The 52,674-nt window shown below is 70.7% G+C and carries 53 protein-coding genes and 1 pseudogene; 10 read left to right on the plus strand and 44 right to left on the minus strand.

The genetic code is table 11. The annotated features are described in order from the left end of the window. Positions 1 to 1,335 precede the first annotated feature (1,335 nt). Complete coding sequence (locus Ae717Ps2_RS39965; RefSeq protein ID WP_255407988.1) at positions 1,336 to 1,470, minus strand: hypothetical protein; 135 nt, start codon at positions 1,468 to 1,470, stop codon at positions 1,336 to 1,338. Positions 1,471 to 2,592: 1,122 nt separating this feature from the next. Between Ae717Ps2_RS39965 and Ae717Ps2_RS32390 the strand changes: the two genes are divergently transcribed. Further along, on the plus strand, positions 2,593 to 2,862 hold the full coding sequence (locus tag Ae717Ps2_RS32390; RefSeq protein ID WP_075313538.1) for a hypothetical protein: 270 nt from the start codon (positions 2,593 to 2,595) through the stop codon (positions 2,860 to 2,862). Positions 2,863 to 3,422: 560 nt separating this feature from the next. Here the strand turns inward: Ae717Ps2_RS32390 and Ae717Ps2_RS32395 are convergent. The 5 genes from Ae717Ps2_RS32395 to Ae717Ps2_RS37690 all read right to left on the minus strand — a co-directional run bounded on the left by Ae717Ps2_RS32395 (position 3,423) and on the right by Ae717Ps2_RS37690 (position 6,446). Then, complete coding sequence (locus tag Ae717Ps2_RS32395; RefSeq protein ID WP_143510849.1) at positions 3,423 to 3,890, minus strand: hypothetical protein; 468 nt, start codon at positions 3,888 to 3,890, stop codon at positions 3,423 to 3,425. Positions 3,891 to 3,962: 72 nt separating this feature from the next. Further along, the gene (locus Ae717Ps2_RS32400; protein ID WP_075334786.1) at positions 3,963 to 4,379 is read right to left on the minus strand and encodes a protein rep; all 417 of its coding nucleotides are present in this window, start codon (positions 4,377 to 4,379) and stop codon (positions 3,963 to 3,965) included. A gap of 7 nt (positions 4,380 to 4,386) precedes the next feature. Beyond that, positions 4,387 to 4,686, minus strand: a complete 300-nt coding sequence (locus Ae717Ps2_RS32405; protein WP_075334787.1) for a hypothetical protein — start codon at positions 4,684 to 4,686, stop codon at positions 4,387 to 4,389. Positions 4,687 to 5,123: 437 nt separating this feature from the next. Beyond that, positions 5,124 to 5,636, minus strand: coding sequence for a hypothetical protein (locus tag Ae717Ps2_RS37685; RefSeq protein WP_075334788.1), 513 nt, complete (start codon positions 5,634 to 5,636; stop codon positions 5,124 to 5,126). Positions 5,637 to 6,287: 651 nt separating this feature from the next. Continuing rightward, entirely contained in the window at positions 6,288 to 6,446 is a 159-nt protein-coding gene (locus Ae717Ps2_RS37690) for a hypothetical protein (RefSeq protein WP_158071613.1), read from the minus strand. A 377-nt stretch (positions 6,447 to 6,823) separates the two neighbouring features. On the opposite strand from Ae717Ps2_RS37690, the gene Ae717Ps2_RS32415 reads away from it, so the two are divergent. Next, on the plus strand, positions 6,824 to 7,093 hold the full coding sequence (locus tag Ae717Ps2_RS32415; protein WP_075313538.1) for a hypothetical protein: 270 nt from the start codon (positions 6,824 to 6,826) through the stop codon (positions 7,091 to 7,093). A gap of 710 nt (positions 7,094 to 7,803) precedes the next feature. Here the strand turns inward: Ae717Ps2_RS32415 and Ae717Ps2_RS32420 are convergent. The 10 genes from Ae717Ps2_RS32420 to Ae717Ps2_RS37705 all read right to left on the minus strand — a co-directional run bounded on the left by Ae717Ps2_RS32420 (position 7,804) and on the right by Ae717Ps2_RS37705 (position 19,421). Beyond that, entirely contained in the window at positions 7,804 to 8,922 is a 1,119-nt protein-coding gene (locus tag Ae717Ps2_RS32420) for a protein rep (protein WP_143510853.1), read from the minus strand. A gap of 438 nt (positions 8,923 to 9,360) precedes the next feature. After that, the gene (locus Ae717Ps2_RS32425; RefSeq protein WP_075334790.1) at positions 9,361 to 10,524 is read right to left on the minus strand and encodes an FtsK/SpoIIIE domain-containing protein; all 1,164 of its coding nucleotides are present in this window, start codon (positions 10,522 to 10,524) and stop codon (positions 9,361 to 9,363) included. A gap of 1 nt (position 10,525) precedes the next feature. Then, positions 10,526 to 10,930, minus strand: a complete 405-nt coding sequence (locus Ae717Ps2_RS37695; RefSeq protein ID WP_158071614.1) for a hypothetical protein — start codon at positions 10,928 to 10,930, stop codon at positions 10,526 to 10,528. A gap of 882 nt (positions 10,931 to 11,812) precedes the next feature. Then, positions 11,813 to 12,661 (minus strand): hypothetical protein, encoded by an 849-nt coding sequence (locus Ae717Ps2_RS32435; RefSeq protein WP_075334792.1) that lies wholly within the window; start codon positions 12,659 to 12,661, stop codon positions 11,813 to 11,815. A 1,054-nt stretch (positions 12,662 to 13,715) separates the two neighbouring features. Continuing rightward, complete coding sequence (locus Ae717Ps2_RS32445; protein ID WP_075334794.1) at positions 13,716 to 13,907, minus strand: hypothetical protein; 192 nt, start codon at positions 13,905 to 13,907, stop codon at positions 13,716 to 13,718. 124 nt (positions 13,908 to 14,031) lie between these two features. Next, positions 14,032 to 14,433, minus strand: coding sequence for an FtsK/SpoIIIE domain-containing protein (locus tag Ae717Ps2_RS32450; protein ID WP_075334795.1), 402 nt, complete (start codon positions 14,431 to 14,433; stop codon positions 14,032 to 14,034). A 338-nt stretch (positions 14,434 to 14,771) separates the two neighbouring features. After that, complete coding sequence (locus Ae717Ps2_RS37700; RefSeq protein WP_158071613.1) at positions 14,772 to 14,930, minus strand: hypothetical protein; 159 nt, start codon at positions 14,928 to 14,930, stop codon at positions 14,772 to 14,774. A 1,581-nt stretch (positions 14,931 to 16,511) separates the two neighbouring features. Next, a complete protein-coding gene (locus tag Ae717Ps2_RS32455) occupies positions 16,512 to 17,414 on the minus strand; it encodes a protein rep (RefSeq protein WP_143510857.1) in 903 nt (300 codons plus the stop codon). Positions 17,415 to 17,851: 437 nt separating this feature from the next. Next, positions 17,852 to 19,015, minus strand: a complete 1,164-nt coding sequence (locus tag Ae717Ps2_RS32460; RefSeq protein WP_075334790.1) for an FtsK/SpoIIIE domain-containing protein — start codon at positions 19,013 to 19,015, stop codon at positions 17,852 to 17,854. A gap of 1 nt (position 19,016) precedes the next feature. Then, a complete protein-coding gene (locus Ae717Ps2_RS37705) occupies positions 19,017 to 19,421 on the minus strand; it encodes a hypothetical protein (protein ID WP_158071614.1) in 405 nt (134 codons plus the stop codon). A gap of 130 nt (positions 19,422 to 19,551) precedes the next feature. On the opposite strand from Ae717Ps2_RS37705, the gene Ae717Ps2_RS32470 reads away from it, so the two are divergent. Then, positions 19,552 to 19,821: a hypothetical protein gene (locus Ae717Ps2_RS32470; RefSeq protein WP_075313538.1), complete on the plus strand. Its 270-nt coding sequence runs from the start codon at positions 19,552 to 19,554 to the stop codon at positions 19,819 to 19,821. A gap of 561 nt (positions 19,822 to 20,382) precedes the next feature. Here Ae717Ps2_RS32470 and Ae717Ps2_RS32475 read toward each other — a convergent pair. The 3 genes from Ae717Ps2_RS32475 to Ae717Ps2_RS37710 form a co-directional block, all read right to left on the minus strand. Then, positions 20,383 to 21,651 carry a protein rep gene (locus Ae717Ps2_RS32475; RefSeq protein WP_143510859.1) on the minus strand — a complete coding sequence of 423 codons (1,269 nt, stop codon included), beginning with the start codon at positions 21,649 to 21,651 and terminating at the stop codon, positions 20,383 to 20,385. Positions 21,652 to 22,088: 437 nt separating this feature from the next. Further along, positions 22,089 to 23,252 (minus strand): FtsK/SpoIIIE domain-containing protein, encoded by a 1,164-nt coding sequence (locus Ae717Ps2_RS32480; RefSeq protein WP_075334790.1) that lies wholly within the window; start codon positions 23,250 to 23,252, stop codon positions 22,089 to 22,091. A gap of 1 nt (position 23,253) precedes the next feature. After that, positions 23,254 to 23,658: a hypothetical protein gene (locus Ae717Ps2_RS37710; RefSeq protein WP_158071614.1), complete on the minus strand. Its 405-nt coding sequence runs from the start codon at positions 23,656 to 23,658 to the stop codon at positions 23,254 to 23,256. A 130-nt stretch (positions 23,659 to 23,788) separates the two neighbouring features. On the opposite strand from Ae717Ps2_RS37710, the gene Ae717Ps2_RS32490 reads away from it, so the two are divergent. Next, entirely contained in the window at positions 23,789 to 24,058 is a 270-nt protein-coding gene (locus Ae717Ps2_RS32490) for a hypothetical protein (protein WP_075313538.1), read from the plus strand. Between the two features lie 561 nt (positions 24,059 to 24,619). On the opposite strand, the gene Ae717Ps2_RS32495 is transcribed toward Ae717Ps2_RS32490, so the two are convergent. The 3 genes from Ae717Ps2_RS32495 to Ae717Ps2_RS37715 all read right to left on the minus strand — a co-directional run bounded on the left by Ae717Ps2_RS32495 (position 24,620) and on the right by Ae717Ps2_RS37715 (position 27,895). Further along, on the minus strand, positions 24,620 to 25,888 hold the full coding sequence (locus tag Ae717Ps2_RS32495) for a protein rep (protein WP_143510859.1): 1,269 nt from the start codon (positions 25,886 to 25,888) through the stop codon (positions 24,620 to 24,622). Positions 25,889 to 26,325: 437 nt separating this feature from the next. Next, positions 26,326 to 27,489 (minus strand): FtsK/SpoIIIE domain-containing protein, encoded by a 1,164-nt coding sequence (locus Ae717Ps2_RS32500; RefSeq protein WP_075334790.1) that lies wholly within the window; start codon positions 27,487 to 27,489, stop codon positions 26,326 to 26,328. Between the two features lies 1 nt (position 27,490). Continuing rightward, the gene (locus Ae717Ps2_RS37715) at positions 27,491 to 27,895 is read right to left on the minus strand and encodes a hypothetical protein (protein ID WP_158071614.1); all 405 of its coding nucleotides are present in this window, start codon (positions 27,893 to 27,895) and stop codon (positions 27,491 to 27,493) included. A 130-nt stretch (positions 27,896 to 28,025) separates the two neighbouring features. Here Ae717Ps2_RS37715 and Ae717Ps2_RS32510 point away from each other — a divergent pair, with 130 nt between their 5' ends. After that, a complete protein-coding gene (locus tag Ae717Ps2_RS32510; protein WP_075313538.1) occupies positions 28,026 to 28,295 on the plus strand; it encodes a hypothetical protein in 270 nt (89 codons plus the stop codon). Positions 28,296 to 28,856: 561 nt separating this feature from the next. Here Ae717Ps2_RS32510 and Ae717Ps2_RS32515 read toward each other — a convergent pair. From Ae717Ps2_RS32515 to Ae717Ps2_RS37720, 3 genes are all read right to left on the minus strand, one after another. After that, positions 28,857 to 30,125 carry a protein rep gene (locus Ae717Ps2_RS32515; protein WP_143510859.1) on the minus strand — a complete coding sequence of 423 codons (1,269 nt, stop codon included), beginning with the start codon at positions 30,123 to 30,125 and terminating at the stop codon, positions 28,857 to 28,859. Positions 30,126 to 30,562: 437 nt separating this feature from the next. Further along, a complete protein-coding gene (locus tag Ae717Ps2_RS32520) occupies positions 30,563 to 31,726 on the minus strand; it encodes an FtsK/SpoIIIE domain-containing protein (RefSeq protein ID WP_075334790.1) in 1,164 nt (387 codons plus the stop codon). 1 nt (position 31,727) lies between these two features. Beyond that, positions 31,728 to 32,132, minus strand: a complete 405-nt coding sequence (locus tag Ae717Ps2_RS37720) for a hypothetical protein (protein WP_158071614.1) — start codon at positions 32,130 to 32,132, stop codon at positions 31,728 to 31,730. 130 nt (positions 32,133 to 32,262) lie between these two features. On the opposite strand from Ae717Ps2_RS37720, the gene Ae717Ps2_RS32530 reads away from it, so the two are divergent. Beyond that, on the plus strand, positions 32,263 to 32,532 hold the full coding sequence (locus Ae717Ps2_RS32530) for a hypothetical protein (RefSeq protein ID WP_075313538.1): 270 nt from the start codon (positions 32,263 to 32,265) through the stop codon (positions 32,530 to 32,532). Positions 32,533 to 33,093: 561 nt separating this feature from the next. Here the strand turns inward: Ae717Ps2_RS32530 and Ae717Ps2_RS32535 are convergent. The 3 genes from Ae717Ps2_RS32535 to Ae717Ps2_RS37725 form a co-directional block, all read right to left on the minus strand. After that, positions 33,094 to 34,362: a protein rep gene (locus Ae717Ps2_RS32535; protein ID WP_143510859.1), complete on the minus strand. Its 1,269-nt coding sequence runs from the start codon at positions 34,360 to 34,362 to the stop codon at positions 33,094 to 33,096. 437 nt (positions 34,363 to 34,799) lie between these two features. Next, on the minus strand, positions 34,800 to 35,963 hold the full coding sequence (locus tag Ae717Ps2_RS32540; protein ID WP_075334790.1) for an FtsK/SpoIIIE domain-containing protein: 1,164 nt from the start codon (positions 35,961 to 35,963) through the stop codon (positions 34,800 to 34,802). A gap of 1 nt (position 35,964) precedes the next feature. Beyond that, a complete protein-coding gene (locus tag Ae717Ps2_RS37725) occupies positions 35,965 to 36,369 on the minus strand; it encodes a hypothetical protein (protein WP_158071614.1) in 405 nt (134 codons plus the stop codon). A 130-nt stretch (positions 36,370 to 36,499) separates the two neighbouring features. On the opposite strand from Ae717Ps2_RS37725, the gene Ae717Ps2_RS32550 reads away from it, so the two are divergent. Further along, a complete protein-coding gene (locus Ae717Ps2_RS32550) occupies positions 36,500 to 36,769 on the plus strand; it encodes a hypothetical protein (protein ID WP_075313538.1) in 270 nt (89 codons plus the stop codon). A 561-nt stretch (positions 36,770 to 37,330) separates the two neighbouring features. Here Ae717Ps2_RS32550 and Ae717Ps2_RS32555 read toward each other — a convergent pair. From Ae717Ps2_RS32555 to Ae717Ps2_RS37730, 3 genes are all read right to left on the minus strand, one after another. Next, on the minus strand, positions 37,331 to 38,599 hold the full coding sequence (locus tag Ae717Ps2_RS32555) for a protein rep (protein ID WP_143510859.1): 1,269 nt from the start codon (positions 38,597 to 38,599) through the stop codon (positions 37,331 to 37,333). A 437-nt stretch (positions 38,600 to 39,036) separates the two neighbouring features. Further along, positions 39,037 to 40,200, minus strand: a complete 1,164-nt coding sequence (locus tag Ae717Ps2_RS32560) for an FtsK/SpoIIIE domain-containing protein (protein ID WP_075334790.1) — start codon at positions 40,198 to 40,200, stop codon at positions 39,037 to 39,039. Position 40,201: 1 nt separating this feature from the next. Continuing rightward, positions 40,202 to 40,606 (minus strand): hypothetical protein, encoded by a 405-nt coding sequence (locus Ae717Ps2_RS37730; protein ID WP_158071614.1) that lies wholly within the window; start codon positions 40,604 to 40,606, stop codon positions 40,202 to 40,204. 130 nt (positions 40,607 to 40,736) lie between these two features. Between Ae717Ps2_RS37730 and Ae717Ps2_RS32570 the strand changes: the two genes are divergently transcribed. Beyond that, on the plus strand, positions 40,737 to 41,006 hold the full coding sequence (locus Ae717Ps2_RS32570; protein WP_075313538.1) for a hypothetical protein: 270 nt from the start codon (positions 40,737 to 40,739) through the stop codon (positions 41,004 to 41,006). Positions 41,007 to 41,567: 561 nt separating this feature from the next. Here Ae717Ps2_RS32570 and Ae717Ps2_RS32575 read toward each other — a convergent pair. From Ae717Ps2_RS32575 to Ae717Ps2_RS37735, 3 genes are all read right to left on the minus strand, one after another. Then, the gene (locus Ae717Ps2_RS32575) at positions 41,568 to 42,836 is read right to left on the minus strand and encodes a protein rep (RefSeq protein ID WP_143510859.1); all 1,269 of its coding nucleotides are present in this window, start codon (positions 42,834 to 42,836) and stop codon (positions 41,568 to 41,570) included. A 437-nt stretch (positions 42,837 to 43,273) separates the two neighbouring features. Next, the gene (locus Ae717Ps2_RS32580; RefSeq protein WP_075334790.1) at positions 43,274 to 44,437 is read right to left on the minus strand and encodes an FtsK/SpoIIIE domain-containing protein; all 1,164 of its coding nucleotides are present in this window, start codon (positions 44,435 to 44,437) and stop codon (positions 43,274 to 43,276) included. Between the two features lies 1 nt (position 44,438). Beyond that, entirely contained in the window at positions 44,439 to 44,843 is a 405-nt protein-coding gene (locus Ae717Ps2_RS37735) for a hypothetical protein (protein WP_158071614.1), read from the minus strand. 130 nt (positions 44,844 to 44,973) lie between these two features. On the opposite strand from Ae717Ps2_RS37735, the gene Ae717Ps2_RS32590 reads away from it, so the two are divergent. Continuing rightward, complete coding sequence (locus Ae717Ps2_RS32590; RefSeq protein ID WP_075313538.1) at positions 44,974 to 45,243, plus strand: hypothetical protein; 270 nt, start codon at positions 44,974 to 44,976, stop codon at positions 45,241 to 45,243. Between the two features lie 561 nt (positions 45,244 to 45,804). Here the strand turns inward: Ae717Ps2_RS32590 and Ae717Ps2_RS32595 are convergent. The 5 genes from Ae717Ps2_RS32595 to Ae717Ps2_RS37750 form a co-directional block, all read right to left on the minus strand. After that, entirely contained in the window at positions 45,805 to 47,073 is a 1,269-nt protein-coding gene (locus Ae717Ps2_RS32595) for a protein rep (RefSeq protein ID WP_143510859.1), read from the minus strand. Between the two features lie 437 nt (positions 47,074 to 47,510). Next, positions 47,511 to 48,002, minus strand: coding sequence for a hypothetical protein (locus Ae717Ps2_RS32600; RefSeq protein ID WP_075334798.1), 492 nt, complete (start codon positions 48,000 to 48,002; stop codon positions 47,511 to 47,513). After that, positions 47,938 to 48,267 carry an FtsK/SpoIIIE domain-containing protein gene (locus Ae717Ps2_RS37740; protein WP_075334799.1) on the minus strand — a complete coding sequence of 110 codons (330 nt, stop codon included), beginning with the start codon at positions 48,265 to 48,267 and terminating at the stop codon, positions 47,938 to 47,940. The genes Ae717Ps2_RS32600 and Ae717Ps2_RS37740 overlap by 65 nt, the downstream gene beginning before the upstream one ends. Before the next feature lie 403 nt (positions 48,268 to 48,670). After that, the gene (locus tag Ae717Ps2_RS37745) at positions 48,671 to 48,829 is read right to left on the minus strand and encodes a hypothetical protein (protein WP_158071613.1); all 159 of its coding nucleotides are present in this window, start codon (positions 48,827 to 48,829) and stop codon (positions 48,671 to 48,673) included. A 23-nt stretch (positions 48,830 to 48,852) separates the two neighbouring features. Further along, positions 48,853 to 49,074, minus strand: coding sequence for a hypothetical protein (locus Ae717Ps2_RS37750; RefSeq protein WP_075334800.1), 222 nt, complete (start codon positions 49,072 to 49,074; stop codon positions 48,853 to 48,855). Positions 49,075 to 49,204: 130 nt separating this feature from the next. Here Ae717Ps2_RS37750 and Ae717Ps2_RS32615 point away from each other — a divergent pair, with 130 nt between their 5' ends. Beyond that, the gene (locus tag Ae717Ps2_RS32615) at positions 49,205 to 49,474 is read left to right on the plus strand and encodes a hypothetical protein (RefSeq protein WP_075313538.1); all 270 of its coding nucleotides are present in this window, start codon (positions 49,205 to 49,207) and stop codon (positions 49,472 to 49,474) included. Between the two features lie 477 nt (positions 49,475 to 49,951). Here Ae717Ps2_RS32615 and Ae717Ps2_RS32620 read toward each other — a convergent pair whose 3' ends face one another. The 5 genes and pseudogenes from Ae717Ps2_RS32620 to Ae717Ps2_RS40690 all read right to left on the minus strand — a co-directional run. Further along, a complete protein-coding gene (locus Ae717Ps2_RS32620) occupies positions 49,952 to 50,392 on the minus strand; it encodes a hypothetical protein (RefSeq protein WP_075334801.1) in 441 nt (146 codons plus the stop codon). Positions 50,393 to 50,569: 177 nt separating this feature from the next. After that, positions 50,570 to 50,836 (minus strand): hypothetical protein, encoded by a 267-nt coding sequence (locus Ae717Ps2_RS32625; RefSeq protein ID WP_075334802.1) that lies wholly within the window; start codon positions 50,834 to 50,836, stop codon positions 50,570 to 50,572. A 67-nt stretch (positions 50,837 to 50,903) separates the two neighbouring features. Then, a complete protein-coding gene (locus Ae717Ps2_RS32630; protein ID WP_143510863.1) occupies positions 50,904 to 51,290 on the minus strand; it encodes a hypothetical protein in 387 nt (128 codons plus the stop codon). Positions 51,291 to 51,835: 545 nt separating this feature from the next. Then, positions 51,836 to 52,150, minus strand: coding sequence for a hypothetical protein (locus Ae717Ps2_RS32635; RefSeq protein ID WP_075334804.1), 315 nt, complete (start codon positions 52,148 to 52,150; stop codon positions 51,836 to 51,838). Between the two features lie 70 nt (positions 52,151 to 52,220). Beyond that, a pseudogene (locus Ae717Ps2_RS40690) lies at positions 52,221 to 52,517 on the minus strand (FtsK/SpoIIIE domain-containing protein); the annotation flags it as partial. Positions 52,518 to 52,674 lie beyond the last annotated feature (157 nt).

Here is a 52,674-nt window from a genome sequence, read left to right on the forward strand (position 1 = left end):
GGGTGACCTTCCCCCACGCCACGGTGAGCGCCTTGAGGCACTCGGCCAGGGAGTGCTGACGGTGGTGACGCATGGTCAGAGTGATCAGCAGCGGGTCGCACCCTCGGCCAGGTGGTGGGCCAGGACGGTCGCGACCTCCTCCGCGCGCTTCGCCCGATCCGCACCGAGCACTCAGGACACATCCACACCATCCCGCAGGTCCAGAGCCCAGAGAACCCAGCGATCCGACCATTCGCCCCGGTCGTGGCCTCGGCACTGGTGCCGGTGGCGTCGGTGACCTTCAAGACCACCGAGCCGTCCTCCCGGCCGCCGGGCAGACCACAGCCAGCGGAGCGGCCCTTGACCAGCGAGCGCATACCCCGGCGGATCGCCCAACGCTCAGCCCGTCGCTCGCTGCGCCGGTCCTGAACCTGGACGACGTCGGAGCGGTCGAGCTTGCCCTGAGTCTCCCGCAGCGTCAGCCAAGAGCGCACCTCGGTCCGGACAGCCTCCCGACCCTCTTCCCGATCATGGCTCTGACCAGCAGTGGAAGAGTTGTCAGTGATAGTGCCAAGGGCCTCGCTCCGCTCGGCCGCCGGGACCGCGCTCACGCCTCCGGCGCCGCGCGGCCCGGCCCCGGCTGCAGCACGGAACCAGGCAACGTCCTGCGACCCCCTCAGCGCGCCAGAGACGGCCGATCGGGCGTCGTGCGTGTGTCGGCGTGGTGCACCGTCTCCGGTGCCCGTACCGTGGCGCTCAGCCACAGCGGAAGACCTCTCCTTCGGGATGTTGACTCGGTCCGCCGCTGGTGCAGAGCCTCGGGTGCTGGACACACCCGGGGCTCTCGGCTTTCCGGGGCCCGACACTGGTCCTCCGGAGTCGCCGATCAGGGGCGACACGCCGGGAACGGTCGGGTCGATCTGCACGAGCTCAGGCCGCGATCGCGGTCGGGCCGGTCTCCTCCGGCGGGCACGCCGACCTGACCGCGGCGACGTACTCGGGTATCCGCCCAGGTAGGGAGCCCGGAAGCGGACCAGCTCCTCACCCGGAGCGGACAGCAGCGCGACGCCGGGGCGGGCGACGGTGTGTTGGTCGGCCAGCTCGGCCGGGGCGCCGGGGTGCAGCAGCTCGACCGACGCCCGGTTGTCGGTGCGGAAGGAGATCCGCAGCGAGCACATGGCGCGCTCGAACGCCCCGACGATCGCGGCCTCGGCGCGCTGCACGATCAGCACCAGCCGGTAACCGGCCTTCGCTCCCTCGGCGAGCAGACGCCCGATCAGAGCGCGGATGCGCTTGCCGATCGGGTCCTTGGTCGTCGACGCGGAGTCGGCGACCCGGTAGAGCGCGGCCAGCTCCTCAAGGACGACGACTCGCAGGCTGGTCGGTGGTGATCGCGACGGTGTCGCGGTCGGCGGGCATCGCGGCGATGCGCGCGTCCATGTCGGCGACGAGCGCCTGGAGCAGGGCCTCGGGCGCCGGGGTCGTCGACACCGGAGACCTGCAGAGCAGCGTGTCGAGTCCCGGCGAACGGACGCCACAGCAGCCCGGTCGGGTCCGACCGCAGATCGTGACCCGGGCGGCGCCAGCAGCAGGCTGTAGGTCCAGACGCTCTTCCCAGAGCGGGTGACGCCCTGCACGATCGTGTGCGCGACATCGTCGGCCCAGGACTGCACGAGGTCCCGGGCCTTCTCGTCCACCCCGAGCGCGATCCGGCCCGGAGCGGCGGGTAGGACCAGGCTCACGGTGCCCTCGAGCGGGTCGACACCGAGCAGCTCGACCCGGGCATGGATCTGCCCCAGCGGGGAGATGCGCAGCGCGGCCGCGCCCAAATGCGGGGCGATCCGCAGCGCCACCCGGCGCAGATCGGCAACCAGCTGACCAGGCAGGAGCTTGATCGTCAGCACGGTCGGCGGGCCCAGGACGATGTCGACCAGCTGCGGCACGACAACCGTCGCGCCGGAGACGGTGTCGACCCGGCAGCACAGCCCGGCGCCCTCGCACGCCTGCCGCCACGACCACCACAGGCCATCGGCCTCACGCTCATCGACCGCCCGATCCCTCCTCGCCCAGAGGCCCATGTCAGGCCGCCTCGCCCTCAGGCTTACGACCACGCCCGACCTGCCCACGAATACCGTCCGCCGACCAGCGCGGCGGGTGAGCTGACCGGTCTTGCGCTGCACATAGCCGGGAGTCATCACCAGGCCGTCGAAGTGCAGCGGCTGACCGAGCGAGCCCACCGCCGGGCGATCGTGGGAGGCGATCAGGATCTCGACGACAGCGCTCTTCCCGCTCGTCGCCCTGGTCGGCCGGGGTCAGGGCCTCAACCCGCCACAGGCCGCGACCGTGCTCGTCGGTGTCCTGGCGGCCCTGCGGGTCCGGGCGGCGCGAGCCGTCGGACAACTCGACCCACTTCGCCACCGGCGTCACACAGTGCCGGTGCTGATCAGGGTCACGCGGTCGGTATCGATCGGATAGCTACGCACATCCTCCGCCTCTCGTCGCCATTCTTGCCCACTATTGGCACAAGACTAGCACGACTTGCGTCCCACTCATAGGACACGGAGATGCGAGACAATGCCCAGCATGAGACACCAAGAGCGAGAGGACCCTGTCATGACCAGCGCCCAGCGGGAGGCCCTAGACGAGCTCATCCCTCCCTCTCAGCAGACCGGCGACCTCCGCGCCGACCTCATCACCGCCGCCCAGGAGACGTGGCGCCGGCGCGGCCGAAATTCAATGCTCGGCGGACTCGTCCTGCACGCCCTCTACGAGGACGCCCAGTCCTGGCGCACCGTCGAGTACCTGACCGGCATCCCTCGGATGACCGCTCGGCGGTGGGCCACGCCCCCACAAAAAGCAGAGCCCGACGCCCAGGACCAATGACACCGGCCGGTCCACTGCACGCCTCCGGCGGCCACTGCGTGGTGCACCTCCGCTCCCGCAGCCACCGAGACAAGCATGCGGTAACCGGAGTCGGCGGGTGTCGTGAGGCTCCGGGTGGGGCTGCGGTCACGTCGGCCCCGGAGGGCAGCACGGCCGCTGCAGGGCCGCAAGCCTGGGCAGCACGGCCGCCGGTGACCCCTGAGCCGTTGCGGGCCCTGCAGCGGCCGTGCAGGCGCAAGCGCGCCGACGTGACCGCAGCCCCACCCTCCAAGGCCAGCCCTGTCGAGGAGCTGGCACCGCAGCAGCCCGTACGCGTGGCTGAGTCGGCCGAGCGGCTTGTCAATGAGTCATTGACAAGCCGCTCACTGCTCACCGACCGGCGGTCGCCGACACCGTTCGCGACAAGACCTCCAGAACCACAGGACCTATGCATCCACTGATGATCTTCGGCCGGGCGCGGGTCTCGTGCCCGGTGTCGTCCTATCGACGACGCGGGTGTCGGTGCCGCCTTCGGCGGAGCAAGTTAGGCGTTTTCCTAAGGAAAACGACTCCCGGCAAGGTCAGCCGTCGGCGCCGGGTGCGACGCCGGGGCGGCGAGTGTCGGTGAGGCCGGTGGGTAGCCACCACTCGACGCCGAGGTCGTCGAGCCAGGCTCGTGCGGCGTCGTCGCCGGCGCGTTCGGTGATGTGGAGCAGCTCGGCCGCACGGGGCTCAACGATCTTCCAGGAATGCGGGGGGATCACCGCGACGGGCTCGCCCTCCAGGTCCTCGGCGACGATGTCCTCGTCGGACTGCTCGGGCTCCATGTCGACTCCGGTGCGCAGGTCGTGGGACCCCAGCGACCAGGTGAGCTGCTTGCGGCCACGGATCGCGGTCTCGTACTCGGCCAGCAGTGCACGGGCCTGCATGTCGGCGAGCTGCACGACGTCACCGGTGTCAGGGTTCTCGAACCGGCGGCCCACGGTGGCGTCGCGCATCAGCTCGTAGATCGAACGGGAGGTGCCGCGCGCGGCCTTCGTGGAGCCCATGACGGCCTCGCTGGCCAGACCCTTGCACACGTAGCGGGCCCAGGCCCCGGAGGTCTCGGCATCGCGGCAGCGTCAGCGCGCTGCACGTCGACGCCGCGCTCCTCGGTGGGTGCGGGCATCCCGGCCTTGACCAACCCGGCCGACCAGCGAGCGAACCATCCGCCGGTCAATGCCTCGATCGCGTCGTCGGACATGCCCTGCTCGACAACCATGGATGTGCAGGTGAACGTGCCATCCGTTATCCACAGAGTGAGTGATCTCCAGGGCCCGGACCCAGCCGCGCAGCCCCAGCATCCGGTAGTCGTCCTGAGCGGCCCGGCCCTGGGTGACCTTCCCCCACGCCACGGTGAGCGCCTTGAGGCACTCGGCCAGGGAGTGCTGACGGTGGTGACGCATGGTCAGAGTGATCAGCAGCGGGTCGCCACCCTCGGCCAGGTGGTGGGCCAGGACGGTCGCGACCTCCTCCGCGCGCTTCGCCCCGATCCGCACCGAGCACTCAGGACACATCCACACCATCCCGCAGGTCCAGAGCCCAGAACCCAGCGATCCGACCATTCGCCCCGGTCGTGGCCTCGGCACTGGTGCCGGTGGCGTCGGTGACCTTCAAGACCACCGAGCCGTCCTCCCGGCCGCCGGGCAGACCACAGCCAGCGGAGCGGCCCTTGACCAGCGAGCGCATACCCCGGCGGATCGCCCAACGCTCAGCCCGTCGCTCGCTGCGCCGGTCCTGAACCTGGACGACGTCGGAGCGGTCGAGCTTGCCCTGAGTCTCCCGCAGCGTCAGCCAAGAGCGCACCTCGGTCCGGACAGCCTCCCGACCCTCTTCCCGATCATGGCTCTGACCAGCAGTGGAAGAGTTTCAGTGATAGTGCCAAGGGCCTCGCTCCGCTCGGCCGCCGGGACCGCGCTCACGCCTCCGGCGCCGCGCGGCCCGGCCCCGGCTGCAGCACGGAACCAGGCAACGTCCTGCGACCCCCTCAGCGCGCCAGAGACGGCCGATCGGGCGTCGTGCGTGTGTCGGCGTGGTGCACCGTCTCCGGTGCCCGTACCGTGGCGCTCAGCCACAGCGGAAGACCTCTCCTTCGGGGATGTTGACTCGGTCCGCCGCTGGTGCAGAGCCTCGGGTGCTGGACACACCCGGGGCTCTCGGCTTTCCGGGGCCCGACACTGGTCCTCCGGAGTCGCCGATCAGGGGCGACACGCCGGGAACGGTCGGGGTCGATCTGCACGAGCTCAGGCCGCGATCGCGGTCGGGCCGGTCTCCTCCGGCGGGCACGCCGACCTGACCGCGGCGACGTACTCGGGGTATCCGCCCAGGTAGGGAGCCCGGAAGCGGACCAGCTCCTCACCCGGAGCGGACAGCAGCGCGACGCCGGGGCGGGCGACGGTGTGTTGGTCGGCCAGCTCGGCCGGGGCGCCGGGGTGCAGCAGCTCGACCGACGCCCGGTTGTCGGTGCGGAAGGAGATCCGCAGCGAGCACATGGCGCGCTCGAACGCCCCGACGATCGCGGCCTCGGCGCGCTGCACGATCAGCACCAGCCGGTAACCGGCCTTCGCTCCCTCGGCGAGCAGACGCCCGATCAGAGCGCGGATGCGCTTGCCGATCGGGTCCTTGGTCGTCGACGCGGAGTCGGCGACCCGGTAGAGCGCGGCCAGCTCCTCAAGGACGACGACTCGCAGCGGCTGGTCGGTGGTGATCGCGACGGTGTCGCGGTCGGCGGGCATCGCGGCGATGCGCGCGTCCATGTCGGCGACGAGCGCCTGGAGCAGGGCCTCGTGGGCGCCGGGTCGTCGACCCGGAGACCTGCAGAGGCAGCGTGTCGGTCCCGGCGAACGGACGCCCACAGCAGCCCGGTCGGGTCCGACCCGCAGATCGTGACCAACGGGTCGGCGGCGAGCTGCGCCAGCAGGCTGTAGGTCCAGACGCTCTTCCCAGAGCGGGTGACGCCCTGCACGATCGTGTGCGCGACATCGTCGGCCCAGGACTGCACGAGGTCCCGGGCCTTCTCGTCCACCCCGAGCGCGATCCGGCCCGGAGCGGCGGGTAGGACCAGGCTCACGGTGCCCTCGAGCGGGTCGACACCGAGCAGCTCGACCCGGGCATGGATCTGCCCCAGCGGGGAGATGCGCAGCGCGGCCGCGCCCAAATGCGGGGCGATCCGCAGCGCCACCCGGCGCAGATCGGCAACCAGCTGACCAGGCAGGAGCTTGATCGTCAGCACGGTCGGCGGGCCCAGGACGATGTCGACCAGCTGCGGCACGACAACCGTCGCGCCGGAGACGGTGTCGACCCGGCAGCACAGCCCGGCGCCCTCGCACGCCTGCCGCCACGACCACCACAGGCCATCGGCCTCACGCTCATCGACCGCCCGATCCCTCCTCGCCCAGAGGCCCATGTCAGGCCGCCTCGCCCTCAGGCTTACGACCACGCCCGACCTGCCCACGAATACCGTCCGCCGACCAGCGCGGCGGGGTGAGCTGACCGGTCTTGCGCTGCACATAGCCGGGAGTCATCACCAGGCCGTCGAAGTGCAGCGGCTGACCGAGCGAGCCCACCGCCGGGCGATCGTGGGAGGCGATCAGGATCTCGACGACAGCGCTCTTGTCCCGCTCGTCGCCCCTGGTCGGCCGGGGTCAGGGCCTCAACCCGCCACAGGCCGCGACCGTGCTCGTCGGTGTCCTGGCGGCCCTGCGGGTCCGGGCGGCGCGAGCCGTCGGACAACTCGACCCACTTCGCCACCGGCGTCACAGTGCCGGTGCTGATCAGGGTCACGCGGTCGGTATCGATCGGATAGCTACGCACATCCTCCGCCTCTCGTCGCCATTCTTGCCCACTATTGGCACAAGACTAGCACGACTTGCGTCCCACTCATAGGACACGGAGATGCGAGACAATGCCCAGCATGAGACACCAAGAGCGAGAGGACCCTGTCATGACCAGCGCCCAGCGGGAGGCCCTAGACGAGCTCATCCCTCCCTCTCAGCAGACCGGCGACCTCCGCGCCGACCTCATCACCGCCGCCCAGGAGACGTGGCGCCGGCGCGGCCGAAATTCAATGCTCGGCGGACTCGTCCTGCACGCCCTCTACGAGGACGCCCAGTCCTGGCGCACCGTCGAGTACCTGACCGGCATCCCTCGGATGACCGCTCGGCGGTGGGCCACGCCCCCACAAAAAGCAGAGCCCGACGCCCAGGACCAATGACACCGGCCGGTCCACTGCACGCCTCCGGCGGCCACTGCGTGGTGCACCTCCGCTCCCGCAGCCACCGAGACAAGCATGCGGTAACCGGAGTCGGCGGGTGTCGTGAGGCTCCGGGTGGGGCTGCGGTCACGTCGGCCCCGGAGGGCAGCACGGCCGCTGCAGGGCCCGCAAGCCTGGGCAGCACGGCCGCCGGTGACCCCTGAGCCGTTGCGGGCCCTGCAGCGGCCGTGCAGGCGCAAGCGCGCCGACGTGACCGCAGCCCCACCCTCCAAGGCCAGCCCTGTCGAGGAGCTGGCACCGCAGCAGCCCGTACGCGTGGCTGAGTCGGCCGAGCGGCTTGTCAATGAGTCATTGACAAGCCGCTCACTGCTCACCGACCGGCGGTCGCCGACACCGTTCGCGACAAGACCTCCAGAACCACAGGACCTATGCATCCACTGATGATCTTCGGCCGGCGCGGGTCTCGTGCCCGGTGTCGTCCTATCGACGACGCGGGTGTCGGTGCCGCCTTCGGCGGAGCAAGTTAGGCGTTTTCCTAAGGAAAACGACTCCCGGCAAGGTCAGCCGTCGGCGCCGGGTGCGACGCCGGGGCGGCGAGTGTCGGTGAGGCCGGTGGGTAGCCACCACTCGACGCCGAGGTCGTCGAGCCAGGCTCGTGCGGCGTCGTCGCCGGCGCGTTCGGTGATGTGGAGCAGCTCGGCCGCACGGGCTCAACGATCTTCCAGGAATGCGGGGGGATCACCGCGACGGGCTCGCCCTCCAGGTCCTCGGCGACGATGTCCTCGTCGGACTGCTCGGGCTCCATGTCGACTCCGGTGCGCAGGTCGTGGGACCCCAGCGACCAGGTGAGCTGCTTGCGGCCACGGATCGCGGTCTCGTACTCGGCCAGCAGTGCACGGGCCTGCATGTCGGCGAGCTGCAACGACGTCACCGGTGTCAGGGTTCTCGAACCGGCGGCCCACGGTGGCGTCGCGCATCAGCTCGTAGATCGAACGGGAGGTGCCGCGCGCGGCCTTCGTGGAGCCCATGACGGCCTCGCTGGCCAGACCCTTGCACACGTAGCGGGCCCAGGCCCCGGAGGTCTCGGGCATCGCGGCAGCGTCAGCGCGCTGCACGTCGACGCCGCGCTCCTCGGTGGGTGCGGGCATCCCGGCCTTGACCAACCCGGCCGACCAGCGAGCGAACCATCCGCCGGTCAATGCCTCGATCGCGTCGTCGGACATGCCCTGCTCGACAACCATGAGGATGTGCAGGTGAACGTGCCATCCGTTATCCACAGAGTGAGTGATCTCCAGGGCCCGGACCCAGCCGCGCAGCCCCAGCATCCGGTAGTCGTCCTGAGCGGCCCGGCCCTGGGTGACCTTCCCCCACGCCACGGTGAGCGCCTTGAGGCACTCGGCCAGGGAGTGCTGACGGTGGTGACGCATGGTCAGAGTGATCAGCAGCGGGTCGCCACCCTCGGCCAGGTGGTGGGCCAGGACGGTCGCGACCTCCTCCGCGCGCTTCGCCCCGATCCGCACCGAGCACTCAGGACACATCCACACCATCCCGCAGGTCCAGAGCCCAGAGAACCCAGCGATCCGACCATTCGCCCCGGTCGTGGCCTCGGCACTGGTGCCGGTGGCGTCGGTGACCTTCAAGACCACCGAGCCGTCCTCCCGGCCGCCGGGCAGACCACAGCCAGCGGAGCGGCCCTTGACCAGCGAGCGCATACCCCGGCGGATCGCCCAACGCTCAGCCCGTCGCTCGCTGCGCCGGTCCTGAACCTGGACGACGTCGGAGCGGTCGAGCTTGCCCTGAGTCTCCCGCAGCGTCAGCCAAGAGCGCACCTCGGTCCGGACAGCCTCCCGACCCTCTTCCCGATCATGGCTCTGACCAGCAGTGGAAGAGTTGTCAGTGATAGTGCCAAGGGCCTCGCTCCGCTCGGCCGCCGGGACCGCGCTCACGCCTCCGGCGCCGCGCGGCCCGGCCCCGGCTGCAGCACGGAACCAGGCAACGTCCTGCGACCCCCTCAGCGCGCCAGAGACGGCCGATCGGGCGTCGTGCGTGTGTCGGCGTGGTGCACCGTCTCCGGTGCCCGTACCGTGGCGCTCAGCCACAGCGGAAGACCTCTCCTTCGGGGATGTTGACTCGGTCCGCCGCTGGTGCAGAGCCTCGGGTGCTGGACACACCCGGGGCTCTCGGCTTTCCCGGGGCCCGACACTGGTCCTCCGGAGTCGCCGATCAGGGGCGACACGCCGGGAACGGTCGGGTCGATCTGCACGAGCTCAGGCCGCGATCGCGGTCGGGCCGGTCTCCTCCGGCGGGCACGCCGACCTGACCGCGGCGACGTACTCGGGGTATCCGCCCAGGTAGGGAGCCCGGAAGCGGACCAGCTCCTCACCCGGAGCGGACAGCAGCGCGACGCCGGGGCGGGCGACGGTGTGTTGGTCGGCCAGCTCGGCCGGGGCGCCGGGGTGCAGCAGCTCGACCGACGCCCGGTTGTCGGTGCGGAAGGAGATCCGCAGCGAGCACATGGCGCGCTCGAACGCCCCGACGATCGCGGCCTCGGCGCGCTGCACGATCAGCACCAGCCGGTAACCGGCCTTCGCTCCCTCGGCGAGCAGACGCCCGATCAGAGCGCGGATGCGCTTGCCGATCGGGTCCTTGGTCGTCGACGCGGAGTCGGCGACCCGGTAGAGCGCGGCCAGCTCCTCAAGGACGACGACTCGCAGCGGCTGGTCGGTGGTGATCGCGACGGTGTCGCGGTCGGCGGGCATCGCGGCGATGCGCGCGTCCATGTCGGCGACGAGCGCCTGGAGCAGGGCCTCGTGGGCGCCGGGGTCGTCGACACCGGAGACCTGCAGAGCAGCGTGTCGAGTCCCGGCGAACGGACGCCACAGCAGCCCGGTCGGGTCCGACCCGCAGATCGTGACCAACGGGTCGGCGGCGAGCTGCGCCAGCAGGCTGTAGGTCCAGACGCTCTTCCCAGAGCGGGTGACGCCCTGCACGATCGTGTGCGCGACATCGTCGGCCCAGGACTGCACGAGGTCCCGGGCCTTCTCGTCCACCCCGAGCGCGATCCGGCCCGGAGCGGCGGGTAGGACCAGGCTCACGGTGCCCTCGAGCGGGTCGACACCGAGCAGCTCGACCCGGGCATGGATCTGCCCCAGCGGGGAGATGCGCAGCGCGGCCGCGCCCAAATGCGGGGCGATCCGCAGCGCCACCCGGCGCAGATCGGCAACCAGCTGACCAGGCAGGAGCTTGATCGTCAGCACGGTCGGCGGGCCCAGGACGATGTCGACCAGCTGCGGCACGACAACCGTCGCGCCGGAGACGGTGTCGACCCGGCAGCACAGCCCGGCGCCCTCGCACGCCTGCCGCCACGACCACCACAGGCCATCGGCCTCACGCTCATCGACCGCCCGATCCCTCCTCGCCCAGAGGCCCATGTCAGGCCGCCTCGCCCTCAGGCTTACGACCACGCCCGACCTGCCCACGAATACCGTCCGCCGACCAGCGCGGCGGGGTGAGCTGACCGGTCTTGCGCTGCACATAGCCGGGAGTCATCACCAGGCCGTCGAAGTGCAGCGGCTGACCGAGCGAGCCCACCGCCGGGCGATCGTGGGAGGCGATCAGGATCTCGACGACAGCGCTCTTGTCCCGCTCGTCGCCCTGGTCGGCCGGGGTCAGGGCCTCAACCCGCCACAGGCCGCGACCGTGCTCGTCGGTGTCCTGGCGGCCCTGCGGGTCCGGGCGGCGCGAGCCGTCGGACAACTCGACCCACTTCGCCACCGGCGTCACAGTGCCGGTGCTGATCAGGGTCACGCGGTCGGTATCGATCGGATAGCTACGCACATCCTCCGCCTCTCGTCGCCATTCTTGCCCACTATTGGCACAAGACTAGCACGACTTGCGTCCCCACTCATAGGACACGGAGATGCGAGACAATGCCCAGCATGAGACACCAAGAGCGAGAGGACCCTGTCATGACCAGCGCCCAGCGGGAGGCCCTAGACGAGCTCATCCCTCCCTCTCAGCAGACCGGCGACCTCCGCGCCGACCTCATCACCGCCGCCCAGGAGACGTGGCGCCGGCGCGGCCGAAATTCAATGCTCGGCGGACTCGTCCTGCACGCCCTCTACGAGGACGCCCAGTCCTGGCGCACCGTCGAGTACCTGACCGGCATCCCTCGGATGACCGCTCGGCGGTGGGCCACGCCCCCACAAAAGCAGAGCCCGACGCCCAGGACCAATGACACCGGCCGGTCCACTGCACGCCTCCGGCGGCCACTGCGTGGTGCACCTCCGCTCCCGCAGCCACCGAGACAAGCATGCGGTAACCGGAGTCGGCGGGTGTCGTGAGGCTCCGGGTGGGGCTGCGGTCACGTCGGCCCCGGAGGGCAGCACGGCCGCTGCAGGGCCCGCAAGCCTGGGCAGCACGGCCGCCGGTGACCCCTGAGCCGTTGCGGGCCCTGCAGCGGCCGTGCAGGCGCAAGCGCGCCGACGTGACCGCAGCCCCCACCCTCCAAGGCCAGCCCTGTCGAGGAGCTGGCACCGCAGCAGCCCGTACGCGTGGCTGAGTCGGCCGAGCGGCTTGTCAATGAGTCATTGACAAGCCGCTCACTGCTCACCGACCGGCGGTCGCCGACACCGTTCGCGACAAGACCTCCAGAACCACAGGACCTATGCATCCACTGATGATCTTCGGCCGGGCGCGGGTCTCGTGCCCGGTGTCGTCCTATCGACGACGCGGGTGTCGGTGCCGCCTTCGGCGGAGCAAGTTAGGCGTTTTCCTAAGGAAAACGACTCCCGGCAAGGTCAGCCGTCGGCGCCGGGTGCGACGCCGGGGCGGCGAGTGTCGGTGAGGCCGGTGGGTAGCCACCACTCGACGCCGAGGTCGTCGAGCCAGGCTCGTGCGGCGTCGTCGCCGGCGCGGTTCGGTGATGTGGAGCAGCTCGGCCGCACGGGGCTCAACGATCTTCCAGGAATGCGGGGGGATCACCGCGACGGGCTCGCCCTCCAGGTCCTCGGCGACGATGTCCTCGTCGGACTGCTCGGGCCTCCATGTCGACTCCGGTGCGCAGGTCGTGGGACCCCAGCGGACCAGGTGAGCTGCTTTGCGGCCACGGATCGCGGTCTCGTACTCGGCCAGCAGTGCACGGGCCTGCATGTCGGCGAGCTGCACGACGTCACCGGTGTCAGGGTTCTCGAACCGGCGGCCCACGGTGGCGTCGCGCATCAGCTCGTAGATCGAACGGGAGGTGCCGCGCGCGGCCTTCGTGGAGCCCATGACGGCCTCGCTGGCCAGACCCTTGCACACGTAGCGGGCCCAGGCCCCGGAGGTCTCGGGCATCGCGGCAGCGTCAGCGCGCTGCACGTCGACGCCGCGCTCCTCGGTGGGTGCGGGCATCCCGGCCTTGACCAACCCGGCCGACCAGCGAGCGAACCATCCGCCGGTCAATGCCTCGATCGCGTCGTCGGACATGCCCTGCTCGACAACCATGAGGATGTGCAGGTGAACGTGCCATCCGTTATCCACAGAGTGAGTGATCTCCAGGGCCCGGACCCAGCCGCGCAGCCCCAGCATCCGGTAGTCGTCCTGAGCGGCCCGGCCCTGGGTGACCTTCCCCCCACGCCACGGTGAGCGCCTTGAGGCACTCGGCCAGGGAGTGCTGACGGTGGTGACGCATGGTCAGAGTGATCAGCAGCGGGTCGCCACCCTCGGCCAGGTGGTGGGCCAGGACGGTCGCGACCTCCTCCGCGCGCTTCGCCCCGATCCGCACCGAGCACTCAGGACACATCCACACCATCCCGCAGGTCCAGAGCCCAGAGAACCCAGCGATCCGACCATTCGCCCCGGTCGTGGCCTCGGCACTGGTGCCGGTGGCGTCGGTGACCTTCAAGACCACCGAGCCGTCCTCCCGGCCGCCGGGCAGACCACAGCCAGCGGAGCGGCCCTGACCAGCGAGCGCATACCCCGGCGGATCGCCCAACGCTCAGCCCGTCGCTCGCTGCGCCGGTCCTGAACCTGGACGACGTCGGAGCGGTCGAGCTTGCCCTGAGTCTCCCGCAGCGTCAGCCAAGAGCGCACCTCGGTCCGGACAGCCTCCCGACCCTCTTCCCGATCATGGCTCTGACCAGCAGTGGAAGAGTTGTCAGTGATAGTGCCAAGGGCCTCGCTCCGCTCGGCCGCCGGGACCGCGCTCACGCCTCCGGCGCCGCGCGGCCCGGCCCCGGCTGCAGCACGGAACCAGGCAACGTCCTGCGACCCCCTCAGCGCGCCAGAGACGGCCGATCGGGCGTCGTGCGTGTGTCGGCGTGGTGCACCGTCTCCGGTGCCCGTACCGTGGCGCTCAGCCACAGCGGAAGACCTCTCCTTCGGGGATGTTGACTCGGTCCGCCGCTGGTGCAGAGCCTCGGGTGCTGGACACACCCGGGGCTCTCGGCTTTCCGGGGCCCGACACTGGTCCTCCGGAGTCGCCGATCAGGGGCGACACGCCGGGAACGGTCGGGTCGATCTGCACGAGCTCAGGCCGCGATCGCGGTCGGGCCGGTCTCCTCCGGCGGGCACGCCGACCTGACCGCGGCGACGTACTCGGGGTATCCGCCCAGGTAGGGAGCCCGGAAGCGGGACCAGCTCCTCACCCGGAGCGGACAGCAGCGCGACGCCGGGGCGGGCGACGGGTGTGTTGGTCGGCCAGCTCGGCCGGGGCGCCGGGGTGCAGCAGCTCGACCGACGCCCGGTTGTCGGTGCGGAAGGAGATCCGCAGCGAGCACATGGCGCGCTCGAACGCCCCGACGATCGCGGCCTCGGCGCGCTGCACGATCAGCACCAGCCGGTAACCGGCCTTCGCTCCCTCGGCGAGCAGACGCCCGATCAGAGCGCGGATGCGCTTGCCGATCGGGTCCTTGGTCGTCGACGCGGAGTCGGCGACCCGGTAGAGCGCGGCCAGCTCCTCAAGGACGACGACTCGCAGCGGGCTGGTCGGTGGTGATCGCGACGGTGTCGCGGTCGGCGGGCATCGCGGCGATGCGCGCGTCCATGTCGGCGACGAGCGCCTGGAGCAGGGCCTCGTGGGCGCCGGGGTCGTCGACACCGGAGACCTGCAGAGCAGCGTGTCGAGTCCCGGCGAACGGACGCCACAGCAGCCCGGTCGGGTCCGACCCGCAGATCGTGACCAACGGGTCGGCGGCGAGCTGCGCCAGCAGGCTGTAGGTCCAGACGCTCTTCCCAGAGCGGGTGACGCCCTGCACGATCGTGTGCGCGACATCGTCGGCCCAGGACTGCACGAGGTCCCGGGCCTTCTCGTCCACCCCGAGCGCGATCCGGCCCGGAGCGGCGGGTAGGACCAGGCTCACGGTGCCCTCGAGCGGGTCGACACCGAGCAGCTCGACCCGGGCATGGATCTGCCCCCAGCGGGGAGATGCGCAGCGCGGCCGCGCCCAAATGCGGGGCGATCCGCAGCGCCACCCGGCGCAGATCGGCAACCAGCTGACCAGGCAGGAGCTTGATCGTCAGCACGGTCGGCGGGCCCAGGACGATGTCGACCAGCTGCGGCACGACAACCGTCGCGCCGGAGACGGTGTCGACCCGGCAGCACAGCCCGGCGCCCTCGCACGCCTGCCGCCACGACCACCACAGGCCATCGGCCTCACGCTCATCGACCGCCCGATCCCTCCTCGCCCAGAGGCCCATGTCAGGCCGCCTCGCCCTCAGGCTTACGACCACGCCCGACCTGCCCACGAATACCGTCCGCCGACCAGCGCGGCGGGGTGAGCTGACCGGTCTTGCGCTGCACATAGCCGGGAGTCATCACCAGGCCGTCGAAGTGCAGCGGCTGACCGAGCGAGCCCACCGCCGGGCGATCGTGGGAGGCGATCAGGATCTCGACGACAGCGCTCTTGTCCCGCTCGTCGCCCTGGTCGGCCGGGGTCAGGGCCTCAACCCGCCACAGGCCGCGACCGTGCTCGTCGGTGTCCTGGCGGCCCTGCGGGTCCGGGCGGCGCGAGCCCGTCGGACAACTCGACCCACTTCGCCACCGGCGTCACAGTGCCGGTGCTGATCAGGGTCACGCGGTCGGTATCGATCGGATAGCTACGCACATCCTCCGCCTCTCGTCGCCATTCTTGCCCACTATTGGCACAAGACTAGCACGACTTGCGTCCCACTCATAGGACACGGAGATGCGAGACAATGCCCAGCATGAGACACCAAGAGCGAGAGGACCCTGTCATGACCAGCGCCCAGCGGAGGCCCTAGACGAGCTCATCCCTCCCTCTCAGCAGACCGGCGACCTCCGCGCCGACCTCATCACCGCCGCCCAGGAGACGTGGCGCCGGCGCGGCCGAAATTCAATGCTCGGCGGACTCGTCCTGCACGCCCTCTACGAGGACGCCCAGTCCTGGCGCACCGTCGAGTACCTGACCGGGCATCCCCTCGGATGACCGCTCGGCGGTGGGCCACGCCCCCACAAAAAGCAGAGCCCGACGCCCAGGACCAATGACACCGGCCGGTCCACTGCACGCCTCCGGCGGCCACTGCGTGGTGCACCTCCGCTCCCGCAGCCACCGAGACAAGCATGCGGTAACCGGAGTCGGCGGGTGTCGTGAGGCTCCGGGTGGGGCTGCGGTCACGTCGGCCCCGGAGGGCAGCACGGCCGCTGCAGGGCCCGCAAGCCTGGGCAGCACGGCCGCCGGTGACCCCTGAGCCGTTGCGGGCCCTGCAGCGGCCGTGCAGGCGCAAGCGCGCCGACGTGACCGCAGCCCCACCCTCCAAGGCCAGCCCTGTCGAGGAGCTGGCACCGCAGCAGCCCGTACGCGTGGCTGAGTCGGCCGAGCGGCTTGTCAATGAGTCATTGACAAGCCGCTCACTGCTCACCGACCGGCGGTCGCCGACACCGTTCGCGACAAGACCTCCAGAACCACAGGACCTATGCATCCACTGATGATCTTCGGCCGGGCGCGGGTCTCGTGCCCGGTGTCGTCCTATCGACGACGCGGGTGTCGGTGCGCCTTCGGCGGAGCAAGTTAGGCGTTTTTCCCTAAGGAAAACGACTCCCGGCCAAGGTCAGCCCGTCGGCGCCGGTGCGGACGCCGGGGCGGCGAGTGTCGGTGAGGCCGGTGGGTAGCCACCACTCGACGCCCGAGGTCGTCGAGCCAGGCTCGTGCGGCGTCGTCGCCGGCCGCGTTCGGTGATGTGGAGCAGCTCGGCCGCACGGGGCTCAAACGATCTTCCAGGAATGCGGGGGGATCACCGCGACGGGCTCGCCCTCCAGGTCCTCGGCGACGATGTCCTCGTCGGACTGCTCGGGCTCCATGTCGACTCCGGTGCGCGGTCGTGGGACCCCAGCGACCAGGTGAGCTGCTTGCGGCCACGGATCGCGGTCTCGTACTCGGCCAGCAGTGCACGGGCCTGCATGTCGGCGAGCTGCACGACGTCACCGGGTGTCAGGGTTCTCGAACCGGCGGCCCACGGTGGCGTCGCGCATCAGCTCGTAGATCGAACGGGAGGTGCCGCGCGCGGCCTTCGTGGAGCCCATGACGGCCTCGCTGGCCAGACCCTTGCACACGTAGCGGGCCCAGGCCCCGGAGGTCTCGGGCATCGCGGCAGCGTCAGCGCGCTGCACGTCGACGCCGCGCTCCTCGGTGGGTGCGGGCATCCCGGCCTTGACCAACCCGGCCGACCAGCGAGCGAACCATCCGCCGGTCAATGCCTCGATCGCGTCGTCGGACATGCCCTGCTCGACAACCATGAGGATGTGCAGGTGAACGTGCCATCCGTTATCCACAGAGTGAGTGATCTCCAGGGCCCGGACCCAGCCGCGCAGCCCCAGCATCCGGTAGTCGTCCTGAGCGGCCCGGCCCTGGGTGACCTTCCCCCACGCCACGGTGAGCGCCTTGAGGCACTCGGCCAGGGAGTGCTGACGGTGGTGACGCATGGTCAGAGTGATCAGCAGCGGGTCGCCACCCTCGGCCAGGTGGTGGGCCAGGACGGTCGCGACCTCCTCCGCGCGCTTCGCCCCGATCCGCACCGAGCACTCAGGACACATCCACACCATCCCGCAGGTCCAGAGCCCAGAGAACCCAGCGATCCGACCATTCGCCCCGGTCGTGGCCTCGGCACTGGTGCCGGTGGCGTCGGTGACCTTCAAGACCACCGAGCCGTCCTCCCGGCCGCCGGGCAGACCACAGCCAGCGGAGCGGCCCTTGACCAGCGAGCGCATACCCCGGCGGATCGCCCAACGCTCAGCCCGTCGCTCGCTGCGCCGGTCCTGAACCTGGACGACGTCGGAGCGGTCGAGCTTGCCCTGAGTCTCCCGCAGCGTCAGCCAAGAGCGCACCTCGGTCCGGACAGCCTCCCGACCCTCTTCCCGATCATGGCTCTGACCAGCAGTGGAAGAGTTGTCAGTGATAGTGCCAAGGGCCTCGCTCCGCTCGGCCGCCGGGACCGCGCTCACGCCTCCGGCGCCGCGCGGCCCGGCCCCGGCTGCAGCACGGAACCAGGCAACGTCCTGCGACCCCCTCAGCGCGCCAGAGACGGCCGATCGGGCGTCGTGCGTGTGTCGGCGTGGTGCACCGTCTCCGGTGCCCGTACCGTGGCGCTCAGCCACAGCGGAAGACCTCTCCTTCGGGGATGTTGACTCGGTCCGCCGCTGGTGCAGAGCCTCGGGTGCTGGACACACCCGGGGCTCTCGGCTTTCCGGGGCCCGACACTGGTCCTCCGGAGTCGCCGATCAGGGGCGACACGCCGGGAACGGTCGGGTCGATCTGCACGAGCTCAGGCCGCGATCGCGGTCGGGCCGGTCTCCTCCGGCGGGCACGCCGACCTGACCGCGGCGACGTACTCGGGGTATCCGCCCAGGTAGGGAGCCCGGAAGCGGACCAGCTCCTCACCCGGAGCGGACAGCAGCGCGACGCCGGGGCGGGCGACGGTGTGTTGGTCGGCCAGCTCGGCCGGGGCGCCGGGGTGCAGCAGCTCGACCGACGCCCGGTTGTCGGTGCGGAAGGAGATCCGCAGCGAGCACATGGCGCGCTCGAACGCCCCGACGATCGCGGCCTCGGCGCGCTGCACGATCAGCACCAGCCGGTAACCGGCCTTCGCTCCCTCGGCGAGCAGACGCCCGATCAGAGCGCGGATGCGCTTGCCGATCGGGTCCTTGGTCGTCGACGCGGAGTCGGCGACCCGGTAGAGCGCGGCCAGCTCCTCAAGGACGACGACTCGCAGCGGCTGGTCGGTGGTGATCGCGACGGTGTCGCGGTCGGCGGGCATCGCGGCGATGCGCGCGTCCATGTCGGCGACGAGCGCCTGGAGCAGGGCCTCGTGGGCGCCGGGGTCGTCGACACCGGAGACCTGCAGAGCAGCGTGTCGAGTCCCGGCGAACGGACGCCACAGCAGCCCGGTCGGGTCCGACCCGCAGATCGTGACCAACGGGTCGGCGGCGAGCTGCGCCAGCAGGCTGTAGGTCCAGACGCTCTTCCCAGAGCGGGTGACGCCCTGCACGATCGTGTGCGCGACATCGTCGGCCCAGGACTGCACGAGGTCCCGGGCCTTCTCGTCCACCCCGAGCGCGATCCGGCCCGGAGCGGCGGGTAGGACCAGGCTCACGGTGCCCTCGAGCGGGTCGACACCGAGCAGCTCGACCCGGGCATGGATCTGCCCCAGCGGGGAGATGCGCAGCGCGGCCGCGCCCAAATGCGGGGCGATCCGCAGCGCCACCCGGCGCAGATCGGCAACCAGCTGACCAGGCAGGAGCTTGATCGTCAGCACGGTCGGCGGGCCCAGGACGATGTCGACCAGCTGCGGCACGACAACCGTCGCGCCGGAGACGGTGTCGACCCGGCAGCACAGCCCGGCGCCCTCGCACGCCTGCCGCCACGACCACCACAGGCCATCGGCCTCACGCTCATCGACCGCCCGATCCCTCCTCGCCCAGAGGCCCATGTCAGGCCGCCTCGCCCTCAGGCTTACGACCACGCCCGACCTGCCCACGAATACCGTCCGCCGACCAGCGCGGCGGGGTGAGCTGACCGGTCTTGCGCTGCACATAGCCGGGAGTCATCACCAGGCCGTCGAAGTGCAGCGGCTGACCGAGCGAGCCCACCGCCGGGCGATCGTGGGAGGCGATCAGGATCTCGACGACAGCGCTCTTGTCCCGCTCGTCGCCCTGGTCGGCCGGGGTCAGGGCCTCAACCCGCCACAGGCCGCGACCGTGCTCGTCGGTGTCCTGGCGGCCCTGCGGGTCCGGGCGGCGCGAGCCGTCGGACAACTCGACCCACTTCGCCACCGGCGTCACAGTGCCGGTGCTGATCAGGGTCACGCGGTCGGTATCGATCGGATAGCTACGCACATCCTCCGCCTCTCGTCGCCATTCTTGCCCACTATTGGCACAAGACTAGCACGACTTGCGTCCCACTCATAGGACACGGAGATGCGAGACAATGCCCAGCATGAGACACCAAGAGCGAGAGGACCCTGTCATGACCAGCGCCCAGCGGGAGGCCCTAGACGAGCTCATCCCTCCCTCTCAGCAGACCGGCGACCTCCGCGCCGACCTCATCACCGCCGCCCAGGAGACGTGGCGCCGGCGCGGCCGAAATTCAATGCTCGGCGGACTCGTCCTGCACGCCCTCTACGAGGACGCCCAGTCCTGGCGCACCGTCGAGTACCTGACCGGCATCCCTCGGATGACCGCTCGGCGGTGGGCCACGCCCCCACAAAAAGCAGAGCCCGACGCCCAGGACCAATGACACCGGCCGGTCCACTGCACGCCTCCGGCGGCCACTGCGTGGTGCACCTCCGCTCCCGCAGCCACCGAGACAAGCATGCGGTAACCGGAGTCGGCGGGTGTCGTGAGGCTCCGGGTGGGGCTGCGGTCACGTCGGCCCCGGAGGGCAGCACGGCCGCTGCAGGGCCCGCAAGCCTGGGCAGCACGGCCGCCGGTGACCCCTGAGCCGTTGCGGGCCCTGCAGCGGCCGTGCAGGCGCAAGCGCGCCGACGTGACCGCAGCCCCACCCTCCAAGGCCAGCCCTGTCGAGGAGCTGGCACCGCAGCAGCCCGTACGCGTGGCTGAGTCGGCCGAGCGGCTTGTCAATGAGTCATTGACAAGCCGCTCACTGCTCACCGACCGGCGGTCGCCGACACCGTTCGCGACAAGACCTCCAGAACCACAGGACCTATGCATCCACTGATGATCTTCGGCCGGGCGCGGGTCTCGTGCCCGGTGTCGTCCTATCGACGACGCGGGTGTCGGTGCCGCCTTCGGCGGAGCAAGTTAGGCGTTTTCCTAAGGAAAACGACTCCCGGCAAGGTCAGCCGTCGGCGCCGGGTGCGACGCCGGGGCGGCGAGTGTCGGTGAGGCCGGTGGGTAGCCACCACTCGACGCCGAGGTCGTCGAGCCAGGCTCGTGCGGCGTCGTCGCCGGCGCGTTCGGTGATGTGGAGCAGCTCGGCCGCACGGGGCTCAACGATCTTCCAGGAATGCGGGGGGATCACCGCGACGGGCTCGCCCTCCAGGTCCTCGGCGACGATGTCCTCGTCGGACTGCTCGGGCTCCATGTCGACTCCGGTGCGCAGGTCGTGGGACCCCAGCGACCAGGTGAGCTGCTTGCGGCCACGGATCGCGGTCTCGTACTCGGCCAGCAGTGCACGGGCCTGCATGTCGGCGAGCTGCACGACGTCACCGGTGTCAGGGTTCTCGAACCGGCGGCCCACGGTGGCGTCGCGCATCAGCTCGTAGATCGAACGGGAGGTGCCGCGCGCGGCCTTCGTGGAGCCCATGACGGCCTCGCTGGCCAGACCCTTGCACACGTAGCGGGCCCAGGCCCCGGAGGTCTCGGGCATCGCGGCAGCGTCAGCGCGCTGCACGTCGACGCCGCGCTCCTCGGTGGGTGCGGGCATCCCGGCCTTGACCAACCCGGCCGACCAGCGAGCGAACCATCCGCCGGTCAATGCCTCGATCGCGTCGTCGGACATGCCCTGCTCGACAACCATGAGGATGTGCAGGTGAACGTGCCATCCGTTATCCACAGAGTGAGTGATCTCCAGGGCCCGGACCCAGCCGCGCAGCCCCAGCATCCGGTAGTCGTCCTGAGCGGCCCGGCCCTGGGTGACCTTCCCCCACGCCACGGTGAGCGCCTTGAGGCACTCGGCCAGGGAGTGCTGACGGTGGTGACGCATGGTCAGAGTGATCAGCAGCGGGTCGCCACCCTCGGCCAGGTGGTGGGCCAGGACGGTCGCGACCTCCTCCGCGCGCTTCGCCCCGATCCGCACCGAGCACTCAGGACACATCCACACCATCCCGCAGGTCCAGAGCCCAGAGAACCCAGCGATCCGACCATTCGCCCCGGTCGTGGCCTCGGCACTGGTGCCGGTGGCGTCGGTGACCTTCAAGACCACCGAGCCGTCCTCCCGGCCGCCGGGCAGACCACAGCCAGCGGAGCGGCCCTTGACCAGCGAGCGCATACCCCGGCGGATCGCCCAACGCTCAGCCCGTCGCTCGCTGCGCCGGTCCTGAACCTGGACGACGTCGGAGCGGTCGAGCTTGCCCTGAGTCTCCCGCAGCGTCAGCCAAGAGCGCACCTCGGTCCGGACAGCCTCCCGACCCTCTTCCCGATCATGGCTCTGACCAGCAGTGGAAGAGTTGTCAGTGATAGTGCCAAGGGCCTCGCTCCGCTCGGCCGCCGGGACCGCGCTCACGCCTCCGGCGCCGCGCGGCCCGGCCCCGGCTGCAGCACGGAACCAGGCAACGTCCTGCGACCCCCTCAGCGCGCCAGAGACGGCCGATCGGGCGTCGTGCGTGTGTCGGCGTGGTGCACCGTCTCCGGTGCCCGTACCGTGGCGCTCAGCCACAGCGGAAGACCTCTCCTTCGGGGATGTTGACTCGGTCCGCCGCTGGTGCAGAGCCTCGGGTGCTGGACACACCCGGGGCTCTCGGCTTTCCGGGGCCCGACACTGGTCCTCCGGAGTCGCCGATCAGGGGCGACACGCCGGGAACGGTCGGGTCGATCTGCACGAGCTCAGGCCGCGATCGCGGTCGGGCCGGTCTCCTCCGGCGGGCACGCCGACCTGACCGCGGCGACGTACTCGGGGTATCCGCCCAGGTAGGGAGCCCGGAAGCGGACCAGCTCCTCACCCGGAGCGGACAGCAGCGCGACGCCGGGGCGGGCGACGGTGTGTTGGTCGGCCAGCTCGGCCGGGGCGCCGGGGTGCAGCAGCTCGACCGACGCCCGGTTGTCGGTGCGGAAGGAGATCCGCAGCGAGCACATGGCGCGCTCGAACGCCCCGACGATCGCGGCCTCGGCGCGCTGCACGATCAGCACCAGCCGGTAACCGGCCTTCGCTCCCTCGGCGAGCAGACGCCCGATCAGAGCGCGGATGCGCTTGCCGATCGGGTCCTTGGTCGTCGACGCGGAGTCGGCGACCCGGTAGAGCGCGGCCAGCTCCTCAAGGACGACGACTCGCAGCGGCTGGTCGGTGGTGATCGCGACGGTGTCGCGGTCGGCGGGCATCGCGGCGATGCGCGCGTCCATGTCGGCGACGAGCGCCTGGAGCAGGGCCTCGTGGGCGCCGGGGTCGTCGACACCGGAGACCTGCAGAGCAGCGTGTCGAGTCCCGGCGAACGGACGCCACAGCAGCCCGGTCGGGTCCGACCCGCAGATCGTGACCAACGGGTCGGCGGCGAGCTGCGCCAGCAGGCTGTAGGTCCAGACGCTCTTCCCAGAGCGGGTGACGCCCTGCACGATCGTGTGCGCGACATCGTCGGCCCAGGACTGCACGAGGTCCCGGGCCTTCTCGTCCACCCCGAGCGCGATCCGGCCCGGAGCGGCGGGTAGGACCAGGCTCACGGTGCCCTCGAGCGGGTCGACACCGAGCAGCTCGACCCGGGCATGGATCTGCCCCAGCGGGGAGATGCGCAGCGCGGCCGCGCCCAAATGCGGGGCGATCCGCAGCGCCACCCGGCGCAGATCGGCAACCAGCTGACCAGGCAGGAGCTTGATCGTCAGCACGGTCGGCGGGCCCAGGACGATGTCGACCAGCTGCGGCACGACAACCGTCGCGCCGGAGACGGTGTCGACCCGGCAGCACAGCCCGGCGCCCTCGCACGCCTGCCGCCACGACCACCACAGGCCATCGGCCTCACGCTCATCGACCGCCCGATCCCTCCTCGCCCAGAGGCCCATGTCAGGCCGCCTCGCCCTCAGGCTTACGACCACGCCCGACCTGCCCACGAATACCGTCCGCCGACCAGCGCGGCGGGGTGAGCTGACCGGTCTTGCGCTGCACATAGCCGGGAGTCATCACCAGGCCGTCGAAGTGCAGCGGCTGACCGAGCGAGCCCACCGCCGGGCGATCGTGGGAGGCGATCAGGATCTCGACGACAGCGCTCTTGTCCCGCTCGTCGCCCTGGTCGGCCGGGGTCAGGGCCTCAACCCGCCACAGGCCGCGACCGTGCTCGTCGGTGTCCTGGCGGCCCTGCGGGTCCGGGCGGCGCGAGCCGTCGGACAACTCGACCCACTTCGCCACCGGCGTCACAGTGCCGGTGCTGATCAGGGTCACGCGGTCGGTATCGATCGGATAGCTACGCACATCCTCCGCCTCTCGTCGCCATTCTTGCCCACTATTGGCACAAGACTAGCACGACTTGCGTCCCACTCATAGGACACGGAGATGCGAGACAATGCCCAGCATGAGACACCAAGAGCGAGAGGACCCTGTCATGACCAGCGCCCAGCGGGAGGCCCTAGACGAGCTCATCCCTCCCTCTCAGCAGACCGGCGACCTCCGCGCCGACCTCATCACCGCCGCCCAGGAGACGTGGCGCCGGCGCGGCCGAAATTCAATGCTCGGCGGACTCGTCCTGCACGCCCTCTACGAGGACGCCCAGTCCTGGCGCACCGTCGAGTACCTGACCGGCATCCCTCGGATGACCGCTCGGCGGTGGGCCACGCCCCCACAAAAAGCAGAGCCCGACGCCCAGGACCAATGACACCGGCCGGTCCACTGCACGCCTCCGGCGGCCACTGCGTGGTGCACCTCCGCTCCCGCAGCCACCGAGACAAGCATGCGGTAACCGGAGTCGGCGGGTGTCGTGAGGCTCCGGGTGGGGCTGCGGTCACGTCGGCCCCGGAGGGCAGCACGGCCGCTGCAGGGCCCGCAAGCCTGGGCAGCACGGCCGCCGGTGACCCCTGAGCCGTTGCGGGCCCTGCAGCGGCCGTGCAGGCGCAAGCGCGCCGACGTGACCGCAGCCCCACCCTCCAAGGCCAGCCCTGTCGAGGAGCTGGCACCGCAGCAGCCCGTACGCGTGGCTGAGTCGGCCGAGCGGCTTGTCAATGAGTCATTGACAAGCCGCTCACTGCTCACCGACCGGCGGTCGCCGACACCGTTCGCGACAAGACCTCCAGAACCACAGGACCTATGCATCCACTGATGATCTTCGGCCGGGCGCGGGTCTCGTGCCCGGTGTCGTCCTATCGACGACGCGGGTGTCGGTGCCGCCTTCGGCGGAGCAAGTTAGGCGTTTTCCTAAGGAAAACGACTCCCGGCAAGGTCAGCCGTCGGCGCCGGGTGCGACGCCGGGGCGGCGAGTGTCGGTGAGGCCGGTGGGTAGCCACCACTCGACGCCGAGGTCGTCGAGCCAGGCTCGTGCGGCGTCGTCGCCGGCGCGTTCGGTGATGTGGAGCAGCTCGGCCGCACGGGGCTCAACGATCTTCCAGGAATGCGGGGGGATCACCGCGACGGGCTCGCCCTCCAGGTCCTCGGCGACGATGTCCTCGTCGGACTGCTCGGGCTCCATGTCGACTCCGGTGCGCAGGTCGTGGGACCCCAGCGACCAGGTGAGCTGCTTGCGGCCACGGATCGCGGTCTCGTACTCGGCCAGCAGTGCACGGGCCTGCATGTCGGCGAGCTGCACGACGTCACCGGTGTCAGGGTTCTCGAACCGGCGGCCCACGGTGGCGTCGCGCATCAGCTCGTAGATCGAACGGGAGGTGCCGCGCGCGGCCTTCGTGGAGCCCATGACGGCCTCGCTGGCCAGACCCTTGCACACGTAGCGGGCCCAGGCCCCGGAGGTCTCGGGCATCGCGGCAGCGTCAGCGCGCTGCACGTCGACGCCGCGCTCCTCGGTGGGTGCGGGCATCCCGGCCTTGACCAACCCGGCCGACCAGCGAGCGAACCATCCGCCGGTCAATGCCTCGATCGCGTCGTCGGACATGCCCTGCTCGACAACCATGAGGATGTGCAGGTGAACGTGCCATCCGTTATCCACAGAGTGAGTGATCTCCAGGGCCCGGACCCAGCCGCGCAGCCCCAGCATCCGGTAGTCGTCCTGAGCGGCCCGGCCCTGGGTGACCTTCCCCCACGCCACGGTGAGCGCCTTGAGGCACTCGGCCAGGGAGTGCTGACGGTGGTGACGCATGGTCAGAGTGATCAGCAGCGGGTCGCCACCCTCGGCCAGGTGGTGGGCCAGGACGGTCGCGACCTCCTCCGCGCGCTTCGCCCCGATCCGCACCGAGCACTCAGGACACATCCACACCATCCCGCAGGTCCAGAGCCCAGAGAACCCAGCGATCCGACCATTCGCCCCGGTCGTGGCCTCGGCACTGGTGCCGGTGGCGTCGGTGACCTTCAAGACCACCGAGCCGTCCTCCCGGCCGCCGGGCAGACCACAGCCAGCGGAGCGGCCCTTGACCAGCGAGCGCATACCCCGGCGGATCGCCCAACGCTCAGCCCGTCGCTCGCTGCGCCGGTCCTGAACCTGGACGACGTCGGAGCGGTCGAGCTTGCCCTGAGTCTCCCGCAGCGTCAGCCAAGAGCGCACCTCGGTCCGGACAGCCTCCCGACCCTCTTCCCGATCATGGCTCTGACCAGCAGTGGAAGAGTTGTCAGTGATAGTGCCAAGGGCCTCGCTCCGCTCGGCCGCCGGGACCGCGCTCACGCCTCCGGCGCCGCGCGGCCCGGCCCCGGCTGCAGCACGGAACCAGGCAACGTCCTGCGACCCCCTCAGCGCGCCAGAGACGGCCGATCGGGCGTCGTGCGTGTGTCGGCGTGGTGCACCGTCTCCGGTGCCCGTACCGTGGCGCTCAGCCACAGCGGAAGACCTCTCCTTCGGGGATGTTGACTCGGTCCGCCGCTGGTGCAGAGCCTCGGGTGCTGGACACACCCGGGGCTCTCGGCTTTCCGGGGCCCGACACTGGTCCTCCGGAGTCGCCGATCAGGGGCGACACGCCGGGAACGGTCGGGTCGATCTGCACGAGCTCAGGCCGCGATCGCGGTCGGGCCGGTCTCCTCCGGCGGGCACGCCGACCTGACCGCGGCGACGTACTCGGGGTATCCGCCCAGGTAGGGAGCCCGGAAGCGGACCAGCTCCTCACCCGGAGCGGACAGCAGCGCGACGCCGGGGCGGGCGACGGTGTGTTGGTCGGCCAGCTCGGCCGGGGCGCCGGGGTGCAGCAGCTCGACCGACGCCCGGTTGTCGGTGCGGAAGGAGATCCGCAGCGAGCACATGGCGCGCTCGAACGCCCCGACGATCGCGGCCTCGGCGCGCTGCACGATCAGCACCAGCCGGTAACCGGCCTTCGCTCCCTCGGCGAGCAGACGCCCGATCAGAGCGCGGATGCGCTTGCCGATCGGGTCCTTGGTCGTCGACGCGGAGTCGGCGACCCGGTAGAGCGCGGCCAGCTCCTCAAGGACGACGACTCGCAGCGGCTGGTCGGTGGTGATCGCGACGGTGTCGCGGTCGGCGGGCATCGCGGCGATGCGCGCGTCCATGTCGGCGACGAGCGCCTGGAGCAGGGCCTCGTGGGCGCCGGGGTCGTCGACACCGGAGACCTGCAGAGCAGCGTGTCGAGTCCCGGCGAACGGACGCCACAGCAGCCCGGTCGGGTCCGACCCGCAGATCGTGACCAACGGGTCGGCGGCGAGCTGCGCCAGCAGGCTGTAGGTCCAGACGCTCTTCCCAGAGCGGGTGACGCCCTGCACGATCGTGTGCGCGACATCGTCGGCCCAGGACTGCACGAGGTCCCGGGCCTTCTCGTCCACCCCGAGCGCGATCCGGCCCGGAGCGGCGGGTAGGACCAGGCTCACGGTGCCCTCGAGCGGGTCGACACCGAGCAGCTCGACCCGGGCATGGATCTGCCCCAGCGGGGAGATGCGCAGCGCGGCCGCGCCCAAATGCGGGGCGATCCGCAGCGCCACCCGGCGCAGATCGGCAACCAGCTGACCAGGCAGGAGCTTGATCGTCAGCACGGTCGGCGGGCCCAGGACGATGTCGACCAGCTGCGGCACGACAACCGTCGCGCCGGAGACGGTGTCGACCCGGCAGCACAGCCCGGCGCCCTCGCACGCCTGCCGCCACGACCACCACAGGCCATCGGCCTCACGCTCATCGACCGCCCGATCCCTCCTCGCCCAGAGGCCCATGTCAGGCCGCCTCGCCCTCAGGCTTACGACCACGCCCGACCTGCCCACGAATACCGTCCGCCGACCAGCGCGGCGGGGTGAGCTGACCGGTCTTGCGCTGCACATAGCCGGGAGTCATCACCAGGCCGTCGAAGTGCAGCGGCTGACCGAGCGAGCCCACCGCCGGGCGATCGTGGGAGGCGATCAGGATCTCGACGACAGCGCTCTTGTCCCGCTCGTCGCCCTGGTCGGCCGGGGTCAGGGCCTCAACCCGCCACAGGCCGCGACCGTGCTCGTCGGTGTCCTGGCGGCCCTGCGGGTCCGGGCGGCGCGAGCCGTCGGACAACTCGACCCACTTCGCCACCGGCGTCACAGTGCCGGTGCTGATCAGGGTCACGCGGTCGGTATCGATCGGATAGCTACGCACATCCTCCGCCTCTCGTCGCCATTCTTGCCCACTATTGGCACAAGACTAGCACGACTTGCGTCCCACTCATAGGACACGGAGATGCGAGACAATGCCCAGCATGAGACACCAAGAGCGAGAGGACCCTGTCATGACCAGCGCCCAGCGGGAGGCCCTAGACGAGCTCATCCCTCCCTCTCAGCAGACCGGCGACCTCCGCGCCGACCTCATCACCGCCGCCCAGGAGACGTGGCGCCGGCGCGGCCGAAATTCAATGCTCGGCGGACTCGTCCTGCACGCCCTCTACGAGGACGCCCAGTCCTGGCGCACCGTCGAGTACCTGACCGGCATCCCTCGGATGACCGCTCGGCGGTGGGCCACGCCCCCACAAAAAGCAGAGCCCGACGCCCAGGACCAATGACACCGGCCGGTCCACTGCACGCCTCCGGCGGCCACTGCGTGGTGCACCTCCGCTCCCGCAGCCACCGAGACAAGCATGCGGTAACCGGAGTCGGCGGGTGTCGTGAGGCTCCGGGTGGGGCTGCGGTCACGTCGGCCCCGGAGGGCAGCACGGCCGCTGCAGGGCCCGCAAGCCTGGGCAGCACGGCCGCCGGTGACCCCTGAGCCGTTGCGGGCCCTGCAGCGGCCGTGCAGGCGCAAGCGCGCCGACGTGACCGCAGCCCCACCCTCCAAGGCCAGCCCTGTCGAGGAGCTGGCACCGCAGCAGCCCGTACGCGTGGCTGAGTCGGCCGAGCGGCTTGTCAATGAGTCATTGACAAGCCGCTCACTGCTCACCGACCGGCGGTCGCCGACACCGTTCGCGACAAGACCTCCAGAACCACAGGACCTATGCATCCACTGATGATCTTCGGCCGGGCGCGGGTCTCGTGCCCGGTGTCGTCCTATCGACGACGCGGGTGTCGGTGCCGCCTTCGGCGGAGCAAGTTAGGCGTTTTCCTAAGGAAAACGACTCCCGGCAAGGTCAGCCGTCGGCGCCGGGTGCGACGCCGGGGCGGCGAGTGTCGGTGAGGCCGGTGGGTAGCCACCACTCGACGCCGAGGTCGTCGAGCCAGGCTCGTGCGGCGTCGTCGCCGGCGCGTTCGGTGATGTGGAGCAGCTCGGCCGCACGGGGCTCAACGATCTTCCAGGAATGCGGGGGGATCACCGCGACGGGCTCGCCCTCCAGGTCCTCGGCGACGATGTCCTCGTCGGACTGCTCGGGCTCCATGTCGACTCCGGTGCGCAGGTCGTGGGACCCCAGCGACCAGGTGAGCTGCTTGCGGCCACGGATCGCGGTCTCGTACTCGGCCAGCAGTGCACGGGCCTGCATGTCGGCGAGCTGCACGACGTCACCGGTGTCAGGGTTCTCGAACCGGCGGCCCACGGTGGCGTCGCGCATCAGCTCGTAGATCGAACGGGAGGTGCCGCGCGCGGCCTTCGTGGAGCCCATGACGGCCTCGCTGGCCAGACCCTTGCACACGTAGCGGGCCCAGGCCCCGGAGGTCTCGGGCATCGCGGCAGCGTCAGCGCGCTGCACGTCGACGCCGCGCTCCTCGGTGGGTGCGGGCATCCCGGCCTTGACCAACCCGGCCGACCAGCGAGCGAACCATCCGCCGGTCAATGCCTCGATCGCGTCGTCGGACATGCCCTGCTCGACAACCATGAGGATGTGCAGGTGAACGTGCCATCCGTTATCCACAGAGTGAGTGATCTCCAGGGCCCGGACCCAGCCGCGCAGCCCCAGCATCCGGTAGTCGTCCTGAGCGGCCCGGCCCTGGGTGACCTTCCCCCACGCCACGGTGAGCGCCTTGAGGCACTCGGCCAGGGAGTGCTGACGGTGGTGACGCATGGTCAGAGTGATCAGCAGCGGGTCGCCACCCTCGGCCAGGTGGTGGGCCAGGACGGTCGCGACCTCCTCCGCGCGCTTCGCCCCGATCCGCACCGAGCACTCAGGACACATCCACACCATCCCGCAGGTCCAGAGCCCAGAGAACCCAGCGATCCGACCATTCGCCCCGGTCGTGGCCTCGGCACTGGTGCCGGTGGCGTCGGTGACCTTCAAGACCACCGAGCCGTCCTCCCGGCCGCCGGGCAGACCACAGCCAGCGGAGCGGCCCTTGACCAGCGAGCGCATACCCCGGCGGATCGCCCAACGCTCAGCCCGTCGCTCGCTGCGCCGGTCCTGAACCTGGACGACGTCGGAGCGGTCGAGCTTGCCCTGAGTCTCCCGCAGCGTCAGCCAAGAGCGCACCTCGGTCCGGACAGCCTCCCGACCCTCTTCCCGATCATGGCTCTGACCAGCAGTGGAAGAGTTGTCAGTGATAGTGCCAAGGGCCTCGCTCCGCTCGGCCGCCGGGACCGCGCTCACGCCTCCGGCGCCGCGCGGCCCGGCCCCGGCTGCAGCACGGAACCAGGCAACGTCCTGCGACCCCCTCAGCGCGCCAGAGACGGCCGATCGGGCGTCGTGCGTGTGTCGGCGTGGTGCACCGTCTCCGGTGCCCGTACCGTGGCGCTCAGCCACAGCGGAAGACCTCTCCTTCGGGGATGTTGACTCGGTCCGCCGCTGGTGCAGAGCCTCGGGTGCTGGACACACCCGGGGCTCTCGGCTTTCCGGGGCCCGACACTGGTCCTCCGGAGTCGCCGATCAGGGGCGACACGCCGGGAACGGTCGGGTCGATCTGCACGAGCTCAGGCCGCGATCGCGGTCGGGCCGGTCTCCTCCGGCGGGCACGCCGACCTGACCGCGGCGACGTACTCGGGGTATCCGCCCAGGTAGGGAGCCCGGAAGCGGACCAGCTCCTCACCCGGAGCGGACAGCAGCGCGACGCCGGGGCGGGCGACGGTGTGTTGGTCGGCCAGCTCGGCCGGGGCGCCGGGGTGCAGCAGCTCGACCGACGCCCGGTTGTCGGTGCGGAAGGAGATCCGCAGCGAGCACATGGCGCGCTCGAACGCCCCGACGATCGCGGCCTCGGCGCGCTGCACGATCAGCACCAGCCGGTAACCGGCCTTCGCTCCCTCGGCGAGCAGACGCCCGATCAGAGCGCGGATGCGCTTGCCGATCGGGTCCTTGGTCGTCGACGCGGAGTCGGCGACCCGGTAGAGCGCGGCCAGCTCCTCAAGGACGACGACTCGCAGCGGCTGGTCGGTGGTGATCGCGACGGTGTCGCGGTCGGCGGGCATCGCGGCGATGCGCGCGTCCATGTCGGCGACGAGCGCCTGGAGCAGGGCCTCGTGGGCGCCGGGGTCGTCGACACCGGAGACCTGCAGAGCAGCGTGTCGAGTCCCGGCGAACGGACGCCACAGCAGCCCGGTCGGGTCCGACCCGCAGATCGTGACCAACGGGTCGGCGGCGAGCTGCGCCAGCAGGCTGTAGGTCCAGACGCTCTTCCCAGAGCGGGTGACGCCCTGCACGATCGTGTGCGCGACATCGTCGGCCCAGGACTGCACGAGGTCCCGGGCCTTCTCGTCCACCCCGAGCGCGATCCGGCCCGGAGCGGCGGGTAGGACCAGGCTCACGGTGCCCTCGAGCGGGTCGACACCGAGCAGCTCGACCCGGGCATGGATCTGCCCCAGCGGGGAGATGCGCAGCGCGGCCGCGCCCAAATGCGGGGCGATCCGCAGCGCCACCCGGCGCAGATCGGCAACCAGCTGACCAGGCAGGAGCTTGATCGTCAGCACGGTCGGCGGGCCCAGGACGATGTCGACCAGCTGCGGCACGACAACCGTCGCGCCGGAGACGGTGTCGACCCGGCAGCACAGCCCGGCGCCCTCGCACGCCTGCCGCCACGACCACCACAGGCCATCGGCCTCACGCTCATCGACCGCCCGATCCCTCCTCGCCCAGAGGCCCATGTCAGGCCGCCTCGCCCTCAGGCTTACGACCACGCCCGACCTGCCCACGAATACCGTCCGCCGACCAGCGCGGCGGGGTGAGCTGACCGGTCTTGCGCTGCACATAGCCGGGAGTCATCACCAGGCCGTCGAAGTGCAGCGGCTGACCGAGCGAGCCCACCGCCGGGCGATCGTGGGAGGCGATCAGGATCTCGACGACAGCGCTCTTGTCCCGCTCGTCGCCCTGGTCGGCCGGGGTCAGGGCCTCAACCCGCCACAGGCCGCGACCGTGCTCGTCGGTGTCCTGGCGGCCCTGCGGGTCCGGGCGGCGCGAGCCGTCGGACAACTCGACCCACTTCGCCACCGGCGTCACAGTGCCGGTGCTGATCAGGGTCACGCGGTCGGTATCGATCGGATAGCTACGCACATCCTCCGCCTCTCGTCGCCATTCTTGCCCACTATTGGCACAAGACTAGCACGACTTGCGTCCCACTCATAGGACACGGAGATGCGAGACAATGCCCAGCATGAGACACCAAGAGCGAGAGGACCCTGTCATGACCAGCGCCCAGCGGGAGGCCCTAGACGAGCTCATCCCTCCCTCTCAGCAGACCGGCGACCTCCGCGCCGACCTCATCACCGCCGCCCAGGAGACGTGGCGCCGGCGCGGCCGAAATTCAATGCTCGGCGGACTCGTCCTGCACGCCCTCTACGAGGACGCCCAGTCCTGGCGCACCGTCGAGTACCTGACCGGCATCCCTCGGATGACCGCTCGGCGGTGGGCCACGCCCCCACAAAAAGCAGAGCCCGACGCCCAGGACCAATGACACCGGCCGGTCCACTGCACGCCTCCGGCGGCCACTGCGTGGTGCACCTCCGCTCCCGCAGCCACCGAGACAAGCATGCGGTAACCGGAGTCGGCGGGTGTCGTGAGGCTCCGGGTGGGGCTGCGGTCACGTCGGCCCCGGAGGGCAGCACGGCCGCTGCAGGGCCCGCAAGCCTGGGCAGCACGGCCGCCGGTGACCCCTGAGCCGTTGCGGGCCCTGCAGCGGCCGTGCAGGCGCAAGCGCGCCGACGTGACCGCAGCCCCACCCTCCAAGGCCAGCCCTGTCGAGGAGCTGGCACCGCAGCAGCCCGTACGCGTGGCTGAGTCGGCCGAGCGGCTTGTCAATGAGTCATTGACAAGCCGCTCACTGCTCACCGACCGGCGGTCGCCGACACCGTTCGCGACAAGACCTCCAGAACCACAGGACCTATGCATCCACTGATGATCTTCGGCCGGGCGCGGGTCTCGTGCCCGGTGTCGTCCTATCGACGACGCGGGTGTCGGTGCCGCCTTCGGCGGAGCAAGTTAGGCGTTTTCCTAAGGAAAACGACTCCCGGCAAGGTCAGCCGTCGGCGCCGGGTGCGACGCCGGGGCGGCGAGTGTCGGTGAGGCCGGTGGGTAGCCACCACTCGACGCCGAGGTCGTCGAGCCAGGCTCGTGCGGCGTCGTCGCCGGCGCGTTCGGTGATGTGGAGCAGCTCGGCCGCACGGGGCTCAACGATCTTCCAGGAATGCGGGGGGATCACCGCGACGGGCTCGCCCTCCAGGTCCTCGGCGACGATGTCCTCGTCGGACTGCTCGGGCTCCATGTCGACTCCGGTGCGCAGGTCGTGGGACCCCAGCGACCAGGTGAGCTGCTTGCGGCCACGGATCGCGGTCTCGTACTCGGCCAGCAGTGCACGGGCCTGCATGTCGGCGAGCTGCACGACGTCACCGGTGTCAGGGTTCTCGAACCGGCGGCCCACGGTGGCGTCGCGCATCAGCTCGTAGATCGAACGGGAGGTGCCGCGCGCGGCCTTCGTGGAGCCCATGACGGCCTCGCTGGCCAGACCCTTGCACACGTAGCGGGCCCAGGCCCCGGAGGTCTCGGGCATCGCGGCAGCGTCAGCGCGCTGCACGTCGACGCCGCGCTCCTCGGTGGGTGCGGGCATCCCGGCCTTGACCAACCCGGCCGACCAGCGAGCGAACCATCCGCCGGTCAATGCCTCGATCGCGTCGTCGGACATGCCCTGCTCGACAACCATGAGGATGTGCAGGTGAACGTGCCATCCGTTATCCACAGAGTGAGTGATCTCCAGGGCCCGGACCCAGCCGCGCAGCCCCAGCATCCGGTAGTCGTCCTGAGCGGCCCGGCCCTGGGTGACCTTCCCCCACGCCACGGTGAGCGCCTTGAGGCACTCGGCCAGGGAGTGCTGACGGTGGTGACGCATGGTCAGAGTGATCAGCAGCGGGTCGCCACCCTCGGCCAGGTGGTGGGCCAGGACGGTCGCGACCTCCTCCGCGCGCTTCGCCCCGATCCGCACCGAGCACTCAGGACACATCCACACCATCCCGCAGGTCCAGAGCCCAGAGAACCCAGCGATCCGACCATTCGCCCCGGTCGTGGCCTCGGCACTGGTGCCGGTGGCGTCGGTGACCTTCAAGACCACCGAGCCGTCCTCCCGGCCGCCGGGCAGACCACAGCCAGCGGAGCGGCCCTTGACCAGCGAGCGCATACCCCGGCGGATCGCCCAACGCTCAGCCCGTCGCTCGCTGCGCCGGTCCTGAACCTGGACGACGTCGGAGCGGTCGAGCTTGCCCTGAGTCTCCCGCAGCGTCAGCCAAGAGCGCACCTCGGTCCGGACAGCCTCCCGACCCTCTTCCCGATCATGGCTCTGACCAGCAGTGGAAGAGTTGTCAGTGATAGTGCCAAGGGCCTCGCTCCGCTCGGCCGCCGGGACCGCGCTCACGCCTCCGGCGCCGCGCGGCCCGGCCCCGGCTGCAGCACGGAACCAGGCAACGTCCTGCGACCCCCTCAGCGCGCCAGAGACGGCCGATCGGGCGTCGTGCGTGTGTCGGCGTGGTGCACCGTCTCCGGTGCCCGTACCGTGGCGCTCAGCCACAGCGGAAGACCTCTCCTTCGGGGATGTTGACTCGGTCCGCCGCTGGTGCAGAGCCTCGGGTGCTGGACACACCCGGGGCTCTCGGCTTTCCGGGGCCCGACACTGGTCCTCCGGAGTCGCCGATCAGGGGCGACACGCCGGGAACGGTCGGGTCGATCTGCACGAGCTCAGGCCGCGATCGCGGTCGGGCCGGTCTCCTCCGGCGGGCACGCCGACCTGACCGCGGCGACGTACTCGGGGTATCCGCCCAGGTAGGGAGCCCGGAAGCGGACCAGCTCCTCACCCGGAGCGGACAGCAGCGCGACGCCGGGGCGGGCGACGGTGTGTTGGTCGGCCAGCTCGGCCGGGGCGCCGGGGTGCAGCAGCTCGACCGACGCCCGGTTGTCGGTGCGGAAGGAGATCCGCAGCGAGCACATGGCGCGCTCGAACGCCCCGACGATCGCGGCCTCGGCGCGCTGCACGATCAGCACCAGCCGGTAACCGGCCTTCGCTCCCTCGGCGAGCAGACGCCCGATCAGAGCGCGGATGCGCTTGCCGATCGGGTCCTTGGTCGTCGACGCGGAGTCGGCGACCCGGTAGAGCGCGGCCAGCTCCTCAAGGACGACGACTCGCAGCGGCTGGTCGGTGGTGATCGCGACGGTGTCGCGGTCGGCGGGCATCGCGGCGATGCGCGCGTCCATGTCGGCGACGAGCGCCTGGAGCAGGGCCTCGTGGGCGCCGGGGTCGTCGACACCGGAGACCTGCAGAGCAGCGTGTCGAGTCCCGGCGAACGGACGCCACAGCAGCCCGGTCGGGTCCGACCCGCAGATCGTGACCAACGGGTCGGCGGCGAGCTGCGCCAGCAGGCTGTAGGTCCAGACGCTCTTCCCAGAGCGGGTGACGCCCTGCACGATCGTGTGCGCGACATCGTCGGCCCAGGACTGCACGAGGTCCCGGGCCTTCTCGTCCACCCCGAGCGCGATCCGGCCCGGAGCGGCGGGTAGGACCAGGCTCACGGTGCCCTCGAGCGGGTCGACACCGAGCAGCTCGACCCGGGCATGGATCTGCCCCAGCGGGGAGATGCGCAGCGCGGCCGCGCCCAAATGCGGGGCGATCCGCAGCGCCACCCGGCGCAGATCGGCAACCAGCTGACCAGGCAGGAGCTTGATCGTCAGCACGGTCGGCGGGCCCAGGACGATGTCGACCAGCTGCGGCACGACAACCGTCGCGCCGGAGACGGTGTCGACCCGGCAGCACAGCCCGGCGCCCTCGCACGCCTGCCGCCACGACCACCACAGGCCATCGGCCTCACGCTCATCGACCGCCCGATCCCTCCTCGCCCAGAGGCCCATGTCAGGCCGCCTCGCCCTCAGGCTTACGACCACGCCCGACCTGCCCACGAATACCGTCCGCCGACCAGCGCGGCGGGGTGAGCTGACCGGTCTTGCGCTGCACATAGCCGGGAGTCATCACCAGGCCGTCGAAGTGCAGCGGCTGACCGAGCGAGCCCACCGCCGGGCGATCGTGGGAGGCGATCAGGATCTCGACGACAGCGCTCTTGTCCCGCTCGTCGCCCTGGTCGGCCGGGGTCAGGGCCTCAACCCGCCACAGGCCGCGACCGTGCTCGTCGGTGTCCTGGCGGCCCTGCGGGTCCGGGCGGCGCGAGCCGTCGGACAACTCGACCCACTTCGCCACCGGCGTCACAGTGCCGGTGCTGATCAGGGTCACGCGGTCGGTATCGATCGGATAGCTACGCACATCCTCCGCCTCTCGTCGCCATTCTTGCCCACTATTGGCACAAGACTAGCACGACTTGCGTCCCACTCATAGGACACGGAGATGCGAGACAATGCCCAGCATGAGACACCAAGAGCGAGAGGACCCTGTCATGACCAGCGCCCAGCGGGAGGCCCTAGACGAGCTCATCCCTCCCTCTCAGCAGACCGGCGACCTCCGCGCCGACCTCATCACCGCCGCCCAGGAGACGTGGCGCCGGCGCGGCCGAAATTCAATGCTCGGCGGACTCGTCCTGCACGCCCTCTACGAGGACGCCCAGTCCTGGCGCACCGTCGAGTACCTGACCGGCATCCCTCGGATGACCGCTCGGCGGTGGGCCACGCCCCCACAAAAAGCAGAGCCCGACGCCCAGGACCAATGACACCGGCCGGTCCACTGCACGCCTCCGGCGGCCACTGCGTGGTGCACCTCCGCTCCCGCAGCCACCGAGACAAGCATGCGGTAACCGGAGTCGGCGGGTGTCGTGAGGCTCCGGGTGGGGCTGCGGTCACGTCGGCCCCGGAGGGCAGCACGGCCGCTGCAGGGCCCGCAAGCCTGGGCAGCACGGCCGCCGGTGACCCCTGAGCCGTTGCGGGCCCTGCAGCGGCCGTGCAGGCGCAAGCGCGCCGACGTGACCGCAGCCCCACCCTCCAAGGCCAGCCCTGTCGAGGAGCTGGCACCGCAGCAGCCCGTACGCGTGGCTGAGTCGGCCGAGCGGCTTGTCAATGAGTCATTGACAAGCCGCTCACTGCTCACCGACCGGCGGTCGCCGACACCGTTCGCGACAAGACCTCCAGAACCACAGGACCTATGCATCCACTGATGATCTTCGGCCGGGCGCGGGTCTCGTGCCCGGTGTCGTCCTATCGACGACGCGGGTGTCGGTGCCGCCTTCGGCGGAGCAAGTTAGGCGTTTTCCTAAGGAAAACGACTCCCGGCAAGGTCAGCCGTCGGCGCCGGGTGCGACGCCGGGGCGGCGAGTGTCGGTGAGGCCGGTGGGTAGCCACCACTCGACGCCGAGGTCGTCGAGCCAGGCTCGTGCGGCGTCGTCGCCGGCGCGTTCGGTGATGTGGAGCAGCTCGGCCGCACGGGGCTCAACGATCTTCCAGGAATGCGGGGGGATCACCGCGACGGGCTCGCCCTCCAGGTCCTCGGCGACGATGTCCTCGTCGGACTGCTCGGGCTCCATGTCGACTCCGGTGCGCAGGTCGTGGGACCCCAGCGACCAGGTGAGCTGCTTGCGGCCACGGATCGCGGTCTCGTACTCGGCCAGCAGTGCACGGGCCTGCATGTCGGCGAGCTGCACGACGTCACCGGTGTCAGGGTTCTCGAACCGGCGGCCCACGGTGGCGTCGCGCATCAGCTCGTAGATCGAACGGGAGGTGCCGCGCGCGGCCTTCGTGGAGCCCATGACGGCCTCGCTGGCCAGACCCTTGCACACGTAGCGGGCCCAGGCCCCGGAGGTCTCGGGCATCGCGGCAGCGTCAGCGCGCTGCACGTCGACGCCGCGCTCCTCGGTGGGTGCGGGCATCCCGGCCTTGACCAACCCGGCCGACCAGCGAGCGAACCATCCGCCGGTCAATGCCTCGATCGCGTCGTCGGACATGCCCTGCTCGACAACCATGAGGATGTGCAGGTGAACGTGCCATCCGTTATCCACAGAGTGAGTGATCTCCAGGGCCCGGACCCAGCCGCGCAGCCCCAGCATCCGGTAGTCGTCCTGAGCGGCCCGGCCCTGGGTGACCTTCCCCCACGCCACGGTGAGCGCCTTGAGGCACTCGGCCAGGGAGTGCTGACGGTGGTGACGCATGGTCAGAGTGATCAGCAGCGGGTCGCCACCCTCGGCCAGGTGGTGGGCCAGGACGGTCGCGACCTCCTCCGCGCGCTTCGCCCCGATCCGCACCGAGCACTCAGGACACATCCACACCATCCCGCAGGTCCAGAGCCCAGAGAACCCAGCGATCCGACCATTCGCCCCGGTCGTGGCCTCGGCACTGGTGCCGGTGGCGTCGGTGACCTTCAAGACCACCGAGCCGTCCTCCCGGCCGCCGGGCAGACCACAGCCAGCGGAGCGGCCCTTGACCAGCGAGCGCATACCCCGGCGGATCGCCCAACGCTCAGCCCGTCGCTCGCTGCGCCGGTCCTGAACCTGGACGACGTCGGAGCGGTCGAGCTTGCCCTGAGTCTCCCGCAGCGTCAGCCAAGAGCGCACCTCGGTCCGGACAGCCTCCCGACCCTCTTCCCGATCATGGCTCTGACCAGCAGTGGAAGAGTTGTCAGTGATAGTGCCAAGGGCCTCGCTCCGCTCGGCCGCCGGGACCGCGCTCACGCCTCCGGCGCCGCGCGGCCCGGCCCCGGCTGCAGCACGGAACCAGGCAACGTCCTGCGACCCCCTCAGCGCGCCAGAGACGGCCGATCGGGCGTCGTGCGTGTGTCGGCGTGGTGCACCGTCTCCGGTGCCCGTACCGTGGCGCTCAGCCACAGCGGAAGACCTCTCCTTCGGGGATGTTGACTCGGTCCGCCGCTGGTGCAGAGCCTCGGGTGCTGGACACACCCGGGGCTCTCGGCTTTCCGGGGCCCGACACTGGTCCTCCGGAGTCGCCGATCAGGGGCGACACGCCGGGAACGGTCGGGTCGATCTGCACGAGCTCAGGCCGCGATCGCGGTCGGGCCGGTCTCCTCCGGCGGGCACGCCGACCTGACCGCGGCGACGTACTCGGGGTATCCGCCCAGGTAGGGAGCCCGGAAGCGGACCAGCTCCTCACCCGGAGCGGACAGCAGCGCGACGCCGGGGCGGGCGACGGTGTGTTGGTCGGCCAGCTCGGCCGGGGCGCCGGGGTGCAGCAGCTCGACCGACGCCCGGTTGTCGGTGCGGAAGGAGATCCGCAGCGAGCACATGGCGCGCTCGAACGCCCCGACGATCGCGGCCTCGGCGCGCTGCACGATCAGCACCAGCCGGTAACCGGCCTTCGCTCCCTCGGCGAGCAGACGCCCGATCAGAGCGCGGATGCGCTTGCCGATCGGGTCCTTGGTCGTCGACGCGGAGTCGGCGACCCGGTAGAGCGCGGCCAGCTCCTCAAGGACGACGACTCGCAGCGGCTGGTCGGTGGTGATCGCGACGGTGTCGCGGTCGGCGGGCATCGCGGCGATGCGCGCGTCCATGTCGGCGACGAGCGCCTGGAGCAGGGCCTCGTGGGCGCCGGGGTCGTCGACACCGGAGACCTGCAGAGCAGCGTGTCGAGTCCCGGCGAACGGACGCCACAGCAGCCCGGTCGGGTCCGACCCGCAGATCGTGACCAACGGGTCGGCGGCGAGCTGCGCCAGCAGGCTGTAGGTCCAGACGCTCTTCCCAGAGCGGGTGACGCCCTGCACGATCGTGTGCGCGACATCGTCGGCCCAGGACTGCACGAGGTCCCGGGCCTTCTCGTCCACCCCGAGCGCGATCCGGCCCGGAGCGGCGGGTAGGACCAGGCTCACGGTGCCCTCGAGCGGGTCGACACCGAGCAGCTCGACCCGGGCATGGATCTGCCCCAGCGGGGAGATGCGCAGCGCGGCCGCGCCCAAATGCGGGGCGATCCGCAGCGCCACCCGGCGCAGATCGGCAACCAGCTGACCAGGCAGGAGCTTGATCGTCAGCACGGTCGGCGGGCCCAGGACGATGTCGACCAGCTGCGGCACGACAACCGTCGCGCCGGAGACGGTGTCGACCCGGCAGCACAGCCCGGCGCCCTCGCACGCCTGCCGCCACGACCACCACAGGCCATCGGCCTCACGCTCATCGACCGCCCGATCCCTCCTCGCCCAGAGGCCCATGTCAGGCCGCCTCGCCCTCAGGCTTACGACCACGCCCGACCTGCCCACGAATACCGTCCGCCGACCAGCGCGGCGGGGTGAGCTGACCGGTCTTGCGCTGCACATAGCCGGGAGTCATCACCAGGCCGTCGAAGTGCAGCGGCTGACCGAGCGAGCCCACCGCCGGGCGATCGTGGGAGGCGATCAGGATCTCGACGACAGCGCTCTTGTCCCGCTCGTCGCCCTGGTCGGCCGGGGTCAGGGCCTCAACCCGCCACAGGCCGCGACCGTGCTCGTCGGTGTCCTGGCGGCCCTGCGGGTCCGGGCGGCGCGAGCCGTCGGACAACTCGACCCACTTCGCCACCGGCGTCACAGTGCCGGTGCTGATCAGGGTCACGCGGTCGGTATCGATCGGATAGCTACGCACATCCTCCGCCTCTCGTCGCCATTCTTGCCCACTATTGGCACAAGACTAGCACGACTTGCGTCCCACTCATAGGACACGGAGATGCGAGACAATGCCCAGCATGAGACACCAAGAGCGAGAGGACCCTGTCATGACCAGCGCCCAGCGGGAGGCCCTAGACGAGCTCATCCCTCCCTCTCAGCAGACCGGCGACCTCCGCGCCGACCTCATCACCGCCGCCCAGGAGACGTGGCGCCGGCGCGGCCGAAATTCAATGCTCGGCGGACTCGTCCTGCACGCCCTCTACGAGGACGCCCAGTCCTGGCGCACCGTCGAGTACCTGACCGGCATCCCTCGGATGACCGCTCGGCGGTGGGCCACGCCCCCACAAAAAGCAGAGCCCGACGCCCAGGACCAATGACACCGGCCGGTCCACTGCACGCCTCCGGCGGCCACTGCGTGGTGCACCTCCGCTCCCGCAGCCACCGAGACAAGCATGCGGTAACCGGAGTCGGCGGGTGTCGTGAGGCTCCGGGTGGGGCTGCGGTCACGTCGGCCCCGGAGGGCAGCACGGCCGCTGCAGGGCCCGCAAGCCTGGGCAGCACGGCCGCCGGTGACCCCTGAGCCGTTGCGGGCCCTGCAGCGGCCGTGCAGGCGCAAGCGCGCCGACGTGACCGCAGCCCCACCCTCCAAGGCCAGCCCTGTCGAGGAGCTGGCACCGCAGCAGCCCGTACGCGTGGCTGAGTCGGCCGAGCGGCTTGTCAATGAGTCATTGACAAGCCGCTCACTGCTCACCGACCGGCGGTCGCCGACACCGTTCGCGACAAGACCTCCAGAACCACAGGACCTATGCATCCACTGATGATCTTCGGCCGGGCGCGGGTCTCGTGCCCGGTGTCGTCCTATCGACGACGCGGGTGTCGGTGCCGCCTTCGGCGGAGCAAGTTAGGCGTTTTCCTAAGGAAAACGACTCCCGGCAAGGTCAGCCGTCGGCGCCGGGTGCGACGCCGGGGCGGCGAGTGTCGGTGAGGCCGGTGGGTAGCCACCACTCGACGCCGAGGTCGTCGAGCCAGGCTCGTGCGGCGTCGTCGCCGGCGCGTTCGGTGATGTGGAGCAGCTCGGCCGCACGGGGCTCAACGATCTTCCAGGAATGCGGGGGGATCACCGCGACGGGCTCGCCCTCCAGGTCCTCGGCGACGATGTCCTCGTCGGACTGCTCGGGCTCCATGTCGACTCCGGTGCGCAGGTCGTGGGACCCCAGCGACCAGGTGAGCTGCTTGCGGCCACGGATCGCGGTCTCGTACTCGGCCAGCAGTGCACGGGCCTGCATGTCGGCGAGCTGCACGACGTCACCGGTGTCAGGGTTCTCGAACCGGCGGCCCACGGTGGCGTCGCGCATCAGCTCGTAGATCGAACGGGAGGTGCCGCGCGCGGCCTTCGTGGAGCCCATGACGGCCTCGCTGGCCAGACCCTTGCACACGTAGCGGGCCCAGGCCCCGGAGGTCTCGGGCATCGCGGCAGCGTCAGCGCGCTGCACGTCGACGCCGCGCTCCTCGGTGGGTGCGGGCATCCCGGCCTTGACCAACCCGGCCGACCAGCGAGCGAACCATCCGCCGGTCAATGCCTCGATCGCGTCGTCGGACATGCCCTGCTCGACAACCATGAGGATGTGCAGGTGAACGTGCCATCCGTTATCCACAGAGTGAGTGATCTCCAGGGCCCGGACCCAGCCGCGCAGCCCCAGCATCCGGTAGTCGTCCTGAGCGGCCCGGCCCTGGGTGACCTTCCCCCACGCCACGGTGAGCGCCTTGAGGCACTCGGCCAGGGAGTGCTGACGGTGGTGACGCATGGTCAGAGTGATCAGCAGCGGGTCGCCACCCTCGGCCAGGTGGTGGGCCAGGACGGTCGCGACCTCCTCCGCGCGCTTCGCCCCGATCCGCACCGAGCACTCAGGACACATCCACACCATCCCGCAGGTCCAGAGCCCAGAGAACCCAGCGATCCGACCATTCGCCCCGGTCGTGGCCTCGGCACTGGTGCCGGTGGCGTCGGTGACCTTCAAGACCACCGAGCCGTCCTCCCGGCCGCCGGGCAGACCACAGCCAGCGGAGCGGCCCTTGACCAGCGAGCGCATACCCCGGCGGATCGCCCAACGCTCAGCCCGTCGCTCGCTGCGCCGGTCCTGAACCTGGACGACGTCGGAGCGGTCGAGCTTGCCCTGAGTCTCCCGCAGCGTCAGCCAAGAGCGCACCTCGGTCCGGACAGCCTCCCGACCCTCTTCCCGATCATGGCTCTGACCAGCAGTGGAAGAGTTGTCAGTGATAGTGCCAAGGGCCTCGCTCCGCTCGGCCGCCGGGACCGCGCTCACGCCTCCGGCGCCGCGCGGCCCGGCCCCGGCTGCAGCACGGAACCAGGCAACGTCCTGCGACCCCCTCAGCGCGCCAGAGACGGCCGATCGGGCGTCGTGCGTGTGTCGGCGTGGTGCACCGTCTCCGGTGCCCGTACCGTGGCGCTCAGCCACAGCGGAAGACCTCTCCTTCGGGGATGTTGACTCGGTCCGCCGCTGGTGCAGAGCCTCGGGTGCTGGACACACCCGGGGCTCTCGGCTTTCCGGGGCCCGACACTGGTCCTCCGGAGTCGCCGATCAGGGGCGACACGCCGGGAACGGTCGGGTCGATCTGCACGAGCTCAGGCCGCGATCGCGGTCGGGCCGGTCTCCTCCGGCGGGCACGCCGACCTGACCGCGGCGACGTACTCGGGGTATCCGCCCAGGTAGGGAGCCCGGAAGCGGACCAGCTCCTCACCCGGAGCGGACAGCAGCGCGACGCCGGGGCGGGCGACGGTGTGTTGGTCGGCCAGCTCGGCCGGGGCGCCGGGGTGCAGCAGCTCGACCGACGCCCGGTTGTCGGTGCGGAAGGAGATCCGCAGCGAGCACATGGCGCGCTCGAACGCCCCGACGATCGCGGCCTCGGCGCGCTGCACGATCAGCACCAGCCGGTAACCGGCCTTCGCTCCCTCGGCGAGCAGACGCCCGATCAGAGCGCGGATGCGCTTGCCGATCGGGTCCTTGGTCGTCGACGCGGAGTCGGCGACCCGGTAGAGCGCGGCCAGCTCCTCAAGGACGACGACTCGCAGCGGCTGGTCGGTGGTGATCGCGACGGTGTCGCGGTCGGCGGGCATCGCGGCGATGCGCGCGTCCATGTCGGCGACGAGCGCCTGGAGCAGGGCCTCGTGGGCGCCGGGGTCGTCGACACCGGAGACCTGCAGAGCAGCGTGTCGAGTCCCGGCGAACGGACGCCACAGCAGCCCGGTCGGGTCCGACCCGCAGATCGTGACCAACGGGTCGGCGGCGAGCTGCGCCAGCAGGCTGTAGGTCCAGACGCTCTTCCCAGAGCGGGTGACGCCCTGCACGATCGTGTGCGCGACATCGTCGGCCCAGGACTGCACGAGGTCCCGGGCCTTCTCGTCCACCCCGAGCGCGATCCGGCCCGGAGCGGCGGGTAGGACCAGGCTCACGGTGCCCTCGAGCGGGTCGACACCGAGCAGCTCGACCCGGGCATGGATCTGCCCCAGCGGGGAGATGCGCAGCGCGGCCGCGCCCAAATGCGGGGCGATCCGCAGCGCCACCCGGCGCAGATCGGCAACCAGCTGACCAGGCAGGAGCTTGATCGTCAGCACGGTCGGCGGGCCCAGGACGATGTCGACCAGCTGCGGCACGACAACCGTCGCGCCGGAGACGGTGTCGACCCGGCAGCACAGCCCGGCGCCCTCGCACGCCTGCCGCCACGACCACCACAGGCCATCGGCCTCACGCTCATCGACCGCCCGATCCCTCCTCGCCCAGAGGCCCATGTCAGGCCGCCTCGCCCTCAGGCTTACGACCACGCCCGACCTGCCCACGAATACCGTCCGCCGACCAGCGCGGCGGGGTGAGCTGACCGGTCTTGCGCTGCACATAGCCGGGAGTCATCACCAGGCCGTCGAAGTGCAGCGGCTGACCGAGCGAGCCCACCGCCGGGCGATCGTGGGAGGCGATCAGGATCTCGACGACAGCGCTCTTGTCCCGCTCGTCGCCCTGGTCGGCCGGGGTCAGGGCCTCAACCCGCCACAGGCCGCGACCGTGCTCGTCGGTGTCCTGGCGGCCCTGCGGGTCCGGGCGGCGCGAGCCGTCGGACAACTCGACCCACTTCGCCACCGGCGTCACAGTGCCGGTGCTGATCAGGGTCACGCGGTCGGTATCGATCGGATAGCTACGCACATCCTCCGCCTCTCGTCGCCATTCTTGCCCACTATTGGCACAAGACTAGCACGACTTGCGTCCCACTCATAGGACACGGAGATGCGAGACAATGCCCAGCATGAGACACCAAGAGCGAGAGGACCCTGTCATGACCAGCGCCCAGCGGGAGGCCCTAGACGAGCTCATCCCTCCCTCTCAGCAGACCGGCGACCTCCGCGCCGACCTCATCACCGCCGCCCAGGAGACGTGGCGCCGGCGCGGCCGAAATTCAATGCTCGGCGGACTCGTCCTGCACGCCCTCTACGAGGACGCCCAGTCCTGGCGCACCGTCGAGTACCTGACCGGCATCCCTCGGATGACCGCTCGGCGGTGGGCCACGCCCCCACAAAAAGCAGAGCCCGACGCCCAGGACCAATGACACCGGCCGGTCCACTGCACGCCTCCGGCGGCCACTGCGTGGTGCACCTCCGCTCCCGCAGCCACCGAGACAAGCATGCGGTAACCGGAGTCGGCGGGTGTCGTGAGGCTCCGGGTGGGGCTGCGGTCACGTCGGCCCCGGAGGGCAGCACGGCCGCTGCAGGGCCCGCAAGCCTGGGCAGCACGGCCGCCGGTGACCCCTGAGCCGTTGCGGGCCCTGCAGCGGCCGTGCAGGCGCAAGCGCGCCGACGTGACCGCAGCCCCACCCTCCAAGGCCAGCCCTGTCGAGGAGCTGGCACCGCAGCAGCCCGTACGCGTGGCTGAGTCGGCCGAGCGGCTTGTCAATGAGTCATTGACAAGCCGCTCACTGCTCACCGACCGGCGGTCGCCGACACCGTTCGCGACAAGACCTCCAGAACCACAGGACCTATGCATCCACTGATGATCTTCGGCCGGGCGCGGGTCTCGTGCCCGGTGTCGTCCTATCGACGACGCGGGTGTCGGTGCCGCCTTCGGCGGAGCAAGTTAGGCGTTTTCCTAAGGAAAACGACTCCCGGCAAGGTCAGCCGTCGGCGCCGGGTGCGACGCCGGGGCGGCGAGTGTCGGTGAGGCCGGTGGGTAGCCACCACTCGACGCCGAGGTCGTCGAGCCAGGCTCGTGCGGCGTCGTCGCCGGCGCGTTCGGTGATGTGGAGCAGCTCGGCCGCACGGGGCTCAACGATCTTCCAGGAATGCGGGGGGATCACCGCGACGGGCTCGCCCTCCAGGTCCTCGGCGACGATGTCCTCGTCGGACTGCTCGGGCTCCATGTCGACTCCGGTGCGCAGGTCGTGGGACCCCAGCGACCAGGTGAGCTGCTTGCGGCCACGGATCGCGGTCTCGTACTCGGCCAGCAGTGCACGGGCCTGCATGTCGGCGAGCTGCACGACGTCACCGGTGTCAGGGTTCTCGAACCGGCGGCCCACGGTGGCGTCGCGCATCAGCTCGTAGATCGAACGGGAGGTGCCGCGCGCGGCCTTCGTGGAGCCCATGACGGCCTCGCTGGCCAGACCCTTGCACACGTAGCGGGCCCAGGCCCCGGAGGTCTCGGGCATCGCGGCAGCGTCAGCGCGCTGCACGTCGACGCCGCGCTCCTCGGTGGGTGCGGGCATCCCGGCCTTGACCAACCCGGCCGACCAGCGAGCGAACCATCCGCCGGTCAATGCCTCGATCGCGTCGTCGGACATGCCCTGCTCGACAACCATGAGGATGTGCAGGTGAACGTGCCATCCGTTATCCACAGAGTGAGTGATCTCCAGGGCCCGGACCCAGCCGCGCAGCCCCAGCATCCGGTAGTCGTCCTGAGCGGCCCGGCCCTGGGTGACCTTCCCCCACGCCACGGTGAGCGCCTTGAGGCACTCGGCCAGGGAGTGCTGACGGTGGTGACGCATGGTCAGAGTGATCAGCAGCGGGTCGCCACCCTCGGCCAGGTGGTGGGCCAGGACGGTCGCGACCTCCTCCGCGCGCTTCGCCCCGATCCGCACCGAGCACTCAGGACACATCCACACCATCCCGCAGGTCCAGAGCCCAGAGAACCCAGCGATCCGACCATTCGCCCCGGTCGTGGCCTCGGCACTGGTGCCGGTGGCGTCGGTGACCTTCAAGACCACCGAGCCGTCCTCCCGGCCGCCGGGCAGACCACAGCCAGCGGAGCGGCCCTTGACCAGCGAGCGCATACCCCGGCGGATCGCCCAACGCTCAGCCCGTCGCTCGCTGCGCCGGTCCTGAACCTGGACGACGTCGGAGCGGTCGAGCTTGCCCTGAGTCTCCCGCAGCGTCAGCCAAGAGCGCACCTCGGTCCGGACAGCCTCCCGACCCTCTTCCCGATCATGGCTCTGACCAGCAGTGGAAGAGTTGTCAGTGATAGTGCCAAGGGCCTCGCTCCGCTCGGCCGCCGGGACCGCGCTCACGCCTCCGGCGCCGCGCGGCCCGGCCCCGGCTGCAGCACGGAACCAGGCAACGTCCTGCGACCCCCTCAGCGCGCCAGAGACGGCCGATCGGGCGTCGTGCGTGTGTCGGCGTGGTGCACCGTCTCCGGTGCCCGTACCGTGGCGCTCAGCCACAGCGGAAGACCTCTCCTTCGGGGATGTTGACTCGGTCCGCCGCTGGTGCAGAGCCTCGGGTGCTGGACACACCCGGGGCTCTCGGCTTTCCGGGGCCCGACACTGGTCCTCCGGAGTCGCCGATCAGGGGCGACACGCCGGGAACGGTCGGGTCGATCTGCACGAGCTCAGGCCGCGATCGCGGTCGGGCCGGTCTCCTCCGGCGGGCACGCCGACCTGACCGCGGCGACGTACTCGGGGTATCCGCCCAGGTAGGGAGCCCGGAAGCGGACCAGCTCCTCACCCGGAGCGGACAGCAGCGCGACGCCGGGGCGGGCGACGGTGTGTTGGTCGGCCAGCTCGGCCGGGGCGCCGGGGTGCAGCAGCTCGACCGACGCCCGGTTGTCGGTGCGGAAGGAGATCCGCAGCGAGCACATGGCGCGCTCGAACGCCCCGACGATCGCGGCCTCGGCGCGCTGCACGATCAGCACCAGCCGGTAACCGGCCTTCGCTCCCTCGGCGAGCAGACGCCCGATCAGAGCGCGGATGCGCTTGCCGATCGGGTCCTTGGTCGTCGACGCGGAGTCGGCGACCCGGTAGAGCGCGGCCAGCTCCTCAAGGACGACGACTCGCAGCGGCTGGTCGGTGGTGATCGCGACGGTGTCGCGGTCGGCGGGCATCGGCGATGCGCGCGTCCATGTCGGCGACGAGCGCCTGGAGCAGGGCCTCGTGGGCGCCGGGGTCGTCGACACCGGAGACCTGCAGAGCAGCGTGTCGAGTCCCGGCGAACGGACGCCACAGCAGCCCGGTCGGGTCCGACCCGCAGATCGTGACCAACGGGTCGGCGGCGAGCTGCGCCAGCAGGCTGTAGGTCCAGACGCTCTTCCCAGAGCGGGTGACGCCCTGCACGATCGTGTGCGCGACATCGTCGGCCCAGGACTGCACGAGGTCCCGGCCTTCTCGTCCACCCCGAGCGCGATCCGGCCCGGAGCGGCGGGTAGGACCAGGCTCACGGTGCCCTCGAGCGGGTCGACACCGAGCAGCTCGACCCGGGCATGGATCTGCCCCAGCGGGGATGCGCAGCGCGGCCGCGCCCAAATGCGGGGCGATCCGCAGCGCCACCCGGCGCAGATCGGCAACCAGCTGACCAGGCAGGAGCTTGATCGTCAGCACGGTCGGCGGGCCCAGGACGATGTCGACCAGCTGCGGCACGACAACCGTCGCGCCGGAGACGGTGTCGACCCGGCAGCACAGCCCGGCGCCCTCGCACGCCTGCCGCCACGACCACCACAGGCCATCGGCCTCACGCTCATCGACCGCCCGATCCCTCCTCGCCCAGAGGCCCATGTCAGGCCGCCTCGCCCTCAGGCTTACGACCACGCCCGACCTGCCCACGAATACCGTCCGCCGACCAGCGCGGCGGGGTGAGCTGACCGGTCTTGCGCTGCACATAGCCGGGAGTCATCACCAGGCCGTCGAAGTGCAGCGGCTGACCGAGCGAGCCCACCGCCGGGCGATCGTGGGAGGCGATCAGGATCTCGACGACAGCGCTCTTGTCCCGCTCGTCGCCCTGGTCGGCCGGGTCAGGGCCTCAACCCGCCACAGGCCGCGACCGTGCTCGTCGGTGTCCTGGCGGCCCTGCGGGTCCGGGCGGCGCGAGCCGTCGGACAACTCGACCCACTTCGCCACCGGCGTCACAGTGCCGGTGCTGATCAGGGTCACGCGGTCGGTATCGATCGGATAGCTACGCACATCCTCCGCCTCTCGTCGCCATTCTTGCCCACTATTGGCACAAGACTAGCACGACTTGCGTCCCACTCATAGGACACGGAGATGCGAGACAATGCCCAGCATGAGACACCAAGAGCGAGAGGACCCTGTCATGACCAGCGCCCAGCGGGAGGCCCTAGACGAGCTCATCCCTCCCTCTCAGCAGACCGGCGACCTCCGCGCCGACCTCATCACCGCCGCCCAGGAGACGTGGCGCCGGCGCGGCCGAAATTCAATGCTCGGCGGACTCGTCCTGCACGCCCTCTACGAGGACGCCCAGTCCTGGCGCACCGTCGAGTACCTGACCGGCATCCCTCGGATGACCGCTCGGCGGTGGGCCACGCCCCCACAAAAAGCAGAGCCCGACGCCCAGGACCAATGACACCGGCCGGTCCACTGCACGCCTCCGGCGGCCACTGCGTGGTGCACCTCCGCTCCCGCAGCCACCGAGACAAGCATGCGGTAACCGGAGTCGGCGGGTGTCGTGAGGCTCCGGGGGGCTGCGGTCACGTCGGCCCCGGAGGGCAGCACGGCCGCTGCAGGGCCCGCAAGCCTGGGCAGCACGGCCGCCGGTGACCCCTGAGCCGTTGCGGGCCCTGCAGCGGCCGTGCAGGCGCAAGCGCGCCGACGTGACCGCAGCCCCACCCTCCAAGGCCAGCCCTGTCGAGGAGCTGGCACCGCAGCAGCCCGTACGCGTGGCTGAGTCGGCCGAGCGGCTTGTCAATGAGTCATTGACAAGCCGCTCACTGCTCACCGACCGGCGGTCGCCGACACCGTTCGCGACAAGACCTCCAGAACCACAGGACCTATGCATCCACTGATGATCTTCGGCCGGGCGGGTCTCGTGCCCGGTGTCGTCCTATCGACGACGCGGGTGTCGGTGCCGCCTTCGGCGGAGCAAGTTAGGCGTTTTCCTAAGGAAAACGACTCCCGGCAAGGTCAGCCGTCGCGCCGGGTGCGACGCCGGGCGGCGAGTGTCGGTGAGGCCGGTGGGTAGCCACCACTCGACGCCGAGGTCGTCGAGCCAGGCTCGTGCGGCGTCGTCGCCGGCGCGTTCGGTGATGTGGAGCAGCTCGGCCGCACGGGGCTCAACGATCTTCCAGGAATGCGGGGGGATCACCGCGACGGGCTCGCCCTCCAGGTCCTCGGCGACGATGTCCTCGTCGGACTGCTCGGGCTCCATGTCGACTCCGGTGCGCAGGTCGTGGGACCCCAGCGACCAGGTGAGCTGCTTGCGGCCACGGATCGCGGTCTCGTACTCGGCCAGCAGTGCACGGGCCTGCATGTCGGCGAGCTGCACGACGTCACCGGTGTCAGGGTTCTCGAACCGGCGCCCACGGTGGCGTCGCGCATCAGCTCGTAGATCGAACGGGAGGTGCCGCGCGCGGCCTTCGTGGAGCCCATGACGGCCTCGCTGGCCAGACCCTTGCACACGTAGCGGGCCCAGGCCCCGGAGGTCTCGGGCATCGCGGCAGCGTCAGCGCGCTGCACGTCGACGCCGCGCTCCTCGGTGTGCGGGCATCCCGGCCTTGACCAACCCGGCCGACCAGCGAGCGAACCATCCGCCGGTCAATGCCTCGATCGCGTCGTCGGACATGCCCTGCTCGACAACCATGAGGATGTGCAGGTGAACGTGCCATCCGTTATCCACAGAGTGAGTGATCTCCAGGGCCCGGACCCAGCCGCGCAGCCCCAGCATCCGGTAGTCGTCCTGAGCGGCCCGGCCCTGGTGACCTTCCCCCACGCCACGGTGAGCGCCTTGAGGCACTCGGCCAGGGAGTGCTGACGGTGGTGACGCATGGTCAGAGTGATCAGCAGCGGGTCGCCACCCTCGGCCAGTGGTGGGCCAGGACGGTCGCGACCTCCTCCGCGCGCTTCGCCCCGATCCGCACCGAGCACTCAGGACACATCCACACCATCCCGCAGGTCCAGAGCCCAGAGAACCCAGCGATCCGACCATTCGCCCCGGTCGTGGCCTCGGCACTGGTGCCGGTGGCGTCGGTGACCTTCAAGACCACCGAGCCGTCCTCCCGGCCGCCGGGCAGACCACAGCCAGCGGAGCGGCCCTTGACCAGCGAGCGCATACCCCGCGGCGCCCAACGCTCAGCCCGTCGCTCGCTGCGCCGGTCCTGAACCTGGACGACGTCGGAGCGGTCGAGCTTGCCCTGAGTCTCCCGCAGCGTCAGCCAAGAGCGCACCTCGGTCCGGACAGCCTCCCGACCCCTCTTCCCGATCATGGCTCTGACCAGCAGTGGAAGAGTTGTCAGTGATAGTGCCAAGGGCCTCGCTCCGCTCGGCCGCCGGGACCGCGCTCACGCCTCCGGCGCCGCGCGGCCCGGCCCCGGCTGCAGCACGGAACCAGGCAACGTCCTGCGACCCCCTCAGCGCGCCAGAGACGGCCGATCGGGCGTCGTGCGTGTCGGCGTGGTGCACCGTCTCCGGTGCCCGTACCGTGGCGCTCAGCCACAGCGGAAGACCTCTCCTTCGGGGATGTTGACTCGGTCCGCCGCTGGTGCAGAGCCTCGGGTGCTGGACACACCCGGGGCTCTCGGCTTTCCGGGGCCCGACACTGGTCCTCCGGAGTCGCCGATCAGGGGCGACACGCCGGGAACGGTCGGGTCGATCTGCACGAGCTCAGGCCGCGATCGCGTCGGGCCGGTCTCCTCCGGCGGGCACGCCGACCTGACCGCGCGACGTACTCGGGGTATCCGCCCAGGTAGGAGCCCGGAAGCGGACCAGCTCCTCACCCGGAGCGGACAGCAGCGCGACGCCGGGCGGGGCGACGTGTGTTGGTCGGCCAGCTCGGCCGGGGCGCCGGGTGCAGCAGCTCGACCGACGCCCGGTTGTCGGTGCGGAAGGAGATCCGCAGCGAGCACATGGCGCGCTCGAACGCCCCGACGATCGCGGCCTCGGCGCGCTGCACGATCAGCACCAGCCGGTAACCGGCCTTCGCTCCCTCGGCGAGCAGACGCCCGATCAGAGCGCGGATGCGCTTGCCGATCGGGTCCTTGGTCGTCGACGCGGAGTCGGCGACCCGTAGAGCGCGCCAGCTCCTCAAGGACGACGACTCGCAGCGGCTGGTCGGTGGTGATCGCGACGGTTGTCGCGGTCGGCGGCATCGCGGCGATGCGCGCGTCCATGTCGGCGACGAGCGCCTGGAGCAGGGCCTCGTGGGCGCCGGGGTCGTCGACACCGGAGACCTGCAGAGCAGCGTGTCGAGTCCCGGCGAACGGACGCCACAGCAGCCCGGTCGGGTCCGACCCGCAGATCGTGACCAACGGGTCGGCGGCGAGCTGCGCCAGCAGGCTGTAGGTCCAGACGCTCTTCCCAGAGCGGGTGACGCCCTGCACGATCGTGTGCGCGACATCGTCGGCCCAGGACTGCACGAGGTCCCGGGCCTTCTCGTCCACCCCGAGCGCGATCCGGCCCGGAGCGGGGGTAGACCAGGCTCACGGTGCCCTCGAGCGGGTCGACACCGAGCAGCTCGACCCGGGCATGGATCTGCCCCAGCGGAGATGCGCAGCGCGGCCGCGCCCAAATGCGGGGCGATCCGCAGCGCCACCCGGCGCAGATCGGCAACCA

Source organism: Pseudonocardia sp. Ae717_Ps2, from assembly GCF_001932475.1.
Taxonomy (GTDB): domain Bacteria; phylum Actinomycetota; class Actinomycetes; order Mycobacteriales; family Pseudonocardiaceae; genus Pseudonocardia.

What these genes read in the sequence shown, in the direction of transcription:
- Ae717Ps2_RS32560 (WP_075334790.1), bottom strand. Translation starts at nt 40,200, where the DNA reads ATGGGCCTCTGGGCGAGGAGGGATCGGGCGGTCGATGAGCGTGAGGCC.
- Ae717Ps2_RS32580 (WP_075334790.1), bottom strand. Translation starts at nt 44,437, where the DNA reads ATGGGCCTCTGGGCGAGGAGGGATCGGGCGGTCGATGAGCGTGAGGCC.
- Ae717Ps2_RS32470 (WP_075313538.1), top strand. Translation starts at nt 19,552, where the DNA reads ATGACCAGCGCCCAGCGGGAGGCCCTAGACGAGCTCATCCCTCCCTCT.
- Ae717Ps2_RS32390 (WP_075313538.1), top strand. Translation starts at nt 2,593, where the DNA reads ATGACCAGCGCCCAGCGGGAGGCCCTAGACGAGCTCATCCCTCCCTCT.
- Ae717Ps2_RS32480 (WP_075334790.1), bottom strand. Translation starts at nt 23,252, where the DNA reads ATGGGCCTCTGGGCGAGGAGGGATCGGGCGGTCGATGAGCGTGAGGCC.
- Ae717Ps2_RS32500 (WP_075334790.1), bottom strand. Translation starts at nt 27,489, where the DNA reads ATGGGCCTCTGGGCGAGGAGGGATCGGGCGGTCGATGAGCGTGAGGCC.
- Ae717Ps2_RS32395 (WP_143510849.1), bottom strand. Translation starts at nt 3,890, where the DNA reads ATGGGCTCCACGAAGGCCGCGCGCGGCACCTCCCGTTCGATCTACGAG.
- Ae717Ps2_RS32510 (WP_075313538.1), top strand. Translation starts at nt 28,026, where the DNA reads ATGACCAGCGCCCAGCGGGAGGCCCTAGACGAGCTCATCCCTCCCTCT.
- Ae717Ps2_RS32530 (WP_075313538.1), top strand. Translation starts at nt 32,263, where the DNA reads ATGACCAGCGCCCAGCGGGAGGCCCTAGACGAGCTCATCCCTCCCTCT.
- Ae717Ps2_RS32490 (WP_075313538.1), top strand. Translation starts at nt 23,789, where the DNA reads ATGACCAGCGCCCAGCGGGAGGCCCTAGACGAGCTCATCCCTCCCTCT.
- Ae717Ps2_RS32460 (WP_075334790.1), bottom strand. Translation starts at nt 19,015, where the DNA reads ATGGGCCTCTGGGCGAGGAGGGATCGGGCGGTCGATGAGCGTGAGGCC.
- Ae717Ps2_RS37685 (WP_075334788.1), bottom strand. Translation starts at nt 5,636, where the DNA reads ATGGACGCGCGCATCGCCGCGATGCCCGCCGACCGCGACACCGTCGCG.
- Ae717Ps2_RS32425 (WP_075334790.1), bottom strand. Translation starts at nt 10,524, where the DNA reads ATGGGCCTCTGGGCGAGGAGGGATCGGGCGGTCGATGAGCGTGAGGCC.
- Ae717Ps2_RS32570 (WP_075313538.1), top strand. Translation starts at nt 40,737, where the DNA reads ATGACCAGCGCCCAGCGGGAGGCCCTAGACGAGCTCATCCCTCCCTCT.
- Ae717Ps2_RS32435 (WP_075334792.1), bottom strand. Translation starts at nt 12,661, where the DNA reads ATGCTGGGGCTGCGCGGCTGGGTCCGGGCCCTGGAGATCACTCACTCT.
- Ae717Ps2_RS32615 (WP_075313538.1), top strand. Translation starts at nt 49,205, where the DNA reads ATGACCAGCGCCCAGCGGGAGGCCCTAGACGAGCTCATCCCTCCCTCT.
- Ae717Ps2_RS32520 (WP_075334790.1), bottom strand. Translation starts at nt 31,726, where the DNA reads ATGGGCCTCTGGGCGAGGAGGGATCGGGCGGTCGATGAGCGTGAGGCC.
- Ae717Ps2_RS32590 (WP_075313538.1), top strand. Translation starts at nt 44,974, where the DNA reads ATGACCAGCGCCCAGCGGGAGGCCCTAGACGAGCTCATCCCTCCCTCT.
- Ae717Ps2_RS32550 (WP_075313538.1), top strand. Translation starts at nt 36,500, where the DNA reads ATGACCAGCGCCCAGCGGGAGGCCCTAGACGAGCTCATCCCTCCCTCT.
- Ae717Ps2_RS32600 (WP_075334798.1), bottom strand. Translation starts at nt 48,002, where the DNA reads ATGCCCGCCGACCGCGACACCGTCGCGATCACCACCGACCAGCCGCTG.
- Ae717Ps2_RS32540 (WP_075334790.1), bottom strand. Translation starts at nt 35,963, where the DNA reads ATGGGCCTCTGGGCGAGGAGGGATCGGGCGGTCGATGAGCGTGAGGCC.
- Ae717Ps2_RS32415 (WP_075313538.1), top strand. Translation starts at nt 6,824, where the DNA reads ATGACCAGCGCCCAGCGGGAGGCCCTAGACGAGCTCATCCCTCCCTCT.